The sequence below is a fragment of the Paracidovorax cattleyae genome, assembly GCF_900104515.1.
GTDB lineage: Bacteria > Pseudomonadota > Gammaproteobacteria > Burkholderiales > Burkholderiaceae_C > Paracidovorax > Paracidovorax cattleyae.
On the sequence record NZ_FNJL01000027.1, the window covers coordinates 1 to 56,182 of the forward strand.

Consider the following 56,182-nt stretch of genomic DNA (forward strand, 5'->3'; position numbering starts at 1 on the left):
CCGGTCTGGTTGGAGTCGTCGTCGATCGCCTGCTTGCCCAGGATGACCAGTTGCGGCTGCTCCCTGTCCACCAGGGCCTTCAGGATCTTGGCCACGGCCAGCGGCTGCAGCTCTTCCGAACTCTCCACCAGGATCGCGCGGTCCGCGCCGATCGCCATCGCCGTGCGCAGCGTCTCCTGGCACTGCGCCACGCCGCACGAGACCGCGATCACTTCCGTGGCCACACCCTTTTCCTTCAGCCGCACGGCCTCTTCCACCGCGATCTCGTCGAACGGATTCATGCTCATCTTCACGTTCGCGATGTCCACACCCGTGTTGTCCGACTTCACTCGGACCTTCACGTTGTAGTCCACCACGCGCTTGACGGGGACCAGGATTTTCATGGGATGACCTCGTTGGATAAAGAATGGAAGAAAAAGAAGGAGATGCAGGTGGAATCGGCACGCCCGGTCACTCGGATGCGATGCCCTTGTCGCGGATGATCCCGCCCCACTTGGCGTAGTCCTGCCGCACGCGCTCGGCCATCTGCGCCGGGTCCTGGAAGTGCGCGATCGCGCCTGCGCCCAGCAACCGGTCCTGCACGTCCTTCTCGGCCAGGATCTGCCGGACCTCGCCGGCCACGCGGTCCACCACCGCCTTCGGCGTGCCGCGCGGTGCCATCAGGCCGCCCCACGACACCGCGTCGTAGCCCTGGAAGCCCTGCTCGGCGATCGTCGGCACATCGGGCAGCATCGCCACGCGGCGTGGCGAGCCCACGGCGAGGGCGCGCAGCTTGCCGGCCTGCACGTGCGGCAGTGCGGCCACCAGGTCGGCATACATTACCGGCACCTGGCCGCCGATGGTGTCGGTGATCGCGGGCACGCCGCCCTTGTAGGGCACGTGCTGCATGTCGAAGCCGCCCATCTGCTTGAGCAGTTCCATGCTCAGGTGGCCGAAGCTGCCGGTGCCCGAGCTGGTGTAGTTCATCGGCGTCTTCTGCGCCTTGGCGTGGGCGATGAGCTGCGGCAGGGTCTTCACGTCGGGCAGCTGCGCGGGGTTGACCACCACCACGATCGGCAGGTCGTACACCGTGGCCACGGGCGTGAAATCCTTGAGCGTGTCGTAGCCGGTCTTCCTGTAGAGGTGCGGCGCCAGCAGCGTGGGCGTGGCGAGCATCATCAGCGTGTAGCCGTCGGCATCGGACCTGGCCACCTGCAGCGCGGCGATCGAGCCCGATGCGCCCGGCCGGTTGTCCACCACCACGGCCTGCCCGAGCCGCTCGGCCAGCTTCTGCCCCACGATGCGCGAGGCCGTGTCGGTGGGCCCGCCCGCGGGGAAGGGCACCACCAGCCGGATCATCTTGCCGGGCCAGGCGCCGGCCGGCGCGGACGGCTGCGCCCCGGCGTGGCCGGCCAGCAGCAGCGCCAGCGGCCCGGCGGCGGCGAGGCCCAGCAGCGTGCGGCGTTTGGCGCGGGCCGGGGGTGTGGCGGGGAACAAAGGCATTCGTCGGGTCTCCGGTTCGGTTCTGGGTGCGATGGGGAAAGGTGGGAGTCAGTCCAGCCTGGCGCCAGCCGACTCGACCAGGGCCTTCCAGACCGGCATGTCGCGGCGGTAGTTGGCCTGGAAAGCCTCGGGGCTGTTCATGAGCGGCATGAAGCCCGCGCCGCGGATGCGTTCGAGCAGCTTCGGGTCGCGCGCGATCTCGCGCAGGTGCGCCTGGAGCACGTCCATCACCTCCTTGGGCAGGTTCGCGGGGCCGCCCATGGCGACCCAGCCGAAGACGGCATAGGCATCGTCCGTCACGCCCTGCTCGTGGATGGTGGGCACCTGAGGCAGGATGTCCATGCGCTGCGTGCCGGTCACGCCGATGGCCTTGAGGCGGCCGGAGTCGATGAAGGGCTTGGTGTTCTGCGCGCTGGAGAAGCACAGCTGCAATTGCCCGCCGATCAGGTCCTGGATCATGGGCGCCTCGCCCTTGTAGGCGACGTGGGCCATGTCGGCATCCTGCGTCTTGCTCATGTAGGCGCCGCCCAGGTGCGCATACGAGCCCACGCCCCAGGAACCGTACGAGACCTTGCCGCGGTTCGCCTTCACGTAGGCCAGCAGTTCCTTCATGTTGCCGGCAGGCACCGAGGGGTGCACCACCAGCGTGACGGGCGCGGCCGCGATCTGCGTGATCAGCGTCAGGTCCTTCTGCGGGTCGTAGGGCAGCTTCGTGTAGAGGAACTGGTTGATCAGCATCGAGGTGCTGAGCGAGAGCAGCAGCGTATAGCCATCGGGCGCGGCCTTGGCGACCGCGTCGGTGCCCAGGATGCCGGCGGCGCCGCCCCGGTTGTCCACCACCACCGGCTGGCCCAGGCGTTGCGAAAGGGCTTCGCCCAAGCTGCGGGCGATGATGTCGGTGGCGCCGCCTGCGTTGAACGGCACGATGAGCCGGATGGGCTTGGCGGGCCAGCCGGCCTTCGGGGTCTGGGCGGGGGCCGTGCCCAGCCAGCCGGCGCCGCCGAGCGCGGCCATGCCGTGCAGCACGGCGCGGCGGTTGCATCGGGAACCTGTCATGGTGTTGTCTCCGGGGTTCTCTGTGGAAAATTCGGCCCCGGTGCGCCGCCTCTGCGGGCGGCCTGGTGCACCGGGCCGGCGGGAAAAATCAGGGACTCGGTGGTGCCTCCGGCAGCGTCAGCACACCGCGCTGCTGCAAGCCCTGCAGCGTTTCATCGCTCATCTGCAGCAGCCGCTGAAGCACCTCGCGCGTGCCCTCGCCCAGCGTGGGCGGCGCATGGCGGATGGGCAGACGCTGCCCGTCGATGCGGTACGGCGGCGCGAACACGGGCGTGGTGCCTGCCACGGGGTGCGGCATGTCCTGCAGCAGGCCGCCGCGCCGCGTGCGCTCGCTGGTCAGCGCCTCGTGCAGGCCGGCCACCTTGCCGCAGGGAATGCCGCAGGCCGACAGGCGCTCCAGCAGCACGTCGCGCGGGAAGGTGCGGATCAGCTCCGTGAGCATCGGGCCGATCACCTGCCGGTTCTTCGCGCGCTCCACGTTGGTGGCGAACCGCGGGTCTTCGACGATGTCGGGCCGCTCGATCACCTGGCGGCAGAACTTGTCGAACTGCGCGTTGTTGCCCACGGCGATGATGAGCGGTCCGTCGGCTGCGTCGAACATGCCGTAGGGCACGATGGACGGATGCGCGTTGCCGTAGCGTGCGGGATCGCGGCCCAGCTGCATGGCGTCGAGCCCGTAGTAGCCGGTGACCATGAGGCCGCAGTCGTAGAGCGCCATCTCGATCAGCCGCCCCCGGCCGGTGCGTTCCCGCCGGAACAGCGCCGCCAGCACGGCCTGCGCGGCATACATGCCCGTCATCAGGTCCACCACGGCCACGCCGAACTTGAGCGGCGGCTGCGAGGCCTCGCCATTGAGCGCCATGAGGCCCGCCTCACCCTGGACCACCAGGTCGTAGCCGGGCCGTTTCGCCTCGGGACCGGTCACGTCGTAGCCGGCCACCGCGCAGTAGATGAGGTCGGGCCTGATGGCCTTGAGCTGCTCGTAGCCCAGGCCCAGTTTCTCGGCGCCGCCGGTCTTGAAGTTGTGGATCACCACGTCGAACTGCGGCAGCAGGTCGTGCACGATCTTCGCACCCTCGGGGCTCTGCAGGTCCAGCGTGATCGACCGCTTGTTGCGGTTCATGCTGTTGTAGTAGGTGGTCTCGGTCTTGCCGATGCGCATGCCCCAGTCGCGCGTGTCGTCGCCGCGGCCGGGATGCTCCACCTTCACCACCTCGGCGCCGAAGTCGGCCAGCACCTGGCCGCACAGCGGCCCGGCGAACACGCGCGAGAGATCGAGCACACGCACGCCCTCCAGCGGAAAGTCGATGCCGTCAGGCGATGCGGCGTCAGGGGTGGTGGCGTTCAATGTCTTGTCTCCAGTCATTCGTTCATTGTGGTGCGGCGGGCGGCGTGGCCGCAGCCCCCTGCGCGACCCGGCACCGGGATGCGCGTCAGGCCGCAGGGCCGCGCAGGCGCACGTAATCGGGCGCGCGCTTTTCCAGGAAGGCGGCGATGCCCTCGCGCGACTCTTCGGTCTCCTGCGACAGCACCATGCTCTGCGCTTCGCTCTCCAGTTGCTCTTCGAGCGTGGCCTGGGGCGCCGCCAGGCAGAGGGTCTTGATGCGCGCCATGGCCTGCTGCGACCCGTTCGCCACGCTGGCGGCCAGTGCCAGCGCGCCCGCCAATGCCTCACCCGGTTCGGCCAGGCGGTTGACGGCGCCGAGTGCATGCAGGCGCTCGCCCGAAATCCGCTCGCCCGTCAGGCACAGCTCCGTCAGCACCTGGCGCGACACGAATTCGGCCAGGAAGGCCGTCGCGCCGCCGTCAGGCGTGAGGCCCACCTTCACATAGGCCACGGAGAAGACGGCATTGCGCGCCGCCACCAGCATGTCGCAGGCCAGCGCGAGCGACAGGCCCGCACCGGCCGCCGCACCCTCCACGGCCGCGATCACCGGCTTGCCGCTGCCGCGCACCGCACGGATCAGGTCGTGCAGGCCTTCCAGCCTGGCGCGGCGCTCTTCGATGGGCAGCTCGCGCCGCTTCGCCAATTGGCGCAGGTCGCCGCCCGCGCAGAAGTGGCCGCCTTCGCCGGTGAGCACGATGGCGCCCACCACGGGATCATCCTGCGCAGCGGCCAGCGCCTCGGTCAGCGCGGCGTAGAACGCGGGCGACAGGGCATTGCGCGCGGCGGTGTTGTTGTTGCTGAGCACCAGCACGGCGCCTTCGCGGCGCTGCAGCAGGGGCGCGGTCGTCTCCGTCATGGGATGGGGTCCTTCTTCGTCTTATGCCGGTTGGCCGAGCGCGATATAACGGGCCAGGTGGCGGTCTTCATCGCCCAGTTGGTGGTCGATCATCACCAGCCGCTTCGCATAGTGCGCCAGCGGCAGTTCCCAGGTCATGCCGATACCCCCATGCATCTGGATGCTTTCCTCGGCCACGAGTGTGCCGATGCGGCCGATGCTGAACTTGGCTGCCGAGAGCGCCCGCTCGCGCGCGGTGCGGTCCGCGCCGTCGATCGCGGCCGCGGCGTTGATGACGGCCGAGCGGGCCTGCTCCACCTCCAGCAGCAGATCGGCCATGCGGTGCTGCAGCGCCTGGAAGCTGCCGATCGGCACGCCGAACTGCTTGCGGGTGCACAGGTACTCCAGCGTGTGTTCCTTGGCCACGTCCATCGCGCCCACGGCCTCGGCGCAGAGCGCCAGCAGGCCCCAGCCCACGGCCCGCTCCAGCAGTGCGGCGCCCTCGCCTTCCGCGCCCAGCAGCGCCTCGGCGCCCACGGCCACGTCGGTGAAGACCAGTTCGGCCGTGCGGCCGCCGTCGATCCGGCCATGGCCCCGGCGCGAAAGCCCGGCGGCATTGCCAGGCACGAGGAACAGCGAGATGCCCGCCGCGTCGAACGTGCCGCCGGCCGTGCGGGCAGAGACCAGCAGCCAATCGGCGCTGTCGCCGAACAGCACCACGCCCTTGGCGCCGTCGATCACCCACCCGCCTTCCTTGCGACGCGCGGTGGCCGCCACGCGCGTCGGTTCGTAGTGCCCGCCCGGCTCGTCGTGCGCCAGCGCGGCCACGGCCTCGCCGGCCATCAGCGGCGCCAGCACGGTGTCTTTCTGCACCTCGCTGCCGGCCGCCGCCACGGCGCGGCCCACCACCAGGGCGCCCAGCAGGGGCTCGGCCACCAGGCCGCGGCCCAGCCGCTCGAACACGACGCTGACGTCGAAGCCCGCGCCGCCGAAGCCGCCATCGGCCTCGGTGAACAGCGCGCCGATCGCGCCCAGCTCGGCGAAGCCGCGGTACAGCGCGGGGCTGTGGCCCTGCGGGCCGTAGGCGGCGTGGTTGCGCTGCTCGATGCCGGACTGCCCGGCGATGAAGCGGTCCAGCGTGTCCGCCAGCATGCGGCGGTCTTCGGTGTGTACAAAATTCATCACAACCCCAGGATCATCTTGGAGATGATGTTTTTCTGGATTTCGTTGGAGCCGCCGAAGATCGACAGCTTGCGGTAGTTGAAATAGTTGGCCGCGGCGGCAGCGGCGCCTTCCGGGCCCACGGCCAGTTCCTCGTGGCCGGCGTGCAGCGCCTCTTCCTGGAAGGGCAGCGCGTACGGGCCCATGGCGCGGCGCGTGAGCGAGAGGATCTCCTGGCGGATCTCGGTGCCGCGGATCTTCAGCATGGAGCTTTCCGCGCCCGGCACGCCGCCGCCGGCCACTGCGGCGATCACGCGCAGGTTGGTGGTCTTCATGTTCTCCAGGTCGATCTCCACGCGGGCGAGGCGCGCGGCGAAAAGCGGGTCCTGCGCGAGAGGCCGGCCGTTGCACTGCACGGTGGCGGCCACACGCTTGAGCTTCTCCAGCGCGGCCACCGAGAAGCCCACGCCCGCGATGTTGGTGCGCTCGTAGGTCAGCAGGTACTTGGCATAGGTCCAGCCCTTGTTCTCCTCGCCCACCAGATTGACCGCTGGCACGCGCACGTCGGTGAAGAACACCTCGTTCACCTCGTGCTCGCCGTCCAGCGTGATGATCGGGCGCACCTCGACGCCGGGCGAGCGCATGTCCACCAGCAGGAAGCTGATGCCCGACTGCGCCTTGGCCTCGCGGTCGGTGCGTACCAGGCAGAAGATCATGTTGGCGTGCTGGCCCAGCGTGGTCCAGGTCTTCTGGCCGTTGACGACGTAGTGGTCGCCCTGCCGCACGGCCGTGGTCTTCACCGAGGCCAGGTCCGAACCCGCGCCCGGCTCCGAATAGCCCTGGCACCACCAGTCCTCGCCGCTCAGGATGCGCGGCAGCCAGTACTGCTTCTGCGCCTCGTTGCCGTATTTGATGAGCACCGGGCCCAGCATGTTCACGCCGAAGGGCACGATGCGCGGAGCGCCCGCCAGTGCGCACTCGTTCTCGAAGATGAACTTCTGCACGGCGTTCCAGCCCGGCCCGCCGTACTGCTCGGGCCAGTGGTTCGCGAGCCAGCCGCGCGCGTTCAGGATCGCGTGCCAGCGCTCCATGTCGGCCTTGTCCAGGCGCAGGCCGGCGCGCACCTTGTGCGAGAGGTCGGCGGGCAGATGCTGTTTCAGGAAGGCCTGCACTTCGTCGCGGAAGGCTTCCTCCTGGGGGGTGAATTGCAGATCCATGAGGTCTTTCGTCGATCGCTCGTTCTGTCGTTCGGTCAGTGCGCTTCGGCGGCGGCGCGGTTCAGGCTGCCGAAGTCGCGGCCCTCGGCCACCAGCTTTTCCAGCAGCGGCGCGGGCTTCCAGAACAGCGGGTCTTCCTGCGCGAATTCGCGGATGTCGGCCAGGATCTTCGGCAGGCCCACCGTGTCGGCGTAGTGCATCGGCCCGCCGCGGAAGCGCGGAAAGCCGTAGCCCGAGAGGAAGGTCACGTCCACGTCCAGCGGCCGCAGGGCGATGCCCTCCTCCACCACCTTCGCGCCCTCGTTGACCATGGCGGCCATGTAGCGGCGCATGATTTCTTCCGGCGTGAAGCTGCGCGGCGCGACGCCCTGCTTCGCGCGCTCGGCATCGACGATCGCCAGCACTTCCGGATCGGGCTGGCCGGTGCGGGCGCCCTCCGGGTACAGGTAGAAGCCGCGCCCCGTCTTCTGGCCGAACCAGCCGCGCTCGCAGATGCGGTCGGCGATCTCCACATAGCGCGCCTTCGGGTCGCGCGTGGCGGCACGGCGCTTGCGCGTGGCCCAGCCGATGTCGCCGCCCGCCAGGTCGGTCACCTGGAACGGGCCCATCGGGTAGCCGAAGCCGCGCACCGCCGCGTCGATCTCATAGGGCGACGCACCGTCTTCCATGAGGTAGTCGGCCGCCTGCTTGTACACGGCCAGGATGCGGTTGCCGATGAAGCCGTCGCACACGCCGGCGCGCACCGGCACCTTCTTCATCGTTTTGGCCAGCGCGAAGGCCGTGGCGACCACGTCGGCGCTCACCTTCGCCGGCACCACGATCTCCAGCAGCTTCATGATGTTGGCCGGGCTGAAGAAGTGCAGGCCGATCACGTCCTGCGGGCGCTGCGTGGCCGCGGCGATCGCGTCGATGTCCAGGTACGAGGTGTTGGTGGCCAGCACGGCCCCAGGTTTGCAGACGCGGTCCAGCTCGCGGAACACGGCTTTCTTGACCTCCAGGTCTTCGAACACCGCCTCGATCACCAGATCGGCCGCGGCGATGTCTTCGTAGCGCGTGCTGCCGGTGTAGCGCGCCATCACGGCGGCCTTGGCGTCGGCCGCCATGCGGCCCTTGGCGACGAGCCCGTCGTAGACCTTCTCGACGTGCGCGCGGCCCCGGGACAGCGAGGCGTCGCCCTGTTCGATCATGGTCACGGGCAGGCCGGCATCCAGCGCCGACACGGTGATGCCCGCCCCCATGGTGCCGCCGCCGATGACGGCGATGGACGCCACCGGGCGCGGCGCGGCGGCTTTCGCCTCGGGCACCTTGGCGACCTCGCGCTCGGCGAAGAAGGCATGGATCAATCCCGCGCGCTGCGGGCTCGCCAGGCACTCCATGAAAGCCGCGCGCTCGCGCTGCATGCCCTCATCGAAGGGCAGCTCCACGGCGTTGCGCACGCATTCGACGATCTTCTGCGGCGAGAACAGGCCGCGCGATTTCTTGGCGGTGTCGGAGGCGAGCGCGTCCAGCTCGGCCAGCGCGGCGGCCTTGTCGGCGATGGCGACGTCGCGCGTGCGGCGCAGCGGCGCCTGCGCGGCCTGCAATTCCTGCACGCAGGCCAGGCCGGCGGCGACCGGATCGCTGCCGTCCACCAGACGGTCCACCAGGCCCGCGCCGAGGGCTGCCTTGGCGCTTAAAGGCTTGCCACTCAGCATCATCTCGGCGGCCGGCTTCACGCCCATCAGGCGCGGCGCGCGCTGCGTGCCGCCCGCGCCGGGCAGCAGGCCCAGGTTCACTTCGGGCAGGCCGAGCTGCGCGCCCGGCAGCGCCACGCGGTAGTGCGCCGCGAGCGCCACTTCCAGCCCGCCGCCCAGCGCCGCGCCATGGATGGCGGCCACCACGCGCTTGCCGCAGGATTCGATGCGCTGGCAGACCTCGGGCAGCGAGGGCTCCACGGGCGGCTTGCCGAATTCGCGGATGTCCGCCCCGGCGATAAAGGCCTTGCCTTCGCCCACGATCAGCACCGCCTGCACGTCGGCCCGCGATTCGGCCTCGCCGATGGCGGCCATCAGGCCCTGGCGCACCGCAGCGCCCAGCGCGTTCACGGGCGGGTTGTCGATGCGGACGACGAGAACGTCGCCCTGCAGGCGCGTTTGCGCGGGCGAAGCGGTAGCCGCTGCTGAGGTCATGCCTTTGTCTCCTGGATAGCTGTTCCAGGACATTCTTGCGGCGACAATGTTTTCTGACAATCCCATCATCCATTGACAGACTGTCAAAGGATTTCAATCAATCCGCCGGAACGCTTCCATGGATCTGCCCTCGCTGACCCTGCTGGTCGAGATCATCGACAGCGGCAACCTGAGCCAGGCGGCGCGCAAGCTGCGCATGACCCGCGCGAACGTGAGCTATCACCTCACCAAGCTGGAAAAGGCCGTGGGCGTGCAGTTGGTGCAGCGCACCACGCGCCGGGTGGAGCCCACCGAGATCGGCCTGCGCCTCTACGAGCACGGCCGCACCATCCGCAACGAGCTGATGGCCGCGCAGGAGGCCGTCACCACGCTGGGCCAGGGCCTGCAGGGCCGCGTAGGCATCAGCGTGCCCAGCGGCTATGGGCAGATCGTGATGGGCGACTGGCTGATCGAATTCAAGCGCATGTACCCCGGCATCGTGCTGGACGTGCTGTTCGAGAACCGCGCCGACAACCTGCGTGACGAGGTGGACATCGCCATCCGCGTGGTGCAGGAGCCGCCCCTGTCCCTCGTGGCGCGCAGCCTGGGCAACGTGCGCTACCTGGCCTGCGCCTCCGCAGACTACGCCCGCCGGCACGGCCTGCCGCGCACGCTGCATGCGCTGCGCGCCGGCCCCGTCATCACCGCCGGCGTGACCGGCCGCCAGTTGCGCCTGTCGGCCTACCAGGGCGCCGAGCGGCACGAGATACTCCTGGAGCCCACGCTGATCTCCGAGCACTTCCCATTTTTGCGCCAGGGCATCCTCGCCGGGCTGGGCGTGGGTCTGGTGCCCGACTACGTGGTGCAGGACGCGATCGCCACCGGCGAGGTGCTGACCACGCTCGACGAATACCGCCTGAGCATCTTCGGCACGCACATGTACCTGCTATACCTGCCCAACCGCCACCAGACGCGCGCCGTGCGGACCTGCATCGATTTCCTGCTGGGCAAGGCACGGCATGCCGAGGGGAAAGCGGCCGTGGACACCGCAGCCGGAGAAGGCGGAACGGAACCCGCGCCGGCCACCGCCGCGGCGTCGGCACACATGCCTGGCAGCCCTTGAGCAGCGTGGCGCTGGAAAAAACCCCGCCGTGTCGCCACGGCGGGGTTGTAGCGTCTTTGCTGCCGGCCGCCGGAAAGCAGCGGCCGGACAGGGAGCATCAGCCCTGCGCGTTCTGCAGCGCGGCGATGCGCTCTTCGATCGGCGGGTGGGTGCTGAACAGCTTGCCGATGCCGCCGGCGATGCCCATGGCCTGCAGGCCCTTGGGCAGTTCGGCCGGGTGCATGCCGCCCAGGCGGGCCAGCGCGTTGATCATCGGCTGGCGGCGGCCCATGAGGCGGGCGGCGCCCGCGTCGGCGCGGAACTCGCGCTGGCGGCTGAACCAGGCCACGATCATCGAGGCCAGGAAGCCCAGCACGATGTCGAGCACGATGGTGGTGACCATGTAGCCGATGCCGGGGCCGGAGCTGTTCTCGTCGTTGCGGCGCAGGAAGCTGTCCACCGCGTAGCCGATCACGCGCGAAAGGAACACCACGAAGGTGTTCATCACGCCCTGGATCAGCGTCATCGTGACCATGTCGCCGTTGGCGATGTGGGCCACCTCGTGGCCGATCACGGCTTCGACCTCCTCGCGGGTCATGCCCTGCAGCAGGCCGGTGGACACCGCCACGAGCGCGTTGTTCTTGAAGGCGCCGGTGGCGAAGGCGTTCGGGTCGCCCTCGAAGATGCCGACCTCGGGCATGCCGATGCCGGCCTGGTCGGCGAACTTGCGCACGGTCTGGACGATCCAGGCCTCGTCGGGCGAGCCCGTGCCGTCGATCACGCGCACGCCGGAACTCCACTTGGCGACGGGCTTGCTGATGAGCAGCGAGATGATCGCGCCACCGAAGCCCATGATGAAGGCGAAGCCGAGCAGCGCCCCCAGGTTGAGGCCGTTGGCCGTCAGGTAGCGGTTGACGCCGAGCAGGCTGGCGACGATGCCCAGCACCACCACGACGGCAAGGTTGGTGAGCAGAAATAGCGCGATGCGTTTCATCGAAGGTTCTCCACGAAGGGGAAGCGTTGGGTGCAGGGGGAAGAAACGGCCTGGTACCGGACCCGACACGACAGTAATTTGGGGATGTCGGCCGGGCGTTCAAGCCGCCGTCTCAGCGCGGAGGGACCCCTGTTGTGTACTGTGATGCGGGGCGTGCGCTGCGGAATACGGAAGAGTCATCATAGAAGCAAAAGTTCTCGTTTTCGGCCCACCAGCCGGGCACCCCCAGCACCGGAAGGGGTGTGAAGGGCTTGGCTTCCAACAGCGCCGGCTCCAGGCAGCCGGCCATCCAGCCGTCCACGTCAGCTACTGTTTCAGGAGCATCCGGCACCAGCAGCACGTGGGCGGTGAGCGGCTTGCGGGGCGCGGCGAGCTGCTCCAGCAGGGCGTGGCCGAAGATTTCCAGGCGCGCCTGCCGCCACAGCGGACGCAGGTCCGTGAACAGCCGGCGCCATGCGCGCGCGGCGAGTGCCTCCCGCAGCATGGCCGGCGCGAACAACACCGCGCCGTTCTCGTCGAAGACCGTGATCGCATCCCGCAGCGGGCCGCGCACCGCGCCGACGCCCTGCGCGGCGATCGCACCGGCCTGCAGGGCGTTGAGCCACGCCTTGGCGCGGGGGTAGCGCAGCCAGGCCAGGCCGTTGAGGAAGTCGTGCAGGTTGTCGCGGGTCGGCACCTGTCCCGTACGGAAGATGAAGGCCTCGTAGGCTTCGCCGGCCGGCAGGCACTGCTGGGCGACGAACCGCCGGCCCGCAGCATGCCCTGCCGCCAGGGCCTGCCAGACGGGCAGCCCTGATCGCACGGCGGCAGTTGCCGCCAACCCCGCGCCGCGCAGGGGGGCCATCCAGGGGCGGTCCCAATCCACCGCATCGACCATCCGCGCGGCAGCAGGCAGCGGGGCCTGCAGGACGCGAAGGCCGGGCGGCTTCATCAGGCCGGCGGGTTGGCCACCGCTCGCCAGGCCAGCGCCTCTCCCGAGCGCAGCGGCTTGAGCAGCGCCTCGCCGAAAGGGAAGCTCTCTGGCGGCGTCCAGGATTCGCGGCGCAGGGTCAGCGTGCCCTGGTTGCGCGGCAGGCCGTAGAAATCCGGGCCGTGGAAGCTGGCGAACCCTTCGAGCTTGTCCAGCGCCTCCACGCTGTCGAAAGCCTCGGCATACAGCTCCATGGCGGCATGCGCGCTGTAGCAGCCCGCGCAGCCGGTGGCGTGCTCCTTCAGGTGAGCGGCGTGCGGCGCGCTGTCCGTGCCCAGGAAGAACTTCGGGCTGCCGCCGGTGGCGGCCTCCACCAGGGCGAGCCGGTGGGTTTCGCGCTTGAGCACCGGCAGGCAGTAGTAATGCGGCCGGATGCCGCCCGTGAAGATGGCATTGCGGTTGTAGAGCAGGTGCTGCGGCGTGATGGTGGCGGCCGTGAAGGCGTCGCTGGACGCCACGTACTGCGCGGCCTCGCGCGTGGTGATGTGCTCGAAGACGATCTTGAGTTCCGGGAAGTCTCGGCGCAGCGGAATGAACTGCCGGTCGATGAACACGGCCTCGCGGTCGAACAGGTCGATCTCGCTGCCCGTGGCCTCCCCGTGCACCAGCAGCAGCAGGCCGGCCTTCTGCATCGCCTCCAGCACCGGGTAGATCCTGCGCAGCTCGGTCACGCCGGCATCGCTGTTCGTCGTGGCGCCTGCGGGATAGAGCTTGCAGGCGACGATGCCGGCCTCCTTCGCGCGCGCCATTTCCGCGGGCGGGATGTTGTCGGTGAGGTAGAGCGTCATCAGCGGCTCGAACGACACGCCCTGCGGCACCGCCGCCAGGATGCGCTCCCTGTACGCCAGCGCCTGGGCCGCCGTGGTGACCGGGGGGCGCAGGTTGGGCATGATGACCGCACGGCCGAATTGCGCGGCCGTATGGGGCACCACGGTCAGCAGGGGCTCGCCGTCGCGCACGTGCAGGTGCCAGTCGTCGGGCCGGGTGATGGTGAGGGTGTCCATGGAGGCGGATGCGGGAGGAGCGGGGTGTGCGGCAGCGGTCATGGGCGCCGATTCTCCCACCGGTCGCGCCCATAAAAAACCCTGTCCGCCGCGAGGCAGGACAGGGTGAAACCCCAGTCATTGGGGCGAGGGGGGGATCCGGGCCGCAGCGCATCGCTGTTCGGCATGAATGTGATCGTAGGCAGCGCAGCCCTTCCCGGTTGTGGTCCGTGGACGGCTGGGTGCGTAGGACTGCGTGCCATGGGCCCGCGCCCACGGATCAATCGATGGCCGGGAATTCCACGGTGAAGCGTGCACCGCCCTCGGGGCGGTTCTCCACCCGCACGCTGCCGCCCTGGCGCTGCACCAGGGCCTTCACGATGGACAGGCCCAGGCCGGAGCCTTCGCCCCGACGCCCGGGCTCGTGGGGGAAGCGCTCGAAGGGCCGCTCCAGCAGGCGCGCCGGCATGCCGGGGCCCGCGTCGCTCACGCGCAGCACGGCGCGGTCGCCCTCCCCGGCCACCTCGACCTCCATCCAGCTCCCCGCCGCCGCATGGCGCAGCACGTTCTCGACGAGGTTGAACAGGATCTGGCGCATGCGGTCCGGATCCACCATGGCGTGGGGCCCCTGGGCAGGGGGCAGCCGCAGCGCCAGTGCCACGCCATGGTCCTCGATGCGCTGCGCATGCAGCGCCACCGCATCGCGCACCAGCTCGGACAGGTCCACCGCACGGGTTTCCAGCGACAGCTGGTCCGCCTCCGCCATGGACAGCGTGTGCAGGTCGCCCACCAGCCGCCCCAGGTACTCGACCTGTTCCAGCAGCGCGCGGGACTCTTCGGCATCGGCCTCGATCACGCCGTCGCAGATCGCATGCAGGCGCGCGCGCAGCACCGTGAGCGGCGTGCGCAACTCGTGCGAAATGGAGGCCGCATGGGCGCGCCGCTCCCTGGCCGAGCGCTCGAGCGCGTCGATCATCTGGTTGAAATGCCGGACCATTTCCGCCATTTCGTCGTGGTAGCGGCCCGGCTGGGCACGCACCGAGAAATCCCCCATCGCCACGTGGGACGCCACCTCGGCCATCGATGCCAGCGGCAGCGTCACGATGCGCGAAACCCAGAACCCCACCACGAGGCCGATGGGCAGGCAGATCACGAGCCCCACCACCAGGGACCACTTCTCGCCGAACAGCAGGTCCCCGTGCCAGTACTGGCCGTAGATCTCCATCGCCCGCGGGCTGTCTTCCATGTCGCGGTCGCGCAGGCCGTCGAGCTCGACCTGCACGTCGGAGGGCAGGCTGCGGTAGAAGTCGCGGTACTGCACCTCGGAAAACAGCATCACGCTCGCGGCCAGCAGCGCCATCGTCGCCAGCACCGTGGCGGCGATGCACACGCCGAACCGCACCCAGACCCGGCTGAACAGCGACCCCTGCGCGGCCGGCGCGCGGCGCTCAGGCAGCGGCGCCATCGCCGGGCCAGAGCCGGTAGCCGATGCCGCGCACGGTCTCGATGAGTTCTCCCTGCCCAGCCTGCTGCAGCTTGCGGCGCAGCTTGGAAAGGTGGGAGTCGATCACGCGGTCCAGTGCGTCGCTCTCGGGAAGGCAGTGCTCGATCAGGTGGCTGCGGGAGAAGCAGCGCCGGGGCTGCGCCGCCAGGCAGGCCAGCAGCCGGTACTCGGTCAGCGTCAGGGGCAGCGGCACGGCGCGCCCGTCGTCGCCATGGGCGAAGGCGGCGTGCGCCTCCTGGTCGATCTCGATGCGGCCCACGCGGATGCGCTGGGTGGCCCGGGCCGGGGCTGCGGGCTGGGCCTGCGCGCGCCGCAGCACGGCGCGCACCCGGGCGACCACCTCCGGCGGGCTGAAGGGCTTGACCACGTAGTCGTCGGCCCCCAGCCGCAGGCCGACGAGCTTGTCCACGTCGTCGGCCAGGGCCGTCACCATGATCACCGGGGTCTGGCCGTCCTCGCGGATGGCACGCAGCAGGTCCAGGCCATCCATGCCGGGCAGGTGGATGTCCAGCAGCACCATGTCGGGCTTGAGCTGGCGGAACAGCCGCAGGGCCTCCAGGCCATCATGGGCCTGGCGGGCGCGCAGGCCGTCGCGCTGGAGGTAGGCGGAGAGGATGGTGGCGATGCCCGGCTCGTCCTCGACCACGAGAACGAGCGGACCGGAAGCCTGCGGGGCGGCGGGAAGGTTCATGGCGTCGGGAGTGCTGTACGGAATTATCCACAGCCGCCGCCAGGCCTGCCGGGCAAAGCCCCGCATCTCCATGAAGCCTCCATATGCCATGCAAGGCGGCTCAAGCTTGAGACGGTCCAATCCAGCCATCGCCACGGGACCCTCTGCCCCGGCCCCACCCTGCAAATGTAACGCCGCGCGTGCTTCTTCCGTCCCCCATTCCGCGTCCGCTCCGCCTCGGCCTCGCCGCCACGGCGATCGCGTTCCTGGCCGGCTGCTCGGCACCGGACGTCCGCCGCCCGGAGGCCCCTGGCCTGCCCGCCACCTGGACAGCCCCCCTGCCGGGCGGCGCCGCGGCGCCGGAGTTCCACGCCTGGTGGAAGGCCTTCCACGACCCCGTCCTCAACGCGCTGGTGGACGAGGCGCTGCAGAAGAACCTCGACCTGGCGATCGCCGCCCACCGGTTGCGGGAAGCCCGCCTGCAGGCCGGACGCGCGGCGGTGCAGTTCCGCCCCTCGTTCGGCGCGGGCGCGCGCACCCTGCAGGACATCGAAGCCACCGACAGCTATTTCCATGTCAGCATCGACATGGTCTGGGAGCTGGGCCTGTTCGGCGCCGCCGAAAACGCGCGGGAGTCGGCCTCGGCGGACCGCGACGCGGCCGTGGCCGACGGCCAGGGCGCGCGCGTCGCCGTCGTGGCCGAGGTGGTGCGCAATTACCTGGACCTGCAGGCCGCGCGCCGGCAGCTGCAGCTGCTCGACCGGCAGGCGGCCCTCGACGAACGGGCCGCCCGGCTGGCGGAAGTGCGCCGGCGCACCTGGACCGGCGCGACCGACGAGGTGGCCTCGGCCGGCGTGCAGCGCGCCCGCACCCGCGCCGCCCGGGCGGAGCCCGAACAGGCGCGCGCACGCGCGGCCCAGTCGCTGGCCGTGCTGCTGGATCGCGTCGCGCCGGACCCGGCCTGGAGTGCCGGCCCCGCCCGGGTACCCACCCTTGCGCCCTTCGCCTTCACGGCGCTGCCCGCCGACCTGCTGCGCACGCGCCCCGACGTGCAGGCCGCGGAAGCGGCCGTGCGCAAGGCCGCCGCCGACGTGGGCATGGCCCGCTCCGAGCTGTACCCGCGCATCGCCATCACCGGCTCGCTGCTGTACGCCTACAACATCACGCGCAACCGCCGCACCACCAGCGACAACGTGCCCGCCATCGGGCCCACCATCGATATCCCGCTCTTCGACTGGGGGCGCCGGCGCATGCAGGTGGACGCACAGCAGGAGGCGCTGCAGGCCGCCGCGCTGTCCTACCAGCGCACGGTGCGCAGCGCCGTCGCCGAAGCCGAGGGCGCACTCTCCGCCCTGGCGGCCCAGCAGGACCGGGCGGACGCCCTGGCGCAGGCGCAGCCCGCGCTGGCAGAGCGCGTGCGGGCTGGCGGCGTGCAGGCCCGGCTGGGGCTGGCGAGCGAATACGACGGGCTCGCCGCGCAGCGCGCGGCCCTGCAGGCCGAGGCCGAATGGGCCACGGCCCAGGATGCGCGCTCGCTGGCGTTCGTCGCGCTGTACAAGGCACTGGGCGGCGCGCCGCTGCCTCCCGCTCCGGCCGATGCCGGGGCGGACGCCGGCACGGACGCGCGCCCTGCTGCGCCCTCCGGAGAGGCGCCATGATCGCCCTGGCCCGCAAGACGCTGATCCACGAGTGGCGGCGGTTCGTGCCCGCGGTGTTCGCTGTGGGCTTCTCGTGCGTGCTGCTGGTGGTGCAGGCCGCCCTGGTGCTGGGCATCTTCGGCAGCGCGGCGCTCTACGTGCGCGCATCGGGCGCCAATCTCTGGGCCGGCTACCCCGGCACGCAGAGCGTGAATTTCGGCCGGGCGATCGGCAGCGACGTGGATTTGCGGCTGTCCATGGATCCGGCGGTCGTGGCCACCGAGCCCTATCTCTGGGTGGACGCGGACTGGCGCAGCGCGCAGGCCGGCAGCGGCGGGGTGTCCATCTACCTGTCGGGCATCCGCACCGCGCCGGACGGCATGCTGTTCTCCCACCTGCTCACCGGCTGGCAGCGTGCGGCGCTACGGGCGCCCGGCGCCGTCATCGTGGACCGGGCGGACCTCTCCACGCTGGGGACCGGCGTGGGCGGCACCGCCTGGATCAACGCGCACGAAGTCCACGTCGTGGCCGCGGTGGACGGGCTGCGCGGCCTGGGCGGGGCGAACGTGCTGTCGTCGATCGACACCGCCCGCGAGATCGCGGGCACCGGTTCCGCCACCGCGCCCACCTACGTCGTGGCCCGCACCCGCACGCCGGAGCAGGCCCGGGAAGTGCAGGCCCGGTTCTCTTCCGGGGCCCCGGGCTTCGGCCCCTTCGAGGTCTGGACGGCCCGCCAGTTCGCCCGCCGCTCCCAGCTGTACTGGCTGCTGGACACGGGCGCGGGCGTGGCCGTGCTGTTCATGGTGGGCATCGTCTGCCTCGTGGGCACGGTCGTCACCAGCCAGTCGCTCATGGGCGTGGTGGCCGGATCGGCCCGTGAATACGCCGTGCTCAACGCGCTGGGCGTGAGCCGCCGCTCGCTGGGCCGGCTGGTGATCGAGCAGGCCTGCTGGATCGGCGGGCTGGGCCTGCTGCTGGGCGCCGCCGCCAGCGCCGGCCTGCTGTGGCTCGCCACGTCGCAGGGCGTGCCGGTCGCGATGACGCCTGCCACCGCCCTGGCCTGCGCGGGCCTGGTCGCGCTCGTCGCGCTGTTTTCGGGCCTCCTGGCCATGCGCGGCCTCATGGCCGCCGATCCTGCCCTGCTGCTGCGATGAACGCCCACGCCCCCCGCTTCCCTGCGCCACCGCCCGGCGGCGCCCCCAGCCTGCAGGCGGTGGACCTGCAGAAATCCTTCGTCTCCGGCGTCGTGCAGGTGCCGGTGCTGCGCCAGCTCTCCCTGTCCATCCTTCCCGGGGAGCTCACCCTCATCTCCGGCCCTTCGGGCTGCGGCAAGAGCACGCTGCTCTCGCTGCTGTCCGGGCTGCAGCAGCCGGACGCAGGCAAGACCTACGCCCTGGGGGAAGACCTGGGAGCGCTCGGCCCGCGCGCGCTGGAGCGCTTCCGGCTGCAGCACACGGGCTTCGTGTTCCAGGGCTTCAACCTCTTTCCCGCGCTGACCGCCCTGGAGCAGGTGCAGCTGCCCCTGGGCTACCTGGGCCTGGACGCCGGCGAAAGCGCGCGCCGGGCACGGCGCGCCCTCGACGAGGTGGGCATGTCGCAGCGCGCGCACATGCGCCCGGCCCAGCTGTCCGGGGGCGAGAAGCAGCGCGTGGCCATCGCCCGCGCCATCGCCAAGTCGCCCCAGCTGCTCTTCGCCGACGAACCCACCAGCGCACTGGATGCCGACAGCGGCCAGCGCGTCATCGACATCCTCCACCGCATCGCACGCGCCCACGGCACCACCGTGCTGTGCGTGAGCCACGACCCGCGCCTCGTCCGCCATGCCGATCGCGTGCTCGGCATGGAAGACGGTGCCATCCGCAGCGACTGGCGCCAGCCGGACGCCATCACCCCATGAAACGCATCTCCCTTCCCATAGGGCCGCGCACCGTGCGCGGCGCAGCCTGCGCGGCCTCCGCCCTGGCCCTGGCCTGGCTCGCGGCCTGCACCGACCGTGGCACCCCCGCGCAGATGCCCGCGCCCGAGGCGCCCGCATCCGCACCGGCCGCTGGCGCAGCCAACGGCGTGGCCGTCGCCCGCGGCCGCATCGAGGTGCAGGGCGGCCTGCTCGAACTCTCGCCCCAGCAGGAGGGCCTGGTGGACACCGTCTCCGTGCATGAAGGCCAGGCCGTGAAGCGCGGGCAGGTGCTGCTGCGCCTGTCCGGCACCGGCCTGCAGGCCGAGGCCGACGTGGCGCAGGCGGAGCTGCAGCTGGCGGAAGCGCGCGAACGCGCACGCGCCCAGCAGGTGCCGGCGCTGCGCCGCACCGCCGCCCGGCTCGCCGAAGCCGCCGCCGCCAACGCCGCCGAGCCGCAGCGCGCCGAGGACGCCGCCCAGGCCCTGCGCACCGCCGAATCCGATGCCGCCGTGGCACACGCGGAGGCCGAGGTGGCCCGCAGGAAGCTCGCCCAGGTTCGCGGCCAGCAGGCCCGCCTCGAACTGCGCGCTCCCGAGGACGGCACGGTGGTCCACGTACGCACCCAGGCCGGCCTGCGGTTCGCCACGGCGTCCGGCAGCCATGCCGCCATCACGCTGCTGCCGAACAGGCCGCTGGTGGTTCGGGCCGAAATCAACCAGAGCTACGCGGCCTCGGTGAAGCCGGGGATGCGCGCCTCCGTCACGACCGATGGCGACGTCACCCCCGCGGCCCTGCCCGCCGCGCGGGTGGTGCGCATCAGCCCCGTGCTCGGCACCTCGCGGCTGCAGGAGGACGCCCAGCGCGGCCCGCTGCGGGTCGTGGAATGCGTGCTCGAGTTCGACAGCCCTCCGGAAGCACGCCCCGGGCAGACCGTGCGCGTGAGCTTTCTTCCCCTGAAGCAGGAATGATCCCCATGAAGACTGCGTCCTTTCCCCTGTCCTCGCTCCAACGTTCGTCCTTTCCCGCCCGGGACTTCGCGGCGCCCCCCGCGGGCTGGATCGTCCAGTGCGACTTCGACGGCACCATCAGCACGCAGGACGTTACCGACTCCCTGCTGCAGCGCTTCGGCCAGCCCGGCTGGCAGGCGCTGGAAGACGCCTGGGAGCGCGGCGAGATCGGTTCGCGCGAGTGCATGAAGGGCCAGGTCGCGCTGCTGGACATGGACCGCGCCGAACTCGACGCCCACCTGGAGACCATCGAGGTCGATCCGCATTTCGCCGCCTTCGTGCGCGAGGCCCGGACGCTGGGCATGCCGGTGCAGGTGGTGAGCGACGGCATCGACTACGCCATCCAGTCCGTGCTGGCCCGCAACGGACTGGACGGACTGCCCGTGATCGCCAACCGCCTCGTGCAGGCCGGCCCGCGCCAGTGGCGCCTGGAGTCGCCCTGGGCCAGCAGCAGCTGCGCACGCGCCAGCGGCAACTGCAAGTGCGAGCGCCTGGCCGAGCAGCGCACCCTGCACGGGCGGGTGCTGTTCGTGGGCGACAGCACGTCGGACTTCTGCGTCTCCGGCCGCGCCGACTTCGTCTTCGCCAAGTACAAGCTCATCGCCCACTGCGAGAGCCGCGGCATCGCCCATGCTCCGTTCGGCGACTTCTCCGATACGCTGGACCTGCTGCACCACCTCGACGCACTGGCACCGCGCCAGCTGGAGGTGGCATGAACGCGGCCGCAGCGACCCTGCGCGCCATGGACGACAGCGCCCTGGCCCACCCCGCCGCCGCCCCCGCGCCCCTCCATGGCACCGAGCACGAGTACCTGCTGGAGGGCCACGGACCGCTCGCCACCACCGGGGTCCTGCTGATCCACGGCCTCACCGGCACGCCCAACGAGATGCGGCTGCTCGCCAAAGGCCTGCACCGAGCAGGCTTCACCGTGCTCGCCGTGCAGCTCGCTGGCCACTGCGGCACGCAGGACGACCTGATCGCCACGCGCTGGCAGGACTGGGTGGCCAGCGCCCGGCGCGGCGCGGACCGGCTCATGCAGCTCACCGGGCAGCCGATCGTCGCCTGCGGCCTGTCCATGGGCGCGCTGCTGGCGCTGGCCCTGGCCATTGATCGGCCGCGGCAGGTGGCCGGCGTGGTGGCGCTCTCCACCACCTTCCGCTACGACGGCTGGAGCATGCCGGCCTATACGCGCCTGGACTTCCTGCTGCCGCTGTTCCGGGCCCTCGGCATCGGCCGCCGCAGCGTCTTCATGGAAGCGCCGCCCTACGGCATCAAGGACGAGGCCTTGCGCGAGCGCGTGGTGTCGCAGATGCATTCGGGCGACAGCGCGGCCGCCGGGCTGCCGGGCAACCCCTGGTGGTCGGTGATCGAGCTGCGGGCGCTCTCCGCCCACGTGCGGCGCAACCTGGGCGCGGTGCGCGCGCCCTGCCTGGTGATGCACGCCCGCAACGACGACATCGCCGCGGCAGGCAACGCCCAGGACATCGTGCGCGGCGTGCGCCACGCCCCGGTGGAGCTGGTGCTGCTGGACGACAGCTACCACATGATCACCATCGACCGCGACCGCCGCACGGTGCTCGCGCGCACGGTGGCCTTCGCGGAGGCGGTCGCGCAACAGCGGCAGCAGGAGCCATGGCGCCAGGAAGGCGCTGCGCCATGACGCCAACGGACGGCGGCGGCATCACGCCGCTGGTGGCCCTGCTGTGGTTGCTGAACATGCTGGTGGACACGGGTGGGCAGCTGGCCTTCAAGGCAGCCGCCACGGCCGACCCGCGCGCGGGCAGCGGCCTGGCACGCTGGATCTGGATGGCTCGCCGGCCCTGGATCTGGGTCGGCATCGGCTGCTACGTGGCAGAATTCCTGGTCTGGCTGGCGTTTCTTTCCCTCGTGCCGCTGTCCGACGGCGTGCTGCTGGGCTCGATCAACATCGTGGCCGTGATGATCGCCGGGCGCTTCCTGTTCCGCGAAAAGCTCTCGCCGATGCGGGTGGCAGGCATCCTGCTGGTGTCTGCGGGCGTGGCCGTCGTCGGCCTGAAGGGGTGACGCCATGCGACGCTTCTACGCCATCGGCTTTCTCGTCCTGGTCGCCTTCGACACGCTCGCGCAGATCAGCTTCAAGGTGGCGGGCGAACACGCGCTGCCACTGGAGTTCTCCAGCGCCTGGCTGGCACGGGTGTTCGGCCAGCCCTGGATCTACGGCGCCTTCGTGGGCTACGTGGGCGCCTTCTTCACCTGGATGACGCTGCTGGAGCACGCGCCCATCGGCCCGGCTTTTGCGGCATCGCACCTCGAGGTCGTTTCCGTGCTGGCGCTCTCGGCCGTCCTGTTCAATGAGCCCATCGGCTGGCCGCAGCTGCTGGGCGCCGCGCTCATCGCCGCCGGCATCGCCTGCCTGGCCCGCAGCGAGGCCGAGGAGCAGGCGCCGCCAGCCGATCCCCCGCCCTCGCCCCATGGTGCCTGAGGCGCCACCCACCGCCGGCCTGCCGCTGGGCTGGCGCGACCTGCTGCCCGGCGGCGATGCCGACCTGGGAGGCGCGCTGGCGCGCTTCCTGGTCGTGCCGGCCGTGCAGATCGAATGCTCCGGCACCGCCGCGCTGGTGGTGGCGCTCACGGCCCTGCGCGAGCGAGAACCCGTGCGCGACGAGATCATCGCCCCGGCCTACACCTGCCCCCTGGTCGCCCTGGCGGCCGCGCACTGCGGCCTGCGGCTGCGCGTGTGCGACCTGCGGCCCGCCAGCCTGGACCTGTGCCAGGAAGCACTGGCCGCGCTCTGCGGTCCGCGCACCCTGGCCGTGCTGCCCACCCACCTGGCGGGCCGCGTGACCGACGTGGCCCCGGTACGCGCCATCGCCCATGCAGCCGGCGCCCGCGTCATCGAGGACGCGGCCCAGGCCCTGGGCGCACGGGAGCAGGGTGGCACCTGCATCGGCACCACGGGCAGCGACATGGTGTTCTTCAGCATGGCCGTGGGCAAGGGCCTCACGATCTACGAAGGCGGCGCGCTGGTGGTGGCCGACCCCGCCCTGCGTGCGGCCTGCGTGCGCGCCGCCTGCACGGTGGCTCCCTGGCGCCGGGGTTGGGAGCTGCGCCGCAGCGCCGAGCTGCTGGGCTATGCCGCGCTCTACCGTCCGGTCGCCCTGCCGCTGGCTTATGGCCTGCCGCTGCGCCGGGCACTGGCCCAGGGCGACCGCGTCGCCGCGGCGGGCGACGATTTCGACGATGCCATACCGCTGCACCAGGTCGGCCGCTGGCGCCGCGCCGTGGGCGTGCGCGCACTGGCCCGCCTGCCCGCCTGGCTGGCCGAGGGCGAGGTACGGGCACGGCACCGCATGGCTTCCCTGCGCGAGCGCGTTCCTGAACTGCAGGTGATCGAGGACAGCCGCGCCGTTCAGGGCGCGCAGGGCACCTGGCCCACGCTGCTGGTGCTGCTACCCGACGCCACACGCCGCGAGGCCGCCATCGCCGCGCTGTGGGGCCGGGGCCTGGGCGTGAGCCTGCCCTTCGTGCATGCGTTGCCCGACTACCCGCGCTATGCGCGGCACGTCGCACCGGGCCCGCAAGGGCGCTGGCCACACGCCCGGGATTTCGCGGCGCGCGTGCTCGCCGTCGGCAACAGCCCCTGGCTGGACGACGCCGGCTTCGACCGGATCTGCGCGGTGCTGCAGCAGGTGGTGCAGACCGGTGGATGAGCCGGCCCGCTGGATCCACGCACCGTCAGCCGTCCGTCTCAAGCATGCCGAGCAGCCACATGTTGAACGCGGCCTGCGCAGCCTGCCAGGCCGGCAGGTCGGCGTGCTCCGTGCCGGTCTGCTGTCCGTCGCCAGCGCTCAGCCACCGCTTCCACGCCGTGGCGTAGCGGTGGGTGGAAACGTCGCCCGTCACGTCGCTGGCCACGACGCAGTTGCGCAGGCCGGCGATCACCGCCGCGGCATGCCGCGTCTCCAGCGTGCCCTGGTCCCAGTTCGTGCGCACCACGCGCGGGGAAAACACATCCTTGTCCACGCTGAAATACGTAGGCACCCGCTGCCGCTCGAGCATGCGCGCCAGTTCTCCGACCAGGGCGTCCGCATCGGGGAATGCGCGGAACCGGTCCGCGATGCCCAGCCAGCGCGCCCAGCGCGTGTCCACGCCGCTGCTCCAGTACGTCAGCCGGCCCGCGCGCAGCGGCGCGATGTAGTTCTCCCACGCATGGCCCGTGCCGATGTCGCCCGAGGTAATGCCCACCACGTGGACATGAGAGACCTGGGGCAGCAGCGCCACCCGCCGCACCCAGGATCCGCAGTGCACCCCGAAGGGAAAGCGCATGTTGTCCGGGTGGTTGTCCAGCACCACCACCCGCAGCGGCTGCGCCGCGGAGAAGCCGTGGGCGGCGATGCAGCGCTCGATGAGCGGCCAGCTCAGGTGGTGGAAGTCGCCACTGCCCATGAACACCGTGCCGTGCGCCGCCACCGGCGGCATGGCCAGCTCCAGCGCCTGCCGGAACGCGCGCATCGTGCCCATGCCGCAGCCGAAGCGGATGCGCTCCTGCCACGCCGGCGCCAGCGGCAGCCGGACCTCGCCGGGCAGCGTGCCCACGGAGCCGTCCACGTCGAGCACTACCGGGGGCCGCGACGCGCCGTTCATGCCGCGTCCTCCACGCTTTCCTTCCAGCGCCGGTCGCTCTCGAAGTGGCCCGAGAAACGCCGGGCCAGCGCGCGCAGCAGGGGGTTGCGCACATAGACCGCGTGCCGCGTCCAGGTGAAGCGCGCGCCCAGGCTGCGCTTGACCTCGGGATCGGTCCAGCCCGCGATGTAATGGGTCAGGCCCCGCTCGAGCGCATATTCCAGATTGACCATCCAGCTCACGAAATACAGGTTGACCTCGCGCGCGGCGGGGTAGGACAGGCCGATGTACTTGTCCACGAGGCGCCCTGCGTGCTCGTAGCAGAGGTTCCATCCCAGCAGCGCGCTGGTATCGGCGTGGCGGTACTCGAAGACGATGCCGCCGCCGCCCCCGTCGCGCAGCAGCGCGGCGAAGAAATCCCGGGTCAGCCGGTCGAAATGCACCTCGCTCTGCGCATGCACGGCCTCGTAGAGCGCATAGCAGGCATCCACCCGCGCGTCGTCGGCATAGGCATCGCCCGTGGGCACGCGCTCGATCCGCAACTGCGACCGGCTGCGCAGCTTGCGCCGCAGATTGCTGCGGCGGCTGGAGGACAGGCGCGCCAGATACTCGTCCAGGTGTGCGAAGTCGATGGGCACGTAGGCCAGCGCCTGGCCCTCGACCAGCACGAAGCCTTGCCGCACGCAGGCCTCGGCAAGCGCCTGGGCATAGGCGTTGTCCTCGTCCGGGAGCAGTGGCGAATCCTGCGGAAGATCCTTCGCGATCACCAGCGCGAAATCACGGCCGGGGCCGGTGCGCAGCGCCGCGGCGACCGCCTCCGGCGCGAGGCCCTGCGGCAGCGGGGCGTATTCCGTCACCGTGGTGCCCGCGAAGGCCGTGCGCACGCGCAGCCACCGCGACCAGCGACCGAACAGCGGCCAGCCGCGCAGCCGCGCCTTGAACCCGTCGTCCGCCGTCGTCAGCAGGTCGAACGGCGCCGAGAACACCGGCACCGGCAACCCCTGCAGCCATGCGAACCCTTCCGGCGGATGCGCGCCGACATGCGCCACGAGCGACTCCGGCTCCAGCCGGTTGCGCCAGCTCATGGTATCGCTGAAGCGCCAGAAACCGGGCGCGTTCCAGTGGCGCAGACGCCGCGCAAGGGCCGCCCCGCCGCGCTGGCGTCGCCCCCCTTCCCGCGAAGCGAGAGAAGGGGGGAGCGGCGAAGCTGCTCGGGGGGTTGGCTCACTTTTTCGCGCGGGTCAGGAGCTGGTCCAGCAGTACCATCGCCTCGTCGATCTCGGGGCGCGAGATCATCAGCGACGGCGCGAAGGTGATCACGTTCTTGTAGTAACCGCCCACGTCCAGCACCAGGCCGCGCTTCTGGCCCTGGTACTCCAGGCTGCCCTCCAGGCCGATGTCCACCATCTTGTCGAGCAGCGCCTTGTTGGGCGTGAAACCGTCCTCGGTGCAGATCTCGGCGCGCAGCGCCAGGCCCAGGCCGTCCACGTCGCCGATTTCCTTGTGGCGCTTCTGCAGCTCCTTCAGGCCTTCGAGGAAGTAGGCGCCGGATTCGCGCACCTGCTTGCCGAAGTCGATCTCGTGCGTCATCTTCATCACTTCCAGGCCCAGGGCCGTACCCAGCGGGTTGGAAGCGAAGGTGGAGTGGGTGGAGCCCGGGGGGAAGATCTTCGGGTTGATCAGCTCTTCGCGCGCCCACAGGCCGGACAGGGCATTGAGGCCGTTGGTCAGCGCCTTCGCGAACACCAGCACGTCGGGCTTGATGCCGAAGTTCTCCACCGACCACAGCGTGCCGGTGCGCCAGAAGCCCATCTGGATCTCATCGACCACCATCAGGATGCCGTGGTCGTCCAGCACCTTCTTGAGGCCCTTGAAGAAGTTCGGCGGCGGCACGACGTAGCCGCCCGTGCCCTGGATGGGCTCGACGTAGAAGGCTGCGTACTCGCACTGGTTGGTCTTGGGATCCCAGACGGCGTGGTATTCGTTCTCGAACTTGCGGGCGAACTCGCGCACGATCTGGTCCGAATACTCCTCGGCCGTCATGCCCTTGGGGCGGCGGAACGGATAGGGGAACGGAATGAACTGCGCGCGGTCGGCGAAGTGGCCGAAACGGCGGCGGTAGCGGTAGCTGGAGGTGATGCTGGACGCGCCCAGCGTGCGGCCGTGGTAGCCGCCCTCGAAGGCGAACATCAGGCTCTTGCCGTTGCTGGCGTTGCGCACCACCTTCAGCGAATCCTCGATGGCCTGGGCGCCGCCCACGTTGAAATGCACGCGGCCGTCGTTGCCCCACTTGCGCCTGGCGTCTTCGGCGATGAACTTGGCCAGCTCGATCTTGGTCGGGTGCAGGTACTGGCTGGCGACCTGGGGCAGCGCCTGCAGCTGCTCGATCATCTTGGCTTCGAGCCGCTTGTTCTTGTAGCCGAAGTTCACGGCCGAATACCACATCTGCAGATCGAGGTACTGCGTGCCGTTGTCGTCCTGCATGTAGCTGCCGTCGCAGCCCGTGAAGATCTTGGGCGGGTTCACGTAGTGGACGGTATCGCCGAAGGAGCAATACTTGGCTTCGTCCGCGAGGAGCTGGGCAGCGTCGATGGTCATGGAGGGAAAAATCCGGAACGAGGAAGGAAGAATGGGCGCGAGTCTGCGCAGCCAACCTTGATCGACTATCGAGCGTTTGTGTGCGATTTGTGCAGATGGTGGAGAACGCGTGGGGAGGCGGCGGCCGGCACAGGCGGAACGCGGCTCGGCCGCGGGCAACCCTTTCTTACAGCATGCCCGGCCGTGGGACATTAGATTTCGCGCCGAGGAGGGGCAACACATGCTGAACACCTGCCGCAAGGTTGTGGTGATGCGAAGCGCACATCCACTGCGCAGCACGTCAAGAGAATAGAACAAGGGCGCTCGAAATCGTGGTACATCAAGCCGCCGTATTTTTGCTTTCCCTGGGCACAGCGCGTATCGCCAGAACAGCGTGCGCCACCTTCGGACTGTGCTTTTTAAAGATTTTTACCGAATTATCCTTCGGCCAAAGAGCCGAGATATTTCCCGTATCGAAAATCCAAAACACACACAGCACAACCTCATGACGACGCTCAAGCAGCTACAGCCTGACGACTAGACCAGTCGCAATACATTTCCACGGCACTCAAATTAATAAATAAGAGGGATTTTTGTGATCGACATATTACAAGACACGCTGTCATCAATCAGCGGCAGTTCAAAGAAAAAAGAACCAACTTACCAAACAAGAATTTTCCAGTTACGAGACATTCCGAATGTCATGCGCTCAAGGCTTGGATGGCCTGTGGCTGCCAGCTTGATGGAAAGATGGTTTAAAGGAGCACCATTTGCGATGCCTGCAGAAATGAAGGAAAGTCGTGGAATATATCCGTTAAAAAATTTGAGCCAAGCTCACCTCGATGAGTCTTTGGTCAACATGTCTTGGGCCCTTCAATTCAACAGGGTCCGTACGGCGATGCAACAGTTGCAGACGACGTGGTCCAGTCCCGCGGGAATCAAGCAGCTAAAAGTGAGAGTGGATCGTGCCGCACCAGCGCATGCCGGCCAGTGCTGGCGATTCGGCAATCTGGGACTTCCCGCCAAGGAACTGGATGATTCTTGCCAAGTGAATTTCCTGCTTTTTGGGAAGATGGGAGACCCCATGGACGACTTCTATGGCGCCATGGGTGAGGCCCAGATAAAGATTGCAGTCTCTGGCATTGTGACATCTACGGAAAACAAAAAGGCATCGATTGAAGTTGATGAACTGGGCTTCTATCTGCGTGATTCCTACGATTTCCAGGACGGCAACAATTTTATTTCTCAACCCCTGGGATGCTGGGGATTCAATGGGGTTGAATGCAATACCTCTTTAAGAGGTGGCATCAATATTGAAGACGAGATCGCGGATATCTCACCCGACACAGCGGCTGAACGTAAATACTTGGTGCAAAATTCAGATTTCCAGAAATGGCGTACGAAAAATCAGCACGGCGGAGATTTCATGGTCTTATCCGATGTGCATCGTGTGCGCCTGCCATTTCCGCAAAAGTTCGAAATTTGACAATGGCAAGAAACAGCAAAAAAATGGGGACTCGGACACTCTGGATGGTCGTCGCCCTTGGGCTGACAGTTTTCGTTTGGTATGCCAGCAAGCCCGTCTTCAAAGGCTCAGAAACAAGCCCAATGAATGTTTATCGCGTCGAATACTATGACGTTTCACCCATCCAACGCATCGCGCACTACAAAATGAAGATTCCTTCATTTGTAAGGCTGTACCGCATCCAGCCTGAAACCCTATTGGGCGAGAGTGAGATTGTCGATCTCTGGATGAACGGCACACTTCACTGGTGGACCGATCCTCCTGCACATGCCGTAGTGGTTGGTAGCAGTGTGGTGTTCGAAAACATACCGGCAGAGTGTCCGGCAACTGCCAGTTGCCCACGCTGACCGTCAACGCGCCCACGCTTTCCTCAAATGCTCTCGCTCCAGCACCTGACCGATGAGACCCACCGGACGCCGGCCATCTCGAAATCGAACGCCTATCGCCAAGCCACAAGAACCGCACGGAAGCCGCTACTGCGGCATGGCAATGATGCAATCCGGCCTGAACCTGCGCAGTGCCTCGCTCTGCTTCCTGGTGCTGGTCCATGCAGGCGCTTCTGCGCAGCCCATGAACGCCGCACCCCCGTCCCGGTCCATCGGCCCCCTGGGTGCCATCACCCTGCCACGCGCCGTGGAACCTTCACCCGGCAGCGATGCCGACTGCTCCGATCGGGTCATCGACGAGCCGCGCGTTCGTTACTTCTGGGACCATGCCGTGGAGGGCCCCGCCTCCGACTTCCAGCGCGACTTCGATCTGGCGGACTGTACTGCTTCCCCACGGCTGCATCTGCGCAAAGGGGCACGCGGCGTGCTGCGCCTCCATGGCGCCACGGGATGGGGAGTCCTGGAATGGAAAGGCGCCACGCGCTATTTCCGCTGCGCTGCATGCGAAGGCATCCTGGCTCCTGGCTTCGTCGCAGGGGCGGCGAAATGAGGCAGCGGCACGCTGTCCACCTGCTGCTCGCGCTTCTTGCGGCCTCCCAAATGGCGCCATCAGCGGCCAGCCCGGCGGCAACGGAGCCGGGCACCATGACCGCGGCACAGACGCCATTGCAGCGCATCACCATCCCCGGGCCCCATGCCCACGGAACCCAAGGCAGCGATGCCGACTGTTCCGACATGCGTATCGACGCCGCACGTGTGCGCCACTTCTGGAACCACGCCATCGAGGGCACGGCGGAGGAATACCGGCGTGGCATCGACCTGGCGGACTGCGAAGCCTCGGCGGAGGTGCAGTTCCGGCAGGGCGGCAAGGGAACGCTGTCGCTCGATGCGGCCACCGGCTGGGGTGCCCTGGAACAGCAGGGCACTACACGCTACTTCTACTGCGCCGCATGCGAAGGCATCCTGGGCCGGAATTTCCGCCCCGATGCACCCCGATAGCGCGCGGAGCGCACCCACCATCGCCCAGAGCGCTTCCGCAAACTCGGAAACGCGCACGCCGCTTCGCGCCGCATGCCCGCCCGCGCCCTCGTTCACCCTCCAATGGAGCACCATGAATCTGCGTACTTCTTCCTGGATGCTGGGGGGCACCGCCCTGTTGCTGCTCGCGGCGGGACTGGGCTTCCTGCGACCGGGCACGGCCGAGGAATCCTCCGGCACCCGCGAGGCTGCCGAAGCCGCCCAGGCGGCCCGCCCCCTGTCCGCGGACCTGCTCCGGGAATACAACCGGGCTGGCCGCCTGGACGGATTCGTCCGCCATGCGCTTTCGCAGCCTGAGGCGGGGGGCGTGTTCTATGCCGTGCAGGCGCTGCGCCGGTGCCATGGCATCGCGGGAACCGGGGCTGCGGCACCCGGCCCGGCCTCCAGCGCGGCCCGCGCGGCGGCAGAGACCCTGCGCCAGCGGTGCGCGGGCCTCTCGGCAGAGGACACGGGCGACCGGCGCATCGTCCGGCTCGCCGCGGACGGCCTGCGCCGCAAGGATCCCTTGCTGGCCATGGCCCTGCGTGCGGGCAAATCCGCCTACCAGGCCCCCGACCGGCGCCAATCCCTGCTGTCCGACCTGCTGGCGGCCGGCGACCCGCTGCTCGTGCAGGACGTCGCCACGCGCCTCGCGGTCCGCACCGACGCGGGCTCGGGCATGCGCGGCTACCGGTTCGAGGGTGTCTTCTTTCCGCAGTCGCAGGACGACACGATGGAACTCGCCTTCTACCTGCTGCCGTGCGGACTGGGCCTGGACTGCACGCAGGCCACCGACTGGGACCTGCTGGCCCGCTGCGCCAACGGTTTCGAATGCACCGCGAGCCGGCAGGAGCATGTGCGGGCCGTGCTGCGGGACCGTCCCGGGGCCTACGAGCGCACGATGGCGCTGTACCGGCGCATGCTCGACGCGATCCGCGCCGGGCGTATCGACGCCTTTGCCTGATGCGCGGGCATGGCGGCTTCGCATGTCCGCGGAGTCTTTCGGGCAGCGCGTCCCGCACGCTCCGGGCCGTGGCGAGCGTGCAATTCCCGACATTGGAAGGAACTGCATTCCTGGCTATTTCATCGATCTGCTCCTCGCGGCTCCAGGGCGTCCAGGCGCCTGGCGCGCGGGACCCCGCCGGCGCCCAGACCCTGCTCGCGCAGGTACTGACGGCACTGCTCGAAGGCCTGCTCCGGAAGCTGTCCAAGCATGCCAGACGCCCTCGCCACAACCCTCGGAACAGGGCGGCGGCCCGGCCTCGGGCGAAGGCACCCGCAGCGGTGGCAATGGCGGTGGTAGTGGCGGCAGCCCGTCCAGCGCCGCGCAGCCTGCGGCAACGGGCGACCTCGGATCCAAGAGCGTGGACGAGGCCGAGGCACAGGTCCACCCCAGATTCCTGCCCGTGCTGCGCGGCGACGAGCAGCAACAGGACGCCAAGGTCCGGACCCAGGCCGACTTCGGCCGTGCGGTGGACGAGACCGCCAAGGAATACGGCCTCTGCATTCGGAATCGGGGGCCTTCACCCAGGGCTTCCGCAAGGCGATGCAGCACGAGGGCGACCTCGACCGCGCCGGCGAGAAGAACACTCGATCGGCCTGGGCCAGATTTCCCGCAGGTTCCTGGATGGCCGCGAGTGAGTGGTCGGCCGACGGCCCCGGCAACAGCCGCGTCGGCGGCCAGAAGGTGTCCTCCGAGCAATACGAGAAGAGCGTGACCGTGCAGCTGCGGATGGCGGCGTCCAACATGGCGCAACGCATCGCCGACCATGGCGGCCTGAAGCAGGGCCTGCCTTACTACGTCTCGGGCGATGCCACCCCTGCCAACCCCAAGGCGCAGGAATACCTCCAGCACATCGACGAGGCCCTGCGCAACCCCGAGGTGGTGAACCCGGGCCGCTGAGCCCTAGCCGCCGCGCGCCAGCACGGGCGCGATCGCACGGCCCGTGTGGGTGCCCAGGCGCACCACCTCCTCGGGCGTGGCGGCGGCCACGATGCGGCCGCCGTCCTTGCCGCCTTCGGGCCCCAGGTCGATGATCCAGTCGGCCTCGGCGATCACGTCGAGGTCGTGCTCGATCACCACCACGCTGTGGCCGCCATCGACCAGCCGGTGCAGCACGCGGATGAGCTTGTGGACATCGGCCATGTGCAGGCCCACGGTGGGCTCGTCCAGCACGTAGAGGGTGTGCGGCGCCTTCTGGCCACGGCGCCCGACCTCGTCGCGCACCTTGGTCAGCTCTGTCACCAGCTTGATCCGCTGCGCCTCGCCACCCGACAGCGTCGGGCTGGGCTGGCCCAGCGTGAGGTAGCCCAGGCCCACGTCCTTCAGCAACTGCAGCGGATGCGCGATGCTGGGCATGCTGGCGAAGAACTCCACCGCCTCGTCCACTTCCATCTGCAGCACGTCGCCGATGCTCCTGCCGCGCCAGGTCACGGCCAGCGTCTCGGGGTTGAAGCGCGCGCCATGGCAGGCCTCGCAGGGTACCTTCACGTCCGGCAGGAAGCTCATGGCGATGGTGCGGATCCCCTGGCCTTCGCAGACCGGGCAGCGGCCCTCGCCCGTGTTGAAGGAAAAGCGCCCGGCCCCATAGCCGCGGGCCTTCGCCTCCAGCGTTTCTGCGAAAAGCTTGCGGATGGTGTCCCAGAAACCGATATAGGTGGCCGGGCAGCTGCGCGGCGTCTTGCCGATGGGGGTCTGGTCCACCTCCAGCACCCGGTCCACCGACTCGAAACCCGCCAGTCCCGTGCAGCCGACCAGCGGCGGCGCCTTGCCGGAGTCCATGGCGTCACGCCCGGCCTTGGTGGAGCGCTGCTGCACCCAGGCCTGCACATTGGCCAGCAGCACGTCCCTCGCCAGGGTCGATTTGCCCGATCCGCTCACGCCCGTGACGGCCACGAGGCGATGCAGCGGCACGGTGGCCGTCACGTTCTGCAGGTTGTGCAGGCTTGCGCCGCGCACCGTCAGCCAGCGGATGGCGGCGCGCGCTCTCGCATCCTCCAGCGCAGCGGCTTGCAGGGCCGCGGCCTGCGCGGCCCGCTTCCTGGCTGCGGCGCTCTGGCGGCCCGTGGGTGCATCGGCCGGCCGGGCCGGCGCCACGGTTTCGGCGTCCACATCGGCGGGCTGCATGCCACGCCGCGCCTGCAGCGGGTGGCGCATGGCGTGCAGCAGATAGCGGCCGGTCTGCGAATCCTCGGCGGCCTGGATGTCGGCCACGCTGCCCTGCGCCACCAGCCGCCCGCCGCGCTTGCCTGCGCTGGGTCCGATGTCGATGATGTGGTCGGCGCGGCGGATGGTGTCCTCGTCGTGCTCCACCACCACCAGGGTGTTGCCCTTGTCGCCCAGCTTGTGCAGGGCGTTCAGCAGGACCTGGTTGTCGCGCGCATGCAGGCCGATGGTGGGCTCGTCCAGCACGTAGCACACGCCCTGCAGGTTGCTGCCCAGTTGCGCGGCCAGGCGGATGCGCTGCGCCTCGCCGCCCGAGAGCGTGGGCGCTCCCCGGTCCAGCGTGAGGTAGGACAGGCCCACTTCTTCCAGGAACTCGAGCCGGCTCCTGATTTCCGGCACCAGGTCGCGGGCGATCTCGGCCTCGCGGCCCGAGAGCTGAAGGCCGTCGATCCATTGCCGCACCTCCGCCACCGACAGGCGGGCCACCTCGGTCACCGGCGTGCCGGCGAACAGCACGGCCCGCGCCACCGGGTTGAGGCGCGTGCCCTGGCAGCTGGGGCACACGGTGTCGGCCACGTCCTCGGCCTCGGGTTCGGCGAAGGTCTGCTCGCGGCCCCGGTCCTTGTCGTCCTGCACCGAATCGTCGAAGACCTTGCGCTGCTCCCTGGTGATCTTCACGCCCGTGCCCACGCAGTCGGGGCACCAGCCGTGCTTGCTGTTGTACGAGAAGAGTCGCGGGTCCAGCTCGGCATAGCTGGTGGCGCACACCGGGCAGGCGCGCTTGGTCGAGAACGCCTGCAGCGTGCCGATGCCGGCGGTGGACTGCCCCGCGGCCATGGCCTCCTTCAGGCCGGCGAGGCCGCTCAGCACGTGGACCACACCCTTGCCCAGGTCCAGCGCGCGGGCCAGCGCGGCGCGCAATTCGGACTCCTGCGCAGGCGCCACGTCCAGGCTGGCCACGGGCAGCTCGATGGTGTGTTCCTTGAAGCGGTCGATGCGCGGAAAACCCGTGGTCGGCAGGAAATTGCCGTCCACCCGCAAATGCGTGTAACCGCGCGGGCGCGCCCAATCGGCCAGTTCGGTATAGACGCCCTTGCGGTTGACCACCAGCGGCGCCAGCAGCCCGATGTGCTGGCCCTTGAAGTGCGTGAGCAGCTGCGCGGCGATGTTGTCGGCGCTCGTAGGCTGCACCGGAGCGCCGTCGTGGATGCAGTGCTGCACGCCCAGTTTCACGTACAGCAGGCGCAGGAAGTGCCAGACCTCGGTGGTCGTGCCCACCGTGCTCTTGCGGCCGCCGCGCGACAGGCGCTGCTCGATCGCCACCGTGGGCGGAATGCCATAGACCGCGTCCACCTCGGGCCGGCCGGCCGGCTGCACGATGCTGCGGGCATAGGCGTTGAGCGATTCCAGGTAGCGGCGCTGCCCTTCATTGAACAGGATGTCGAAGGCCAGCGTGGACTTGCCCGAGCCCGACACGCCGGTCACCACATTGAACTTGCCGCGCGGAATGTCCACCGACAGGTTCTTGAGATTGTGCTCCTTGGCGTTCACGATCTCGATGGCGTTCCTGCCCGCCATGCCCTGCTCCGCCTGCGCGCCGCGCTGCTGCCTGCGCAGCGCCGCGGCTTTCTCGTGCACCGAATGGCCACCCTCGCCCAGCGCCAGCTCGTAGTCGCGCAGGGCGGCGCCGGTGTGCGACGTAGGATGCTGGTGCATGTCCTCGGGCGTGCCTTCGGCCACCACCAGCCCGCCGCCGTCCCCGCCCTCGGGGCCCAGGTCGATCAGCCAGTCGCTGGCGCGGATCACGTCCAGGTTGTGCTCGATCACGATCAGCGAATGCCCGGCATCGAGCAGCTTGCGCAGCGCGCGCATGAGCTTGGCGATGTCGTCGAAGTGCAGGCCCGTGGTGGGCTCGTCGAACAGGAACAGCGTGCCCTTCTTCGCGAGTGGCTGGCGGCTGCTGCTGGCGCTCCTGGCGGCCTCGGCCAGGAATCCCGCGAGCTTGAGCCGCTGCGCCTCGCCGCCCGAGAGCGTGGGCACGGGCTGGCCGAGCTTCACGTATTCCAGCCCCACATCGACGATGGGCTGCAGCGCGCGGATCACGTCGCGGTCCTGCGCGAAAGCCTGCGCCGCTTCGCTCACGGTGAGTGCCAGCACGTCGGCCACGTTGACCGCGCGGCCACCGCGCTCGATCGTCACTTCCAGGATCTCCGGCCGGTAGCGCTTGCCGTCGCAGTCGGGGCAGCGCAGATAGACGTCGGAGAGGAACTGCATCTCCACATGCTCGAAGCCCGAGCCGCCGCAGGTCGGGCAGCGCCCGTCGCCCGAGTTGAAGCTGAACTTGGCCGCGGTGTAGCCGCGCTGGCGCGCCAGGGGCGCCACGGCAAACAGCTCGCGGATGGCGTCCCAGGCGCCGACATAGCTCACGGGATTGGAGCGCGCCGTCTTGCCGATGGGAGACTGATCGACGAACACCACGTCGCCCAGTTGCTCGGCGCCCAGCAGCCGGTCGTGCACGCCGGGCGACTCGGTCGCCTTGCCGAAATGCCGCAGCAGTGCCGGTGCGAGCACGTCCTGGATCAGGGTAGATTTGCCGGATCCCGACACGCCCGTGACGGTCACCAGCCGCTGCAGCGGGAACTCCACCGACACGTCGCGGAGGTTGTGCTCGCGCGCGCCCTCCAGGATCAGGCGCGGTGTGGACGCCGCCACCATGCGCTTCACGCCCGCGCCGATCTGCCGCCGCCCGCCCAGGTACACGCCCGTCAGGGTGTCGGAGCGGCGCAGGTCGGCAGTGGTGCCGTCGAACACGATCTGCCCGCCGCGCTCGCCCGGGCCCGGGCCCATGTCGATCATCCGGTCGGCCGCCAGCATCACGGCCGGGTCGTGCTCCACCACCACCAGCGTATTGCCCGCATCGCGCAGGCGCAGCATCGCCTCGGTGATGCGGTGCATGTCGCGCGGGTGCAGGCCGATGCTGGGCTCGTCCAGCACGAAGAGCGTGTTCACCAGCGAGGTGCCCAGCGCGGTGGTCAGGTTGATGCGCTGCACCTCGCCGCCGGACAGCGTGCGGCTCTGCCGGTCCAGCGTGAGGTAGCCGATGCCCACGTCGCACAGGTACTTCAGGCGCGTGGTGATTTCCTCGTGCAGCAGCTTCAGGGCCTGCGCATCGCCTCCGGCGCCGGCGTCGCCTTCCGGCAGCGCCATGCGCGCGAAGAAGCGGCGCAGCCGCTCGATGGGCAGCAGCATCAGGTCGTGCAGGGTGAGCCCGGGCAGGGCCTCCAGCTGGGCACGGTTCCAGGCCACGCCCTGCGGCATGAAGCGCCGGGACGGTTCGAGCACCGCATCGGCGTCGTCCTTGCTGCCCACGCGCCACAGCAGGCTCTCGGTCTTCAGGCGCGCGCCGCCGCAGGTCGGGCACGGCGTGTAGCTGCGATACTTGGACAGCAGCACCCGGATGTGCATCTTGTAGGCCTTGCTCTCCAGGTACTCGAAGAACCTCCGGATGCCATACCACTGCTTGTTCCAGTTGCCGTCCTTGTAGCCCGGCGTGCCGTCGATCACCCAGCGCTTCTGCTCTTCCGTGAGCTTGTACCAGGGCGTGTCGCGCGGGATGCCCGCGGCCTCCGCGTGGCGCATGAGGTCGTCCTGCGCCTCCTTCCAGGCCGGGGTCTGGATGGTCTTGATCGCGCCGGCGCGCAGCGTCAGCCGGTCGTTGGGAATCACCAGGCCGTAGTCCACGCCGATCACGCGCCCGAAGCCGCGGCAGGACTCGCAGGCGCCCACGGCGGAATTGAACGAGAACATCGACGGGATGGGCTCGGCATAGCGCAGATCGCTGTCCGGGCAGTGCAGCCCGGTGGAAAAGCGCCACAGCTCGGGTTCGCCGTCTTCCTGCAGGCGATAGACGTTCAGCCGCCCGGCGCCGCGCTTGATCGCCACCTCGATGGCCTCGACCACGCGGGCGCGCTCTGCATTGCCGAGCCGGAACCGGTCGGCCACCACATCCAGCACTTTCCGGGGCCCGGTCGGCGTGCCGACTTCACGCTCGGCCTGCACCTTCGTGAAGCCGCTGGCGGACAGCCACTGCTCCACCTGCTCGGCGGAGGTGTCCGCCGGCAGCTCGACCGGGAAGGTCAGCACCACGCGCGGGTCGCCCGCCTCCGCGCAGCGGCGCAGGAGTTCGGCATAGATGGTGTCCGGCGTGTCGTGGCGCACCGGCTGCGCCGTCTGCCGGTCGAACAACTGGGCCGCACGCGCGAACAGCAGCTTCAGGTGGTCGTTGATCTCCGTCATCGTGCCCACGGTCGAGCGGGAGGAGCGCACCGGATTGGTCTGGTCGATGGCAATGGCCGGGGGCACGCCCTCCACCTTGTCCACGGCCGGCTTGTCCATCCGGTCGAGGAACTGGCGCGCGTAGGCGCTGAAGGTTTCCACGTAGCGGCGCTGGCCTTCCGCGTAGAGCGTGTCGAACACCAGGCTGGACTTGCCCGAACCGCTGGGGCCGGTCACCACGGTGAGTTCGCCCGTGCGGATGTCGACATCCAGGTTCTTCAGATTGTGCTGGCGCGCGCCATGGATGCGGATCAGGCCCTGGGTCATCGGGAGGAGCTTTCGGAGGGGAGGCGGGCCATTCTAGGAAAGGAAGATGGCCGTCCGGAGTCGGAGAGTGGCTTATCCATATGGGGTGGTTCCGCCCATTGACAACCGCGCCCGCATGGCAATCCCATCCGCCCAGGGTTGTCACCCCTTGTCACCATGGCAGCGTTCGGGCATCTTCCGCGGACCTTTTGCTCTGCAGCAACCCACGCCCTTTCCGGAGATTTCCCCATCATGGCCCATTCCTGGCAGACCACCGGCGGCGCCCTGGCCCTCGCGGCCGCCTCCCTCTTCTCCCCTGCGGCCTGGAGCCAGCTGCTGGTGGGCCAGACGGCAGGCTTCACCGGCCCGGTGTCGTCCGGCGTGCAGGAAACCACCGAAGGCGCGAAGCTCTACATGGACGCGGTGAACGCGCGGGGCGGCGTGAACGGGCAGAAGATCGAGCTCATCTCGCTCGACGACAGGTTCGATCCCGCCCAGACGCTCACCAACGCGCGCAAGCTCATCGAAGAGCAGAACGTGCTCGCGATGTTCCTCACCCGCGGCACGCCCCACACGGAAGCCATCATCCCCCTGCTCGACAAATACGACGTTCCGCTCGTGGCCCCCTCCACGGGCGCGATGGTGCTGCACCGCCCCGTGCGCCGCCACGTCTTCAACGTCCGCGCTCCCTACCAGCGCGAGGCCGAGAAAGCCATCACCCACCTGGCGTCGATGGGCATTTCCCGGATCGCGGTGGTCATCACCGACGACAGCTTCGGCGCCGACGGACTGGCGGGCGCGCTCAAGGGCTTCGAGGTTGCGAAGCTCAAGCCCGTGCTGCAGGAGCGATTCGACCGGACCAGGCCCGACTTTTCCGCCATCGCGCCCAAGCTCGTGCAGGCCCGGGCCCAGGCGGTGCTCATGGTCGCATCGGGGGCCGCGACGGCCGAAGGCTACGCCGCCTTCCGGGCAGCCGGTTCGAGCGCCCAGCTCGTCACGCTCTCCAACAACGCATCGTCCGGGTTCGCCAGGAGCCTGGGCGCGAATGCGCGCGGCGTCATCGTCACGCAGGTGTTCCCGAACGAACGGGCGACGAACTACACGCTGGTGCGCGAAGCGCACGACCTGGCCAAGGCCCAGGGCAAGGAGGTGAGCCCCGCCATGCTCGAGGGCATGGCGGCCGCCAAGGTGCTGGTGGAAGGATTGCGCCGCGCGGGCGCCAGGCCCACGCGCGAACGCCTGCAGGCGGCGCTGGAGGGCATCCAGAAATTCGACATCGGCGGCCTGGAGGTCAACTTCAGTCCCGAAGACCACACGGGCCTGGATTTCGCCGACCTGTCCATCATCGGCACCGACGGCAAGTTCCGCCGCTGATGGCCACGCAGGGCCTGCAGGCCCACCATGCAAAAAGCCCGCGATGCGGGCTTTTTCACTGGGGCGCCAGGGTGGCACAGGCGCCATCGGACTGTGGCCGGAAGCGGACTCACCGGGCACGGCTGGCAGCGGACGCCGCCGATGCCGGGGCCGCAGCAGGCGCGGCAGTGTCCGGAGCATGCACGGCATCCGCGCCATGCTTTTCCCCGCTCATGTCCACCTTGTCCCCTGCTTTCATGATGACGAACAACGACAGGGCTGCGAACAGAACGAAGCCCACAACGATTTTCCACATGCTTTTTGTCTCCTGACGGGATGGAAAAAAGCCCCACGCCCTTGCGGGAGTGAGGCTTCCTGCTGGATCACCCGGTGCCGAAGGCCCGTGCGGGCTTCCGGCATCTGCGGCGATCAGAAGTTGTGGCGAACGCCGAGACCGAACGTGCGGGGATCGGCACCCGTGGCCAGCGTGTTCGTGCCGTTCACGAAGCCATAGGCGTAGTTGGCGGCGGACTTGTTCTTGACGTACGTGTAGGCAGCGTACACCTTGGTGCGCTTGCTCAGGTTGTAGTTGTAGCCCAGGATCAGCTGCTGAGCGCCGGAGTCAGCCACGTTGTTCCACTTGCTGGCCCAGATGTAGTTGGCCACCACTTCCGAAGCGCCGAAGGCGTACTGGGCAGCGATGCCCACCGAGTTGCGGGTGCCCACCAGCTCGTAGTCGTTGCGCTGGTAGTAGGCGCCGAGCTGCACGGCACCCATCGTGTAGTGGCCGCGCACGCCGGCGTCCCAGTTGTCGCCCAGCTTGGCATAGCCGGCACCGAAGGCCAGGTTGCCGCCTTCCCAGTTGGCAGCGACGTCGTAGGCGTTCTTGGTGCCCGCGTTCACGCCGAAGGGGTTCGTGCGAGCGGTACGCTCGTGCGCGCTGACCACGGCTTCGGCCCAGAAGCCGCCCAGCATGGGGGTGCGGTAGCCAACCTTGTTGGTCTTGCCGAAGGCCACCGAGGTGTACAGCTGGTTGGAGAAGTTGCCGGTGTCGTGGTTGGGCTGGTCCTGCACGCCATAGTCTGCGATGGCGTAGTACGACTCAGGCGTCCAGTTGCCGAGGCGCACCATGCCGAAGCCGCCCGACAGGTTCACTTCGCTCTGGCGACCGAAGAACTGCTGTGCTGCTGCGCCGGTGGAGCTGTCGAAACCGCTTTCCAGCTGGAAGCCAGCCTTCAGGCCACCGCCCAGGTCTTCCACGCCCTTGAAACCGAAGCGGGACGCGTTGTTGTTCACACCGGACTGCGACAGATCACCCACCTTGGAATGTTCGACGCTGGTGTTGACGCGGCCGTACAGCGTCACGCTGCTTTGCGCAAATGCGGCGGTGCTGCCCAGAAGGGCCAAGGCGGCGAGAGCCAGACGATGGGTCTTTTGCATGTGATGTCCTCGGAGACTTTGTTCGGAAGGTGGAAGTAGGCACCGCGCAGGGCTTGTGGCAACAAAATGCAAGTGCAGCTACCAGTCAAATTCTAGATGTAACAACCTCATTAGCACGGTTGAAAGTCGTCTTGATAACGAAGCTGACGCTTAACTGCCACACTTTGGCGCTTTTTCCCCACACTTGGCGGCTGTCTCGCCGCAAATCACAGGGTTTTCATCCAGTGTGGCGCGCCTGTGCATCCAACATGCCCGGGAAAGTCCCGCCGCGGAGTGGCCGGCATTTATTGCGACGGCCTTCCTCCGGTTTATGGATAAGCGGCATATTCCGGCGGGGCGCCGGGCGCACCGGGCCGCACGGAAAACTCGCGGCGCCCGGGAATACCGCCTGCCGGCGGCCGTATTCCCGGGAAGACGTACTCAATCGCCCGCGTAGATGTCCACGTCCTTGGTTTCGCGGATGAACAGCGTGCCGATGATGGCCGTGATGCCCGCAATGATGATGGGATACCAGAGACCGTTGTACATGTTGCCCGTCTGCGCCACGATGGCGAAGGACATGGTGGGCAGCAGGCCGCCGAACCAGCCGTTGCCGATGTGGTAGGGCAGGCTCATCGAGGTGTAACGGATGCGCGTGGGGAACATCTCCACCAGCATCGCGGCGATGGGGCCGTAGACCATGGTCACCAGCAGCACCAGATAGGTCAGGATGACGACCATCATCACCTTGTTCATCTTGGCAGGGTCGGCCTTGGAGGGATAGCCGTCGGCCTTCAGCGTCTCGGCCACGGACTTCTTGAAGGCGGCGTCCTTGGCCTTGGCTTCATCGGCAGGCAGGCCGCGGGCGGTATAGCTCGGGATCGTGGTCTGGCCGATCCGGATCACGGCGGGCGTGCCGGCCGGCGCGGCCTCGTTGTCGTAGCTCACGGAACTGGCCGCCAGCACCTGCTTGGCAACGTCGCAGGAACTGGTGAACTTGGCCGTGCCGGTCGGGTTGAACTGGAACGAGCACTCGGCCGGATCGGCGACGATCACCACCTTGTTCTTCGCCTGCGCGGCGGCCAGGTCGGGGTTGGCCGCTTCGGTCAGCGCCTTGAAGACGGGGAAGTAGGTGAGCACGGCCAGCACGCAGCCCAGCATGATGATGGGCTTGCGGCCGATCCGGTCGGAGAGCGCGCCGAAGACGACGAAGAACGGCGTGCCGATCAGCAGGGCGGCGGCGATCATCAGGTTGGCCGTGACGGCATCCACCTTCAGCTGCTGCGTGAGGAAGAACAGCGCGTAGAACTGCCCCGTGTACCAGACCACGGCCTGGCCGGCGGTCAGGCCGATCAGCGCCAGGATCACGATCTTCAGGTTCTTCCACTGGCCGAACGATTCGGCGAGCGGCGCCTTGGAGGTCTTGCCCTCGGCCTTCATCCGCTGGAAGGCGGGCGACTCCGACAGCGACAGCCGGATCCACAGCGAAACGCCCAGCAGCAGGATGGAGACGAGGAACGGGATGCGCCAGCCCCAGTCGGTGAAGGCCTCCTCGCCCATGAAGGTGCGGGTCCCCAGGATGACCAGCAGCGACAGGAACAGGCCCATCGTGGCGGTGGTCTGGATCCACGAGGTATAGGCGCCGCGCTTGCCGTGCGGTGCATGCTCGGCCACATAGGTGGCTGCACCGCCGTACTCGCCGCCCAGGGCCAGGCCCTGCAGCATCCGCAGCACGATCAGGATCACCGGAGCCGCCACGCCGATGCTGGCATAGGTCGGCAGGACACCCACGATGAACGTGGACAGGCCCATGATCAGAATCGTCACCAGGAAGGTGTATTTGCGCCCGATCATGTCGCCCAGCCGCCCGAACACCAGCGCGCCGAAGGGACGCACGATGAAGCCGGCGGCGAAGGCCAGCAGCGCGAAGATGAACGCGGAGCCCGCGTCCAGCCCGCTGAAGAACTGCTTGGCGATGATGGCCGCGAGCGAACCGTACAGGTAGAAGTCGTACCATTCGAAAACGGTGCCCAGCGACGAGGCCAGGATGACTTTTCTTTCTTCCGGCGTCATCGGCCGGTGAGCGACATTGGTAGCCATGGTGCTTGTCTCCATGAGGTGGTGGTTGCGACTGCTCCGCGCGCCCCCTCCAGGACGCCGCGTGCAACCTGGGTCGCACTATCGAACCGCCATCTGACCGAAGTCTGACAAGCACGGGGCCTCCGGGGAAAACCCTTCCCCGGGACAAACCCGCATGCGGGGAAAGCAGGCGCTACTTCAACCCCGGGGGAAGTTCCGCCACCGCGTCCCAGCGCGAACCTTCGAACCAGGGGTCGCCCTCCAGACGGGCGCGCAGCATGGGCAGGCTGTCCAGCCCCCAGAACAGCTGCCCGTCCACCACGAAGGCGGGCACGCCGAACACGCCCTGCGCGGCGGCGGCGTCGGTGTTCGCGCGCAGCAGCGCCTTCGCGCGCGCGCCCGGCTCATCGCCCGGAGCTTCCGCGCGCCGTTGCGGCGAGAGCACCTGGGCCAGGTCCTCCAGCCGCCCCGGGTCCAGCGCATCGCCGCCACCGAGCCACACATGGCGCAGCACCGTGCCGGCCACGAAGCGGTTGATGGACCCGTCCTCGCTGCAGGCCAGGGACTGGCGCAGCAGGGGCAGCGGATTGAAGGGATGCCGCGCCGGCATGTCCAGCCCCGTACCCAGCGCATGGCCCAGCCACTCGGCATGGCGGTAGGTCCAGGCGCGCTTGGGCGCGATGCCCGCGGGGCCGGGGTTGCCGTGCTGCTGCAGCAGCGCACCGAGCAGCACGGGCCGGTACTCCACCGAATGGCTCAGGCCCTCGAGCACCTGGGGCAGGCGCTCGAAGGCCAGCCAGGCATAGGGCGACACGAAATCCAGATAGAAAACGATGTGCTTCATGGTGCCGTTCCCTGGTTTTTGGCCGGTATCCGCCCGGCCGCTCCATCCCGCGGCCCGGCGGGCGCCAGCCCCGCGCGCTGCAGCAGCGCCGCCCAGATCGCACGCTGCCGGGCCGGCGCGGCGGCGGACCAGGCACGGATCTCGTCCAGCGTACGGAAACATCCCTCGCAATGGTGGCCGCCGGCATCCATGCGGCAGACGCCGATGCAGGGCGACGGCACCGGCGCCCTGCCATCCGCCGCGAAGCCTCCCGCGGCGGAGATCTGCGCGGCGCGCTCCGCGAGCGCCTGGCACGCCACCCGGCTCATGCTGCCGGGGGCGGCTGCACCACGTCCACGACGGGCGCCCCCGTGAGCGCCTCCAGGTCCTTCGGCCTCAGAAGGAAGACGCCGTTCGGGTGGCCCGCAGCGGCCCAGATCTCGTCGAAACGGAACAGGTCGCGGTCGATCAGCGTCACCGGCGGCGTGGCATGCGCCACCGGCGAGACGCCGCCGATGGTGAAGCCGGTCCTGGCCTTGACGAACTCGGCGTCGGCACGGCCGGTCTTGCCCACCAGGGCATCCACCTTCTTCTCGTCCACCCGCCGGTCGCCCGAGGTGACCACCAGCACGGCCACGTCGTCGCTCTTGCGGCGGAAGATGATGCTCTTGGCGATCTGCCCGACGGCAATGCCTAGCGCGTCAGCCGCTTCCTGCGCGGTGCGCGCCGAGTTGTCGAGCATGCGCGGGGCATGGGGATGGCCCTTGGCCTGCAGGGCGGCGGCCACGCGCTGCACGCCCTCGGGCAAGGTTCGGAGTTCGGCACCACACATGGTGAAAGCGTCCTGGTCGTTCGGAAAGGTGGAAGGAAAGCGCCCATCTTAGCGAGCGCGCCACCACCGCGGCGCAGGGTCGCCAGGCCCGGCGGCAGTCCAGGCGCTCAGGCGGCGCGCTGCCGCATCACGGCCGGTCCCTGTTCGGCCAGGTCCCAGAACAGGCCGGCCATGATCTCCAGCGATTCGCGCGTGACGTCGGCCAGGATGTGTTCGTTGGGCGCGTGCTGCGAGCACGCCGGGTAGGAGTGCGGCACCCACAGCGTGGGCAGGCCCAGCGTTTCGGAGAACACGTCGTTCGGCAGCGAGCCGCCCAGGTTGGGCAGCAGCGCGGGGCGCCGGCCGGTGGTGCGCTCCATGGACGCCAGGCCCCAGCGCACCCAGGCATCGTCCGGGTCCAGGCGCGTGGCGGCCATGTGCACGTCGGTGCCGCGCACTTCCACGTCGTCGAAGCCGTGGGCCGCCAGGTGGGCGCAGATGTGGTCGAGGAAGTGCGCCGCATCGCTGCCCACCACGTAGCGCATGTGGCAGTGCGCCCGTGCCGTGGCCGGAATGGCATGGACCGGCATGGCCGGGTTGCCGCAGGTGAAGGCCAGCACCTCCAGGCTGTTCCAGCCGATGACGCGCTCGGCGGGCGTCAGGCCGGGCTCGCCCCAGTCCGGGTCGATCTCCGGGTCGCCGGCGCTGCCGCCCACCTCGATGTCCCGCAGGGCCACGCGCACGCCCTCGGGCAGCTCCCTCGGCAGCAGGCCCGGCACCAGGATGCGGCCCCTGGCATCCACCAGCGTGGCAATGGCGTGGGCCAGGCGGATGCCCGGGTTGCGCAGCAGTCCGCCCCAGTTGCCGGAATGGTGGCCACCGTCGCGCAGGTCCAGGTGCAGGTCGAAGTTGAACACGCCGCGCGAGCCCAGGAACATCGTCGCACGCGAGGCCGACACGCGCGGCCCGTCGGAGGCCAGGAACAGGTCGGCGGCCAGGAAGTCGCGGTGCTGCGCGCAGACCGCGTCCAGGCCTGGCGAGCCGTCTTCCTCGCCCATCTCCAGGATGATTTTCACGTTGTAGCCCAGTACGCCGCCGCGGGCGCCCAGCACCTGCTCCAGCGCCGTGAGGTTGATGGTGTGCTGACCCTTGTTGTCGGCCGTGCCGCGGCCGTACCAGCGGTTGCCGTCCACCACGATCTTCCAGGGCTGCAGGCCTTCGCGCCACTGCGCGTCGTAGCCGCGCACCACGTCGCCGTGCCCGTAGGTGAGCACGGTGAAGGCGGCACCCGGCTCCCTGCGCTCGGCCAGCAGGAAAGGGCTCTTGCCCGGCACGGGGTTGTCCACGATCTGGCAGCCGAAGCCGAGCTGGTGCAGCAGCGGCACGATCTCTTCGCCCAGGTAAGCGTACAGCTGCGGCAGGCTGGCGGCGTCCTGGCTCTCGGTGCGGAAGGCGACGCGGCGATCGAGCGTCTCCTGGAAGCGCCCGTCGTCGAAGACGGCGACGGTGCGCGCGATGGCGGATTCACGGGTCATGAAAGGCTCCAGGGTAGCGGGGCAGAAGGTGGATGCCGGCATCAGGCGAAGGCCTCGCGGTCGATGTCGGGCAGGCCCAGCCCCGGCTCGGGCGACAGGGCGGACGCCAGCAGCATGCGGGTGTAGGGATGCTGCGGATCGGCGAAGATCTGTGCGCGCGTGCCCTGCTCGACGATGCAGCCCCGGTGCATCACGGCCACGCGGTCCACCAGGTGTTCCACCACGCCCAGGTCGTGGCTGATGAACAGGTAGGTGAGGCCGAACTCGGCCTTGAGATCCAGCAGCAGGTTCAGGATCTGCGCCTGCACCGACACGTCCAGCGCCGACGTGGGTTCGTCGCAGACCAGGATTTCGGGCCGCAGCACCAGGGCGCGGGCGATGGCCACGCGCTGGCGCTGGCCGCCGGAGAGCTGGTTGGGATACTGCCGGTGCGTGCGCTCGGGCATGCCGACCAGGTCGAGCATGGCCTTCACGCTGCGCGCCTGTTCGGCCGGCGTGCCCGCGCCGTGCAGGCGCAGCGGCACGCCGACGATGTCGGCCACGGTGCGGCGCGGGTTGAGCGAGGAGTAGGGATCCTGGAAGATGGGCTGGATGCGCCGGGCCAGCGCGCGGCGCTGGCGCGGGTCGATCTCCCGGCCGCCGACCAGCACGTTGCCGGACGTGGGCGGCAGCAGCCCCAGCAGCATCTTGGCCAGCGTGCTCTTGCCGCAGCCGGACTCGCCCACCAGGCCCAGCGTCTCGCCCTTGCGGATGCGCAGCGACACCTCGTTCACGGCCTGGATGCTACCGGCGGGCTGGAACAGGCCGCGCTTTAGCCGGAAGCTGCGGCTGAGCGCGCAAAGCTCCAGCGCGATGTCCTCGGAGCCGCCCACCGTGCCCGCCGGCGGGAGGGCAGAGGCGGCAGTTCGGGGCAGGTTCCACGTCCGGGAGTCGGTCATGGCATTCATGCGGCCTCCGCCAGTGCCGGGGTTGCGGAATGGGCGGCGGCAACGCAGCGCACGGCATGGCCCGGCGCCACCTCGGCGAACGGTGGCGCGACGCTGCAGACCGGCCGGGCCAGGCTGCAGCGGTTGGCGAAGGCGCAGCCCTGCACGTCGCCGATGAGGCTGGGCACCACGCCGGGAATCGCCTGCAGGCGGCTGCCCGGCAGCGTCTTGCCGCGCACGGGAATGCAGCGCAAAAGGCCCTGGGTGTAGGGGTGCGAGGGGTGTGAGAAAAGCGCATCCACGGGCGCCGTCTCGACCACCTCGCCCGCATACATCACGGCCACTCGGTCGGCGATGCGAGCCACCACGCCCAGGTCGTGCGTGATGAACACCACCGCGGTGCCGAATTCCTTCTGCAGCTCGCGGATGAGGCGCAGGATCTGCGCCTGGATGGTCACGTCCAGCGCCGTGGTGGGCTCGTCGGCGATGATGAGGTCGGGCCCGCACATCAGGGCCATGGCGATCATCACGCGCTGGCGCAGGCCGCCCGATAGCTGGTGCGGGTACTGGCGCAGGCGGTCGGCCGCCTGGGGAACGCCGGCGCGCTGCAGCAGGTAGAGGGCACGCTCGCGCGCCTCGGCGGCCGTTGCCTTGCCGTGGGCTCGCAGCGCCTCGCACAGCTGGTCGCCCAGCGTGTACGACGGGTTCAGCGAGGTCATGGGCTCCTGGAAGATCATGGACATGCGCGCGCCGCGCAGCCGCGCCATGCCACGCTCGTTTTGTGCCTGCAGGTCGATGCCATCGAAATGCAGGCGTTCGGCCGACCGCCGCGCCCTGGCCGGCAGCAGGCCCATCAGCGCCAGCGAAGTCATGGACTTGCCGCAGCCCGACTCGCCGACCAGGCACAGCATCTCGCCGCGCTGCACCTGGAAGTCGATGCCGCGCACGGCATGCAGCACGCCGCGCCCGGTGGGCAGGTCCACACGCAGGTTCTTCACATCGAGAAGGATGCTCATAGGGGGGTTTCTCCTCGGGAGCGTTCAATGGCGGCCGTCGGGAGCGGCCACGTCGCGGATGCCGTCGCCCACGAGATTGATGGCCAGCACCAGCACCGCGAGCACCACGCCCGGAATCATGATCACCCAGGGCTGGAAGAACATGTACGCCTTGCCTTCCGCCACCATCAGCCCCCATGAGGGCGTGGGTGGCTGCACGCCCAGGCCCAGAAAAGACAGCGTGGATTCGAGCAGGATGGCATGGGCCATCTCCAGCGTGGCCACAACGGTGAGCGCGCCCATCAGGTTGGGCAGCAGCTCGCGCACCAGGATGTAGGATGTGGAGGCGCCCAGGCTCTTGGCGGCGGCGATGAACTCGGCGTCGCGCAGCTGCTGCGTGGCCGAGCGCGTGACGATGGCGAAGCGGTCCCACAGCAGCAGGCTCAGCAGCACGATCACCACCTTGAGCGAGCCGCCCACCAGCGATGCCATGGCCAGGGCCACCAGCACCACGGGCATGGCCAGGCGGCAGGTGATGACGTAACTCACCACCGCATCCACGCGGCCGCCGAAGTAGCCGGCCAGCACGCCCAGGGTGGTGCCGATCAGCCCGGAGACGAGGGCGGTGACGAAACCGATCACCAGCGACACGCGCGCGCCGTAGAGCAGGCGGCTCAGGTAGTCGCGCCCCAGCTTGTCGGTGCCCAGCACGTGCTCCCAGGTGCCGCGCTCCTGCCACACGGGCGGGATGAGGCGCTGCGTCACGTCCTGCGCGAAGGGGTCGTGCGGCGCCAGGCAGGGCGCGAACACGGCGGCCAGCACGGCCAGGCCGAGCACGATGCTGCCCAGCAGCAGCCCGCGGTGGCCGGCCATGCGGCGCAGCGCGCGGCGCCAGGCCGGCACGGGCAGCGCGGCCAGCGCCGCGCTGCCGGACAGGGGTAGAGAGGTCGTCGTCATGTGAGGCCCTTCTCAGCGGGTGCGCATGCGCGGATCGAGCGCGGCGTTGAGCACGTCGGCCACGAAGGTGAGTGCGATATAGAACGTGGCGATGATGAGCACCACGGCCTGCACCACGGGGTAGTCGTTGCGGGCGATGGAGTCCCAGGCCAGCTGGCCCAGCCCCTGCAGCGAATAGACCGACTCGATGACTACCGAGCCACCCAGCATGAAGCCCAGCTCCACCGCCGCCAGCGCCACCACGGGGATGATGGCGTTGCGCAGCGCGTGCTTGAACACCACGCGCGCCGGCGACAGGCCCTTGGCGCGTGCCGTGCGGATGTAGTCCGATCCCATCACGTCCAGCATGCCGGCGCGGGTCAGCCGCATGAGCGAGGGCATGGCGTAGTAGCCCAGCGCCACGGCCGGCAGCACGAAGTGCAGCCAGCTCGTGTTGCCAGCCACGGGCAGCCATTTCAGCCCCACGGAGAACACCACGATCAGCGCCAGCGCGAACCAGAAGTTGGGCATGGCCTGGCCGATGGTGGCCACCAGCAGTGCCAGCCGGTCCACCCAGGTGTCGCGGTAGAGCGCAGCGGCCACGCCCAGGGGAATTGCCACGGCCACGGCCAGCAGCAGCGACACGGCGCCGAGCTTGAGCGTGATGGGCAGGCGCTCGCCCACCAGTTCCATCACCGTGTTCTGGAAATAGAACGAGCGGCCGAAGTCCAGCTGCAGGGCTGCCCCCAGCCAATCGAAGAACTGGGTGGTCATGGGGCGGTCCAGGCCGTACTGCACGCGGATCTTCTCCACGTCGGCGGCGCTCGATTCCGGTCCGGCGATGGCCGTGGCCAGGTCGCCGGAGAGGTGCAGCAGCAGGAAGCTCACCACCGCGACGGTGAGCATCACGGCCAGCGCCACCGCCAGCCTGCGCAGGATGTAAGTCAGCATGGCTTCTCAGCCGCTCACTTCCAGCGGGCCTGCGCGAAGCGCGGCAGCTCGTCGGGCCAGGCGTCGAAGGCCAGGTCCTTCGTGAAGGCGTAGTTGGTCGAGTACGAGAAGATCGGCGCCCACATCGCCTCCTTGGTGATGCGCTCCAGCGCCTGGCCGTACTTGGCGAGGCGGTCGGTCTTGTCGGTGCTGCTGTCGGCGGTCTGCAGCAGGGCGATGGTCTGCGGGTCCTTGGCCGTGTCGTCCGGCCCGCCCTTGAAGAAGTTGCCCACGAAAGCGGAGGCATCGCTGATGGAGTACGAGCCCCAGGCCTGGAAGGTGAGCGGAGCGCGGCCGGAGCGGACTTCGGTGCGCAGCGCCGGGTACTGCACGAAATGCAGCCGGGCGCGGATGCCGACCTTGCGCAGGTCGCCGATCAGCGCCTCGGCATACTCGCGCTCGCGGTAGGCCCACAGGTCGGTGTCGAAGCCGTTGGCGTAGCCGGCCTGCGCCAGCAGTTCTTTGGCCTTGGCCGGGTTGTACTCGTAGCGCGCCACCTTGCTGGTCACGCAGCCCACCTGCATGCGGAAGCACGGCGCATACACGGGCTGGCTGCCGCCGCGCACCAGGCTGTCGGCGAAGCCCTTGCGGTTGATGGCGTAGTTCACGGCCTGGCGCACGCGCACGTCCTTGAAGGGCGCGGACTCGGGCGTGGTGCCCACGTTGTTGATGGTGACGAAGCCCAGGCGCATGGTCTCGCCGCTGAGCACCGACACCTGGGGCATGGTCGCCTTCATGGACTCGGCCTGGTCGGCCGGCACGCGCCAGATCCAGTCGATGGCGCCGGTCATGAGCTGGGCGACGCGGGCCTCGGGATCACGCACCACGACGAACTTCACCGTGCCGATCAGCGGCTGGCCCACGGGGCTGTCCTTGAAATAGTCCGGGTTCTTGACCATGGTCACGCCCTGCCCCGGCACCACGGCCGTGATCTTGTAGGGGCCGGTGCCGACGGGCGCCTTGCTGAAGCCTTCCAGGCCGACCTTCCTGAAGTAGGCCGCGGGATAGATGGGCGTGGGGCCGGCCAGGTATTCGAGCGCGGCGGGAAACGGTGTCTTGAGCTGGATGCGTACCTGCAGCGGGCCCACGACCTCGACGTTCTTGATCCAGTCGGTGTTCTGGCGCGTGGCGATCTTGGCGTCCGGTCCGTTGACCACATTGAAGGTGAATGCCACGTCCTCGGCGCCCAGCGGATCCCCGTTGTGGAACTTCACGCCCGGGCGCAGCGTGACAAGCAGCGCCGTGGGGGACTCCCACTTCCAGGCCGTGGCGAGCAGGGGCTTGTGCTCGCCGGTCCTGGGGTCGCGGTAGATCAGCGTGTCCCAGGCCATGTTCGCCAGGATCACGCCCTCGCGCATGTTGTTGTGGTACGGGCTCACGTTCTCGACCTCGTTGTCCGAGGCATAGACCAGGGTGTCGTTGGCCTTGCCCGCATGGGCGCCGGTGGCGAGGAAGGCAGCGAACACGGCTGCACCGCCGCAACGCACCAGAGTGGGGGAAAGATGGCCCATTTCGGAAACTCCTTCGTCAGACAAGCAACGGAACGTGTGTCGAGGAGCAAGAATGGGACACAAAGGCCGTTCGCACTATTACCGTTTTCGCAGCCCGGCGATGCCGTTCCGGCAACGGAGCGTCCCTGCGCGCACCACCGCCGGGAAAGCTCCGCCGGCTTGCTGGCACGGTGCGTGCAACCATGCCGGGCCATGAACCGCTCCCCGCTCATCGCACGCCAGTTGCAGGACACGGCGCTGCGCTACTTCCTGGAGGTCGTGCGCTGCGGCTCCATCAGCGAGGCGTCGGCGCGGCTGTCCGTGGCGGGCTCGGCCATCAGCCGCCAGATCGCCCACCTGGAGGACGTGCTGGGCGCGGCCCTGTTCGAGCGCCATGCGCGCGGCATGGTGCCCAGCTCGGCGGGCGAACTGCTGGCCACGCACGCCCTCAAGTCCGCGCACGATGCCGAGCGCGTGGTGCAAGAGATCCAGTCGCTGCAGGGCATGCGGCGTGGGCGCGTGCGCATCGCATCGGCCGAGGGCTTCGCCATGGAGTTCCTGCCGCGGCTCATCAGCGACTTCCACCGGCAGCACCCGGGCGTGCAGTTCCACCTGAGCGTGCATGCGCCGGGTGAATGCACGCGGCGTGTGCTGCTCAGCGACGCGGACATCGGCATCGTGATGAGCCGCCACACCGAGAAGGACATCAAGGTCGAGCACCTGCAGCCTTCGCCGGTGGGGGCCGCCATGCGCCAAGGGCATCCGCTGTCGCGCTTCCGGCAGATCAGCCTGTCGCAACTGCTGGCCTACCCCATCGCCCTGCCCGAAGCCGACACCACCGTGCGCCAGCTGTTCGACATCGCCTGCAGCCGCCAGCGCCTGGCGGTGGAGCCGGTGCTGACGAGCAACTACATCAGCGCGCTGTTCGGCTTCCTGCGCCACCGCGAGGATGGGGTGACCATCTGCGGCGAGATCTCCGGCCGCAACCAGGTGGACCGGGGCGAACTGGCCTTCGTGCGACTGCGCGACAAGGGGCTGGACTTGCGCAACATCGAGGTGCAGACGCTCATCGGCCGCACCCAGCCCAAGGCCGTGCAGGCCTTCCTGGAGCACCTGCGCCAGGGGCTGGGCGGGACCGGGCTGCGTTGAGCGGCGCCAGCGGACCGCGCTCCATCCGGCGGGCTCAGCCGGCGCGCTTGTTGAGCAGCGCCGTGGCCGCGCGCGAATTCGGCTTGCGGCCGAGGAAGTCGCTGATGTAGGCGCCCGCATCGACCAGGGCATCCAGGTCGATGCCCGTCTCGATGCCCATGCCGTGCAGCATGTACACCACGTCCTCGGTGGCCACGTTGCCCGTGGCCCCCTTGGCGTAGGGGCAGCCGCCCAGGCCCGCCACCGACGTGTCGAACTGCCAGATGCCCATCTCCAGCGCGGCCAGCGTGTTGGCGAGCGCCTGGCCGTAGGTGTCGTGGAAGTGGCCGGAAACATCGTCCACGGCATAGTGCGCGAGCGTCGCCTCGATGGCGCGCTGCACCTTGTGCGGGGTGCCCACGCCGATGGTGTCCGCCACGCCGATGTGCTGTACGCCGATGCCCTTCATGAGCCCGGCCAGGTAGCCCACGCGCTCCGGCGCCACCTCGCCTTCGTAGGGGCAGCCCACGGTGCAGCTCATCGCCCCGCGCACATGGATGCCCGCGGCGCGTGCGGCTTCCACCACCGGGGCGAACCGCTCGATGCTCTCGGCGATGCTGCAGTTGATGTTCTTCTGGCTGAAGGCTTCGCTGGCGGAGCCGAACACCACGATCTCGTCGGGCCGGTCCAGCACGGCCGCCTCGTAGCCTTTCAGGTTGGGCGTCAGCACCGAATAGCGCACGCCCGGACGCCGCTCGATGCCGGCCATCACCTCATGGTTGTCCGCCATCTGCGGCACCCACTTGGGCGAGACATAGCTCGTGACCTCGATCTCGGTCAGCCCGGCCGCCTGCAGCCGGTGCACGAGACCGATCTTGACGCTGGCCGGCACGGGGGATTTCTCGTTCTGCAGCCCGTCGCGCGGGCCGACGTCCACGAGCTTGGCGCGGGTGGGAAGGGATGGCATGGTTGGGTCCTCGAATGCGAATGGAAATTCAAGCAGGGGTAAGGCGTGCAGCGCCCCAGGGCAGGGGCATGCCCATCAGTAACCGCGTGCGGCATCGACCTCGCCCGACACCGACAACTCGCCCCGGTGCAGGGCGGCGATCTTGCGCGCGATCTGGGCGATGCTTTCCGCACGCAGCGTGCGCGCCGAGGTATGGGGCGTGACGGTGACGCGCGGATGGCTCCAGAACGGATGGCCCGCCGGCAGCGGCTCGGTGCGGAAGACGTCCAGCGTGGCACCGGCGAGATGGCCGCTGTCCAGCAGGGGCAGCAGGTCCTCTTCCACCAGATGCGCTCCCCGCGCCACGTTGATCACGCAGCCTCCCGGGAGCAGGCGCGAAAGCGTCTCCCGGCGCAGGATGCCCGTAGTGTCGGGTGTGAGGGGCAGCAGGTTCACCAGCACGCGGCTCGCCGCCAGGAAATCCTGCAGCCCGTCGGCTCCGTGGAAGGTGCGCACACCTTCGATGGCCTTGGGCGAGCGGCTCCAGCCCTGCACCGGGAACTCGAAATGCGCCACGGCGCGCGCCACGCGCTCGCCCAGCACGCCCAGCCCCATGACACCGACGGGAAAATCCTGCCGCAGCCGCGGCTTGCGGAAAGCCCAGCGGCCTTCGCGTTCCGCGGCCTCGTAGGCATCGAATTCGCGGAAATGGCGGATGACCGCATGGCAGACATATTCCGCCATCTGCACGGCCATGCCGGCGTCGTCGAGCCGCACGATGCGGCAGCCCTCGGGCACGCGCAGCTTCAGCAGCGCATCCACGCCCGCGCCGATATTGAACAGGGCCCGCAGCCGGGGCTGCTCGTCCAGGAACCGCTGGGGCGGTGCCCACACCACCGCGTAGTCGGCCTGGGGCGCTCCGGGCTCCCAGACCGTGATGCGGGCATCGGGCAGGGCAGCGCGCAGGCCTTCCAGCCAGGGCGCGGGCGGCGTATCGGTACAGCAGAAGAGGATGTCGGTCATTCCACGGAGCCTATCGCAGAGGACATGGTCCGCGCTGTCACACAGGCTTTCGGCGCACCGTCATGCCGCCGCGGCCAGGCGCAGCAATTCGGCCCCTTCGGTGACCTGGTCTCCGGGTGCATAGAGCAGTTCCTCGACCATGCCATCGGCAGGCGCGGCGATCGTGTGCTCCATCTTCATCGCCTCCATCACGGCCAGGGCCTGCCCCTTGGCCACGCGGTCGCCCGCGCGCACCGCGAAGGACACCACCTTGCCGGGCATCGGGGCGGTGAGCCGGCCGCCCTCGGCCTGCGCCTCCCCCGCATGGGCCAGCCGGTCGATGACCGTGAGCTGCGCGGCGCCGCGCGGCATGAAGACGTGGCGCGACTCCCCTCGGGCATGCACCGTGGCCCGCGTGCGCTCGCCGGCGAAGGACAGCTCGATGGTGCCACCCTCCCCTTCCTGCTCGCCGGCGCGCCCGAAAACGAGAGGCCCCTCGGCCAGCACGGTCCCGCCGGCCTCCACCCGGAGCCGATGGGCCTCGCCGGGCAGGTAGGCGAGCGTCGCGGAGGCCGGCTGCCCGGCGCATTCCACCTCGAAGCGCCGGCGGCTGTCCCCCCATCCCTGCCAGCCGTCCCGGCGCCCGAACGGATCGCCCGGCTGCTCGGCGGCCTGTTCGGCCAGCAGCGCATGGGCCACGGTCGCGGCCAGTGCCAGGGGCAGCGGGACCGGCGACTGGTGGAAGAGCACCGCCTGCTCGCGCTGGATGAGCGCGGTGTCCAGGCGGGCCTGCGAGAAGGACCCGGTGCGCAGCACATGCCGCAGGAACTGCACGTTCGTCGCCAGCCCCACGATGTGCATGCGCGACAGCGCTTCATCCAGCCGCGCCAGTGCCTGCTCGCGCGTGTCGCCATGCACGATGAGCTTGGCGATCATCGAGTCGTAGAACGGGCTGATCGCATCGCCCTCGCGCACCCCGGCATCGATGCGCACCGTGCCGCGCTCGAAATGCGTGCAGGGGCCATGGCGATAGACGGCCAGCCGGCCGGTGGCGGGCAGGAACTGGTTGTCCGGGTTCTCCGCGCAGATCCGCGCCTCGATCGCATGGCCGGAAATGCGCAGCTGATCCTGGGCCAGCGGCAGCGGCTCGCCCGCGGCCACCCGCAATTGCCACTCCACGAGATCCTGGCCGGTGATCGCCTCCGTCACCGGGTGCTCCACCTGCAGCCGCGTGTTCATTTCCATGAAGAAGAAATCCATCGCGCCGCCCTCGCGCTGCTCGACGATGAATTCCACGGTACCGGCCCCCACGTAGCCCACGGCCCGCGCCGCGGCGACCGCAGCCTGCCCCATGCGCGCCCGCATCTCCCCGGTCATGCCCGGTGCGGGCGCCTCCTCCAGCACCTTCTGGTGGCGGCGCTGCACGGAGCAGTCGCGCTCGAAGAGGTACACGCAACCGCCGTGCGTGTCGCCGAACACCTGGATCTCGATATGGCGCGGGCGCTGCACGTATTTCTCGATCAGCACCGCGTCGTCGCCGAAGCTGTTGATCGCCTCGCGCTTGCACGACTCCAGCGCCCCCGCGAAATCGGCGGCCTTCTCCACCGCCCGCATGCCCTTGCCGCCGCCCCCGGCGCTGGCCTTGATGAGCACCGGGTAGCCGATGCGGTCGGCCTCGCGCTGCAGCAGCGCCGGATCCTGGTCTGCGCCGTGGTAGCCCGGAACCAGCGGCACACCGGCTTTCTCCATCAGCTGTTTGGACTCGGCCTTGAGGCCCATGGCCTGGATGGCCGAGGGCGGAGGGCCGATGAAGACGAGCCCCGCGTCCCCGCAGGCCTGCGCGAAC

The 56,182-nt window shown here is 69.3% G+C and carries 50 protein-coding genes (1 of these 50 cut by a window edge); 18 read left to right on the plus strand and 32 right to left on the minus strand.

The annotated features are described in order from the left end of the window. From BLR05_RS19185 to BLR05_RS19220, 8 genes are all read right to left on the minus strand, one after another. A partial coding sequence (locus BLR05_RS19185; protein ID WP_143015959.1) for an electron transfer flavoprotein subunit beta/FixA family protein occupies positions 1–383 on the minus strand: 383 nt, incomplete at its 3' end. A 67-nt stretch (positions 384–450) separates the two neighbouring features. Then, positions 451–1,482: a Bug family tripartite tricarboxylate transporter substrate binding protein gene (locus BLR05_RS19190; protein ID WP_092837485.1), complete on the minus strand. Its 1,032-nt coding sequence runs from the start codon at positions 1,480–1,482 to the stop codon at positions 451–453. Between the two features lie 48 nt (positions 1,483–1,530). Continuing rightward, entirely contained in the window at positions 1,531–2,538 is a 1,008-nt protein-coding gene (locus BLR05_RS19195; RefSeq protein WP_092837487.1) for a Bug family tripartite tricarboxylate transporter substrate binding protein, read from the minus strand. Positions 2,539–2,626: 88 nt separating this feature from the next. Further along, positions 2,627–3,904: a CaiB/BaiF CoA transferase family protein gene (locus BLR05_RS19200; protein WP_092837490.1), complete on the minus strand. Its 1,278-nt coding sequence runs from the start codon at positions 3,902–3,904 to the stop codon at positions 2,627–2,629. Between the two features lie 67 nt (positions 3,905–3,971). Then, positions 3,972–4,781: an oxepin-CoA hydrolase, alternative type gene (locus BLR05_RS19205; protein WP_092837493.1), complete on the minus strand. Its 810-nt coding sequence runs from the start codon at positions 4,779–4,781 to the stop codon at positions 3,972–3,974. Between the two features lie 21 nt (positions 4,782–4,802). Beyond that, on the minus strand, positions 4,803–5,942 hold the full coding sequence (locus tag BLR05_RS19210) for an acyl-CoA dehydrogenase family protein (RefSeq protein WP_092837496.1): 1,140 nt from the start codon (positions 5,940–5,942) through the stop codon (positions 4,803–4,805). Continuing rightward, entirely contained in the window at positions 5,942–7,138 is a 1,197-nt protein-coding gene (locus tag BLR05_RS19215) for an acyl-CoA dehydrogenase family protein (RefSeq protein ID WP_092837499.1), read from the minus strand. The genes BLR05_RS19210 and BLR05_RS19215 overlap by 1 nt, the downstream gene beginning before the upstream one ends. 35 nt (positions 7,139–7,173) lie before the next feature. Next, complete coding sequence (locus BLR05_RS19220) at positions 7,174–9,306, minus strand: 3-hydroxyacyl-CoA dehydrogenase NAD-binding domain-containing protein (RefSeq protein ID WP_092837502.1); 2,133 nt, start codon at positions 9,304–9,306, stop codon at positions 7,174–7,176. 118 nt (positions 9,307–9,424) lie between these two features. Between BLR05_RS19220 and BLR05_RS19225 the strand changes: the two genes are divergently transcribed. Next, a complete protein-coding gene (locus BLR05_RS19225; protein ID WP_092837505.1) occupies positions 9,425–10,408 on the plus strand; it encodes a LysR family transcriptional regulator in 984 nt (327 codons plus the stop codon). Positions 10,409–10,505: 97 nt separating this feature from the next. Here BLR05_RS19225 and htpX read toward each other — a convergent pair whose 3' ends face one another. The 5 genes from htpX to BLR05_RS19250 all read right to left on the minus strand — a co-directional run bounded on the left by htpX (position 10,506) and on the right by BLR05_RS19250 (position 15,529). Next, on the minus strand, positions 10,506–11,381 hold the full coding sequence (gene htpX / locus BLR05_RS19230) for a protease HtpX (RefSeq protein ID WP_092837508.1): 876 nt from the start codon (positions 11,379–11,381) through the stop codon (positions 10,506–10,508). Positions 11,382–11,493: 112 nt separating this feature from the next. Beyond that, positions 11,494–12,312 carry a DUF3025 domain-containing protein gene (locus BLR05_RS19235; protein ID WP_377777787.1) on the minus strand — a complete coding sequence of 273 codons (819 nt, stop codon included), beginning with the start codon at positions 12,310–12,312 and terminating at the stop codon, positions 11,494–11,496. Continuing rightward, on the minus strand, positions 12,312–13,397 hold the full coding sequence (pyrC, locus tag BLR05_RS19240) for a dihydroorotase (RefSeq protein ID WP_092837511.1): 1,086 nt from the start codon (positions 13,395–13,397) through the stop codon (positions 12,312–12,314). Before pyrC ends, BLR05_RS19235 begins: the two co-directional genes overlap by 1 nt. A gap of 217 nt (positions 13,398–13,614) precedes the next feature. Beyond that, positions 13,615–14,799, minus strand: coding sequence for a sensor histidine kinase (locus BLR05_RS19245; RefSeq protein ID WP_167361301.1), 1,185 nt, complete (start codon positions 14,797–14,799; stop codon positions 13,615–13,617). Beyond that, entirely contained in the window at positions 14,783–15,529 is a 747-nt protein-coding gene (locus tag BLR05_RS19250) for a response regulator (RefSeq protein ID WP_092837651.1), read from the minus strand. The genes BLR05_RS19245 and BLR05_RS19250 overlap by 17 nt, the downstream gene beginning before the upstream one ends. A 179-nt stretch (positions 15,530–15,708) precedes the next feature. Between BLR05_RS19250 and BLR05_RS19255 the strand changes: the two genes are divergently transcribed. The 9 genes from BLR05_RS19255 to BLR05_RS19295 are packed head-to-tail and all read left to right on the plus strand — an operon-like array spanning position 15,709 to position 23,738. After that, positions 15,709–17,166: an efflux transporter outer membrane subunit gene (locus tag BLR05_RS19255; RefSeq protein WP_092837514.1), complete on the plus strand. Its 1,458-nt coding sequence runs from the start codon at positions 15,709–15,711 to the stop codon at positions 17,164–17,166. Beyond that, complete coding sequence (locus tag BLR05_RS19260; RefSeq protein WP_092837517.1) at positions 17,163–18,299, plus strand: FtsX-like permease family protein; 1,137 nt, start codon at positions 17,163–17,165, stop codon at positions 18,297–18,299. Before BLR05_RS19255 ends, BLR05_RS19260 begins: the two co-directional genes overlap by 4 nt. Continuing rightward, positions 18,296–19,042: an ABC transporter ATP-binding protein gene (locus BLR05_RS19265; RefSeq protein WP_092837519.1), complete on the plus strand. Its 747-nt coding sequence runs from the start codon at positions 18,296–18,298 to the stop codon at positions 19,040–19,042. The genes BLR05_RS19260 and BLR05_RS19265 overlap by 4 nt, the downstream gene beginning before the upstream one ends. Further along, positions 19,039–20,010 (plus strand): HlyD family secretion protein, encoded by a 972-nt coding sequence (locus BLR05_RS19270; RefSeq protein WP_092837522.1) that lies wholly within the window; start codon positions 19,039–19,041, stop codon positions 20,008–20,010. The genes BLR05_RS19265 and BLR05_RS19270 overlap by 4 nt, the downstream gene beginning before the upstream one ends. Before the next feature lie 5 nt (positions 20,011–20,015). Further along, positions 20,016–20,765, plus strand: a complete 750-nt coding sequence (locus BLR05_RS19275; RefSeq protein WP_092837657.1) for an MtnX-like HAD-IB family phosphatase — start codon at positions 20,016–20,018, stop codon at positions 20,763–20,765. Between the two features lie 26 nt (positions 20,766–20,791). Then, the gene (locus BLR05_RS19280; protein WP_192883952.1) at positions 20,792–21,709 is read left to right on the plus strand and encodes an alpha/beta hydrolase; all 918 of its coding nucleotides are present in this window, start codon (positions 20,792–20,794) and stop codon (positions 21,707–21,709) included. Then, positions 21,706–22,092, plus strand: a complete 387-nt coding sequence (locus tag BLR05_RS19285) for a DMT family transporter (RefSeq protein WP_092837525.1) — start codon at positions 21,706–21,708, stop codon at positions 22,090–22,092. The genes BLR05_RS19280 and BLR05_RS19285 overlap by 4 nt, the downstream gene beginning before the upstream one ends. Positions 22,093–22,096: 4 nt before the next feature. Next, positions 22,097–22,510 (plus strand): EamA family transporter, encoded by a 414-nt coding sequence (locus BLR05_RS19290; RefSeq protein ID WP_092837528.1) that lies wholly within the window; start codon positions 22,097–22,099, stop codon positions 22,508–22,510. Further along, complete coding sequence (locus BLR05_RS19295) at positions 22,500–23,738, plus strand: DegT/DnrJ/EryC1/StrS family aminotransferase (protein ID WP_092837531.1); 1,239 nt, start codon at positions 22,500–22,502, stop codon at positions 23,736–23,738. Before BLR05_RS19290 ends, BLR05_RS19295 begins: the two co-directional genes overlap by 11 nt. A gap of 25 nt (positions 23,739–23,763) precedes the next feature. Here BLR05_RS19295 and BLR05_RS19300 read toward each other — a convergent pair whose 3' ends face one another. The 3 genes from BLR05_RS19300 to BLR05_RS19310 all read right to left on the minus strand — a co-directional run bounded on the left by BLR05_RS19300 (position 23,764) and on the right by BLR05_RS19310 (position 27,249). Beyond that, positions 23,764–24,672 carry an arginase family protein gene (locus BLR05_RS19300; RefSeq protein ID WP_092837534.1) on the minus strand — a complete coding sequence of 303 codons (909 nt, stop codon included), beginning with the start codon at positions 24,670–24,672 and terminating at the stop codon, positions 23,764–23,766. Beyond that, positions 24,669–25,736: a GNAT family N-acetyltransferase gene (locus BLR05_RS19305; protein ID WP_092837537.1), complete on the minus strand. Its 1,068-nt coding sequence runs from the start codon at positions 25,734–25,736 to the stop codon at positions 24,669–24,671. The genes BLR05_RS19300 and BLR05_RS19305 overlap by 4 nt, the downstream gene beginning before the upstream one ends. A 139-nt stretch (positions 25,737–25,875) precedes the next feature. Further along, the gene (locus BLR05_RS19310; protein WP_092837540.1) at positions 25,876–27,249 is read right to left on the minus strand and encodes an aspartate aminotransferase family protein; all 1,374 of its coding nucleotides are present in this window, start codon (positions 27,247–27,249) and stop codon (positions 25,876–25,878) included. 574 nt (positions 27,250–27,823) lie between these two features. Between BLR05_RS19310 and BLR05_RS19315 the strand changes: the two genes are divergently transcribed. The 6 genes from BLR05_RS19315 to BLR05_RS27295 all read left to right on the plus strand — a co-directional run bounded on the left by BLR05_RS19315 (position 27,824) and on the right by BLR05_RS27295 (position 32,059). Next, positions 27,824–28,714 (plus strand): DUF6402 family protein, encoded by an 891-nt coding sequence (locus BLR05_RS19315; RefSeq protein WP_092837543.1) that lies wholly within the window; start codon positions 27,824–27,826, stop codon positions 28,712–28,714. A 44-nt stretch (positions 28,715–28,758) separates the two neighbouring features. Continuing rightward, entirely contained in the window at positions 28,759–29,100 is a 342-nt protein-coding gene (locus BLR05_RS19320; RefSeq protein WP_225979003.1) for a hypothetical protein, read from the plus strand. A gap of 136 nt (positions 29,101–29,236) precedes the next feature. Continuing rightward, complete coding sequence (locus BLR05_RS19325) at positions 29,237–29,689, plus strand: hypothetical protein (RefSeq protein ID WP_167361302.1); 453 nt, start codon at positions 29,237–29,239, stop codon at positions 29,687–29,689. A gap of 95 nt (positions 29,690–29,784) precedes the next feature. Beyond that, on the plus strand, positions 29,785–30,138 hold the full coding sequence (locus tag BLR05_RS19330; protein WP_225979004.1) for a hypothetical protein: 354 nt from the start codon (positions 29,785–29,787) through the stop codon (positions 30,136–30,138). Between the two features lie 112 nt (positions 30,139–30,250). Further along, a complete protein-coding gene (locus tag BLR05_RS19335) occupies positions 30,251–31,120 on the plus strand; it encodes a hypothetical protein (protein ID WP_092837666.1) in 870 nt (289 codons plus the stop codon). 582 nt (positions 31,121–31,702) lie between these two features. Next, positions 31,703–32,059 carry a hypothetical protein gene (locus BLR05_RS27295; RefSeq protein ID WP_230681581.1) on the plus strand — a complete coding sequence of 119 codons (357 nt, stop codon included), beginning with the start codon at positions 31,703–31,705 and terminating at the stop codon, positions 32,057–32,059. A 3-nt stretch (positions 32,060–32,062) separates the two neighbouring features. Here BLR05_RS27295 and uvrA read toward each other — a convergent pair whose 3' ends face one another. Further along, positions 32,063–37,924: an excinuclease ABC subunit UvrA gene (gene uvrA, locus BLR05_RS19345; protein WP_092837552.1), complete on the minus strand. Its 5,862-nt coding sequence runs from the start codon at positions 37,922–37,924 to the stop codon at positions 32,063–32,065. 231 nt (positions 37,925–38,155) lie between these two features. Here uvrA and BLR05_RS19350 point away from each other — a divergent pair, with 231 nt between their 5' ends. After that, complete coding sequence (locus BLR05_RS19350) at positions 38,156–39,277, plus strand: ABC transporter substrate-binding protein (protein ID WP_092837555.1); 1,122 nt, start codon at positions 38,156–38,158, stop codon at positions 39,275–39,277. A 109-nt stretch (positions 39,278–39,386) separates the two neighbouring features. Here the strand turns inward: BLR05_RS19350 and BLR05_RS19355 are convergent, their stop codons facing one another. The 12 genes from BLR05_RS19355 to BLR05_RS19410 form a co-directional block, all read right to left on the minus strand. After that, entirely contained in the window at positions 39,387–39,572 is a 186-nt protein-coding gene (locus BLR05_RS19355) for a hypothetical protein (protein ID WP_092837558.1), read from the minus strand. 113 nt (positions 39,573–39,685) lie between these two features. Then, entirely contained in the window at positions 39,686–40,696 is a 1,011-nt protein-coding gene (locus BLR05_RS19360; protein ID WP_092837561.1) for a porin, read from the minus strand. Positions 40,697–41,116: 420 nt separating this feature from the next. After that, positions 41,117–42,775, minus strand: coding sequence for an MFS transporter (locus BLR05_RS19365; RefSeq protein WP_092837564.1), 1,659 nt, complete (start codon positions 42,773–42,775; stop codon positions 41,117–41,119). Between the two features lie 172 nt (positions 42,776–42,947). Further along, positions 42,948–43,598, minus strand: a complete 651-nt coding sequence (locus BLR05_RS19370; protein ID WP_092837567.1) for a 2-hydroxychromene-2-carboxylate isomerase — start codon at positions 43,596–43,598, stop codon at positions 42,948–42,950. Continuing rightward, a complete protein-coding gene (locus BLR05_RS19375; RefSeq protein ID WP_092837570.1) occupies positions 43,595–43,906 on the minus strand; it encodes a DUF1289 domain-containing protein in 312 nt (103 codons plus the stop codon). Before BLR05_RS19375 ends, BLR05_RS19370 begins: the two co-directional genes overlap by 4 nt. Beyond that, the gene (locus BLR05_RS19380; RefSeq protein WP_053844319.1) at positions 43,903–44,409 is read right to left on the minus strand and encodes a YbaK/EbsC family protein; all 507 of its coding nucleotides are present in this window, start codon (positions 44,407–44,409) and stop codon (positions 43,903–43,905) included. Before BLR05_RS19380 ends, BLR05_RS19375 begins: the two co-directional genes overlap by 4 nt. 107 nt (positions 44,410–44,516) lie before the next feature. Beyond that, a complete protein-coding gene (locus BLR05_RS19385; protein WP_092837573.1) occupies positions 44,517–45,923 on the minus strand; it encodes a M20 family metallopeptidase in 1,407 nt (468 codons plus the stop codon). A gap of 41 nt (positions 45,924–45,964) precedes the next feature. Next, positions 45,965–46,870, minus strand: a complete 906-nt coding sequence (locus tag BLR05_RS19390; RefSeq protein WP_208606034.1) for an ATP-binding cassette domain-containing protein — start codon at positions 46,868–46,870, stop codon at positions 45,965–45,967. Further along, positions 46,867–47,865, minus strand: coding sequence for an ABC transporter ATP-binding protein (locus BLR05_RS19395; protein ID WP_092837576.1), 999 nt, complete (start codon positions 47,863–47,865; stop codon positions 46,867–46,869). Before BLR05_RS19395 ends, BLR05_RS19390 begins: the two co-directional genes overlap by 4 nt. A gap of 24 nt (positions 47,866–47,889) precedes the next feature. After that, positions 47,890–48,801, minus strand: coding sequence for an ABC transporter permease (locus BLR05_RS19400; RefSeq protein WP_092837579.1), 912 nt, complete (start codon positions 48,799–48,801; stop codon positions 47,890–47,892). Between the two features lie 12 nt (positions 48,802–48,813). Next, positions 48,814–49,731, minus strand: a complete 918-nt coding sequence (locus BLR05_RS19405; protein WP_092837582.1) for an ABC transporter permease — start codon at positions 49,729–49,731, stop codon at positions 48,814–48,816. Between the two features lie 14 nt (positions 49,732–49,745). Beyond that, complete coding sequence (locus BLR05_RS19410) at positions 49,746–51,281, minus strand: ABC transporter substrate-binding protein (protein WP_092837585.1); 1,536 nt, start codon at positions 51,279–51,281, stop codon at positions 49,746–49,748. A gap of 192 nt (positions 51,282–51,473) precedes the next feature. Here BLR05_RS19410 and BLR05_RS19415 point away from each other — a divergent pair, with 192 nt between their 5' ends. Continuing rightward, positions 51,474–52,409: a LysR family transcriptional regulator gene (locus BLR05_RS19415; protein WP_053844324.1), complete on the plus strand. Its 936-nt coding sequence runs from the start codon at positions 51,474–51,476 to the stop codon at positions 52,407–52,409. Positions 52,410–52,443: 34 nt separating this feature from the next. On the opposite strand, the gene BLR05_RS19420 is transcribed toward BLR05_RS19415, so the two are convergent. From BLR05_RS19420 to BLR05_RS19430, 3 genes are all read right to left on the minus strand, one after another. Next, a complete protein-coding gene (locus tag BLR05_RS19420) occupies positions 52,444–53,355 on the minus strand; it encodes a hydroxymethylglutaryl-CoA lyase (protein ID WP_092837588.1) in 912 nt (303 codons plus the stop codon). 75 nt (positions 53,356–53,430) lie between these two features. Then, positions 53,431–54,357 (minus strand): 2-hydroxyacid dehydrogenase, encoded by a 927-nt coding sequence (locus tag BLR05_RS19425; RefSeq protein WP_092837591.1) that lies wholly within the window; start codon positions 54,355–54,357, stop codon positions 53,431–53,433. A gap of 60 nt (positions 54,358–54,417) precedes the next feature. Next, a protein-coding gene (locus tag BLR05_RS19430) for an acetyl/propionyl/methylcrotonyl-CoA carboxylase subunit alpha (protein WP_092837594.1) crosses the window boundary here: on the minus strand, positions 54,418–56,182 show its 3' portion. 269 nt of this gene lie beyond the right edge of the window; only the last 1,765 of its 2,034 coding nucleotides appear in the window; its start codon lies beyond the right edge, outside the window; its stop codon occupies positions 54,418–54,420.

Excerpts from the sequence above, each read along its gene's own strand:
- BLR05_RS19385 (WP_092837573.1), bottom strand. The coding sequence starts at position 45,923 with ATGACCCGTGAATCCGCCATCGCGCGCACCGTCGCCGTCTTCGACGAC.
- pyrC (WP_092837511.1), bottom strand. The coding sequence starts at position 13,397 with ATGACCGCTGCCGCACACCCCGCTCCTCCCGCATCCGCCTCCATGGAC.
- BLR05_RS27295 (WP_230681581.1), top strand. The coding sequence starts at position 31,703 with ATGCAGCACGAGGGCGACCTCGACCGCGCCGGCGAGAAGAACACTCGA.
- BLR05_RS19370 (WP_092837567.1), bottom strand. The coding sequence starts at position 43,598 with ATGAAGCACATCGTTTTCTATCTGGATTTCGTGTCGCCCTATGCCTGG.
- BLR05_RS19420 (WP_092837588.1), bottom strand. The coding sequence starts at position 53,355 with ATGCCATCCCTTCCCACCCGCGCCAAGCTCGTGGACGTCGGCCCGCGC.
- BLR05_RS19270 (WP_092837522.1), top strand. The coding sequence starts at position 19,039 with ATGAAACGCATCTCCCTTCCCATAGGGCCGCGCACCGTGCGCGGCGCA.
- BLR05_RS19215 (WP_092837499.1), bottom strand. The coding sequence starts at position 7,138 with ATGGATCTGCAATTCACCCCCCAGGAGGAAGCCTTCCGCGACGAAGTG.
- BLR05_RS19425 (WP_092837591.1), bottom strand. The coding sequence starts at position 54,357 with ATGACCGACATCCTCTTCTGCTGTACCGATACGCCGCCCGCGCCCTGG.
- BLR05_RS19250 (WP_092837651.1), bottom strand. The coding sequence starts at position 15,529 with ATGAACCTTCCCGCCGCCCCGCAGGCTTCCGGTCCGCTCGTTCTCGTG.
- BLR05_RS19285 (WP_092837525.1), top strand. The coding sequence starts at position 21,706 with ATGACGCCAACGGACGGCGGCGGCATCACGCCGCTGGTGGCCCTGCTG.
- htpX (WP_092837508.1), bottom strand. The coding sequence starts at position 11,381 with ATGAAACGCATCGCGCTATTTCTGCTCACCAACCTTGCCGTCGTGGTG.
- BLR05_RS19265 (WP_092837519.1), top strand. The coding sequence starts at position 18,296 with ATGAACGCCCACGCCCCCCGCTTCCCTGCGCCACCGCCCGGCGGCGCC.
- BLR05_RS19225 (WP_092837505.1), top strand. The coding sequence starts at position 9,425 with ATGGATCTGCCCTCGCTGACCCTGCTGGTCGAGATCATCGACAGCGGC.
- BLR05_RS19410 (WP_092837585.1), bottom strand. The coding sequence starts at position 51,281 with ATGGGCCATCTTTCCCCCACTCTGGTGCGTTGCGGCGGTGCAGCCGTG.
- BLR05_RS19220 (WP_092837502.1), bottom strand. The coding sequence starts at position 9,306 with ATGACCTCAGCAGCGGCTACCGCTTCGCCCGCGCAAACGCGCCTGCAG.
- BLR05_RS19335 (WP_092837666.1), top strand. The coding sequence starts at position 30,251 with ATGAATCTGCGTACTTCTTCCTGGATGCTGGGGGGCACCGCCCTGTTG.
- BLR05_RS19290 (WP_092837528.1), top strand. The coding sequence starts at position 22,097 with ATGCGACGCTTCTACGCCATCGGCTTTCTCGTCCTGGTCGCCTTCGAC.
- BLR05_RS19325 (WP_167361302.1), top strand. The coding sequence starts at position 29,237 with ATGGCAATGATGCAATCCGGCCTGAACCTGCGCAGTGCCTCGCTCTGC.
- BLR05_RS19190 (WP_092837485.1), bottom strand. The coding sequence starts at position 1,482 with ATGCCTTTGTTCCCCGCCACACCCCCGGCCCGCGCCAAACGCCGCACG.
- BLR05_RS19205 (WP_092837493.1), bottom strand. The coding sequence starts at position 4,781 with ATGACGGAGACGACCGCGCCCCTGCTGCAGCGCCGCGAAGGCGCCGTG.
- BLR05_RS19355 (WP_092837558.1), bottom strand. The coding sequence starts at position 39,572 with ATGTGGAAAATCGTTGTGGGCTTCGTTCTGTTCGCAGCCCTGTCGTTG.
- BLR05_RS19210 (WP_092837496.1), bottom strand. The coding sequence starts at position 5,942 with ATGAATTTTGTACACACCGAAGACCGCCGCATGCTGGCGGACACGCTG.
- BLR05_RS19295 (WP_092837531.1), top strand. The coding sequence starts at position 22,500 with ATGGTGCCTGAGGCGCCACCCACCGCCGGCCTGCCGCTGGGCTGGCGC.
- BLR05_RS19365 (WP_092837564.1), bottom strand. The coding sequence starts at position 42,775 with ATGGCTACCAATGTCGCTCACCGGCCGATGACGCCGGAAGAAAGAAAA.
- BLR05_RS19360 (WP_092837561.1), bottom strand. The coding sequence starts at position 40,696 with ATGCAAAAGACCCATCGTCTGGCTCTCGCCGCCTTGGCCCTTCTGGGC.
- BLR05_RS19310 (WP_092837540.1), bottom strand. The coding sequence starts at position 27,249 with ATGACCATCGACGCTGCCCAGCTCCTCGCGGACGAAGCCAAGTATTGC.
- BLR05_RS19405 (WP_092837582.1), bottom strand. The coding sequence starts at position 49,731 with ATGCTGACTTACATCCTGCGCAGGCTGGCGGTGGCGCTGGCCGTGATG.
- BLR05_RS19390 (WP_208606034.1), bottom strand. The coding sequence starts at position 46,870 with ATGAATGCCATGACCGACTCCCGGACGTGGAACCTGCCCCGAACTGCC.
- BLR05_RS19330 (WP_225979004.1), top strand. The coding sequence starts at position 29,785 with ATGACCGCGGCACAGACGCCATTGCAGCGCATCACCATCCCCGGGCCC.
- BLR05_RS19400 (WP_092837579.1), bottom strand. The coding sequence starts at position 48,801 with ATGACGACGACCTCTCTACCCCTGTCCGGCAGCGCGGCGCTGGCCGCG.
- BLR05_RS19380 (WP_053844319.1), bottom strand. The coding sequence starts at position 44,409 with ATGTGTGGTGCCGAACTCCGAACCTTGCCCGAGGGCGTGCAGCGCGTG.
- BLR05_RS19300 (WP_092837534.1), bottom strand. The coding sequence starts at position 24,672 with ATGAACGGCGCGTCGCGGCCCCCGGTAGTGCTCGACGTGGACGGCTCC.
- BLR05_RS19280 (WP_192883952.1), top strand. The coding sequence starts at position 20,792 with ATGGACGACAGCGCCCTGGCCCACCCCGCCGCCGCCCCCGCGCCCCTC.
- BLR05_RS19195 (WP_092837487.1), bottom strand. The coding sequence starts at position 2,538 with ATGACAGGTTCCCGATGCAACCGCCGCGCCGTGCTGCACGGCATGGCC.
- BLR05_RS19200 (WP_092837490.1), bottom strand. The coding sequence starts at position 3,904 with ATGACTGGAGACAAGACATTGAACGCCACCACCCCTGACGCCGCATCG.
- BLR05_RS19275 (WP_092837657.1), top strand. The coding sequence starts at position 20,016 with ATGAAGACTGCGTCCTTTCCCCTGTCCTCGCTCCAACGTTCGTCCTTT.
- BLR05_RS19245 (WP_167361301.1), bottom strand. The coding sequence starts at position 14,799 with ATGGCGCCGCTGCCTGAGCGCCGCGCGCCGGCCGCGCAGGGGTCGCTG.
- BLR05_RS19235 (WP_377777787.1), bottom strand. The coding sequence starts at position 12,312 with ATGAAGCCGCCCGGCCTTCGCGTCCTGCAGGCCCCGCTGCCTGCTGCC.
- BLR05_RS19375 (WP_092837570.1), bottom strand. The coding sequence starts at position 43,906 with ATGAGCCGGGTGGCGTGCCAGGCGCTCGCGGAGCGCGCCGCGCAGATC.
- BLR05_RS19415 (WP_053844324.1), top strand. The coding sequence starts at position 51,474 with ATGAACCGCTCCCCGCTCATCGCACGCCAGTTGCAGGACACGGCGCTG.
- uvrA (WP_092837552.1), bottom strand. The coding sequence starts at position 37,924 with ATGACCCAGGGCCTGATCCGCATCCATGGCGCGCGCCAGCACAATCTG.
- BLR05_RS19395 (WP_092837576.1), bottom strand. The coding sequence starts at position 47,865 with ATGAGCATCCTTCTCGATGTGAAGAACCTGCGTGTGGACCTGCCCACC.
- BLR05_RS19305 (WP_092837537.1), bottom strand. The coding sequence starts at position 25,736 with ATGAGCTGGCGCAACCGGCTGGAGCCGGAGTCGCTCGTGGCGCATGTC.
- BLR05_RS19260 (WP_092837517.1), top strand. The coding sequence starts at position 17,163 with ATGATCGCCCTGGCCCGCAAGACGCTGATCCACGAGTGGCGGCGGTTC.
- BLR05_RS19350 (WP_092837555.1), top strand. The coding sequence starts at position 38,156 with ATGGCCCATTCCTGGCAGACCACCGGCGGCGCCCTGGCCCTCGCGGCC.
- BLR05_RS19320 (WP_225979003.1), top strand. The coding sequence starts at position 28,759 with ATGGTCGTCGCCCTTGGGCTGACAGTTTTCGTTTGGTATGCCAGCAAG.